This is a genomic window from Rhodococcus sp. SJ-3 (assembly GCF_051918125.1).
GTDB lineage: Bacteria > Actinomycetota > Actinomycetes > Mycobacteriales > Mycobacteriaceae > Rhodococcus.
This window is the reverse complement of record NZ_CM123306.1, coordinates 4,694,324-4,751,994: the sequence shown is the minus strand read 5'-3', so window position 1 is coordinate 4,751,994 and position 57,671 is coordinate 4,694,324. Positions and strand designations below refer to the sequence as shown.

Below are 57,671 nucleotides of genomic sequence, written 5' to 3'. Positions count from 1 at the left end.
CCGGGAGCCGGACGGGGACCGCCCTGACCCGGTGCCGGACGCTGGCCACCGGCCGCTGGACGTCCCTGACCGGGAGTCGGACGGGGGCCACCCTGGCCGGGAGTCGGACGAGGTCCGCCAGGACCCGGACGGGGGCCTGCGGGACGCGGAGCGGGCCGCTCTGCAGGAGCAGACGAGTACGGGTTGTTACCGACGCGCGGGGACTTCGGACCCGGACGCGGAGCGGGCTTGGGACCCGGCGTCGCAGGCTTCGGTGCCGGCGTTGGAGCGGGAGCCTGCCCTTCCGCCGGTGCAGCGCTCTTCGCGGCCGGAGCCGGAGCCGGAGGCGCGGGTGCCGGAGCTGCAGGCTTGGGGGCGCCGGGCTTCGGGCGTGCCGAAGGGGTCGGCGCCGCGGGGGTTTCCTTCGCCGCTGCTTCCTGTGCCGGAGCCGCAGGCGCGGGAGCCGGGGCTGCAGGCGTCGGCGCTGCCGGGCGTGGTCCCGGGCGCGGTGCGCCGGGACGGGGGCCGGGGGTGGGTGCGGCCTTTGCGGCCGGCGCGTCGGTGCTCTGCGCCTTGCCGAACGACTCGCGAAGACGGCGGGCCACGGGGGGCTCCACCGTCGAGGACGCTGATTTCACGAACTCGCCTTGCTCCTTGAGCTTTGCGAGTAGTTCCTTACTTGTGACACCGAGTTCTTTTGCCAACTCGTGCACGCGGGCCTTGCCTGCCACTGCTCTCCTCACTGATGAGGTCGAGCGGCCAATGCCCGCACGACCTCGGGTTATCTCCGATGGACGTTCATCGCTGGTGCTTCACGGTGTGCTCATGAGTGTTCGTGCCTGTTCTTCTCAGAGTTCGATGTCACTGTTGGTGTCCCGTCGTCGAGGTTGCTGTGCGACCTCTCCTCCATGGACCCGACCAGCTGATCCAGCGCTGAGATATCCGGACCTCCGGACACCTTCAGTGCTCTGCCGAATGCTCGACGCCGAACGGCCAGATCCAGACACTCCGCGGTGGGATGCATCCACGCACCTCGCCCGGGAAGCCTGCGCCCCGGATCGGGTACGACGACGAAACCTTCCGGCTTCGAGCCTCGCGCCACGATCCTCAGCAGTTCGGCAGCCAGCGTTCGCTGCCGACATCCGACGCACGTGCGCACCGGACGGGTGCGCTCAGGGCCGATGGAGGGCAGGTCATGCTGAACCATCGACCACTGTACCGCTGTTTTGCCCGAAATCCCGCATTCCACTTTCACCTGCCTGTCGGGGGATCGCCTGCGCCGTCGACTTCGAGGGGCGCGGCGTCGCTGCGGATGTCGATTCGCCATCCCGTCAGGCGTGCTGCGAGACGCGCGTTTTGCCCTTCCTTGCCGATCGCGAGTGACAACTGGAAATCGGGCACGACCACCCGTGCAGCGCGCGCATCCGGGTCCACGACCGTGACGGAAACCACCTTCGACGGCGACAGTGCGTTGCCGACGAACTTCGCGGGATCCTCGTCGAAGTCGATGATGTCGATCTTCTCTTCACCGAGTTCGCGCATCACATTGCGCACCCGCTGACCCATGGGCCCGATGCACGCGCCCTTCGCGTTGAGCCCGGGTACGACCGAGTGCACCGCGATCTTCGATCGGTGCCCGGACTCCCTCGCGACCGCGACGATCTCGACGGACTCGTCGGCGATCTCGGGAACTTCGAGAGCGAACAGCCGGCGAACCAGATTGGGGTGGGTGCGCGACAACGTGATCTGCGGTCCACGCTGACCGCGCGAGACCCCGACGACATAGCACTTGATCCGGTCGCCGTGCTCGTAGCTCTCCCCCGGCACCTGCTCGGCCGGTGGAATCAGCCCCTCGGTGGCGCTGGTGTCGCCACCGATCTTGACCACCACCATGCCGCGAGCGTTGGCACGGGAGTCGCGCTGGACGACGCCACTGACGATCTCGCCCTCGTGGGTGGAGAACTCGCCGAACCGCTGTTCGTGTTCCGCGTCGCGGATACGCTGCATGATCACCTGCCGGGCGGTCGTCGCCGCGATCCGCCCGAAGTTCTCCGGGGTATCGTCCCATTCGGCGATGATGTTGCCGTCCTCGTCGCGCTCTTCGGCGAGCACCTGAATCGCTCCGGTCTTGACGTCGACCACGACGCGGGCGTGCGGTTGGTGTCCGTCGACATGCCGGTACGCGGTGAGCAAGGCCGTCTCGAGCGTTTCGATGAGCTCGTCGAACGGAATGTTCTTCTCCGACTCCAGCATCCGCAGAGCCGCAATTTCGATATTCACTTGTCCATCCTCAGTTCGTTGCTTTCGGTGCCGTCGTCCACCGTGTTCTCGTCGTCAGTGGCGTCTTCGCCGACCGCGTTCTCGTCGATCTCGCCGGCCTGCACCCGCCCGTCCGGGAGTCCACCGGCCAATTCCAGTTCCCGCGCGTTGGGGGGTGAGAACTCGATCTCGACCACTGCCTTTTGCACGTCGGACAGCGACAACGACCGAATGAACGGGCCTTGCTTGTCGGACACCACCACCCGAATGGTGTCGCCGACGAGCTCGCCGATCCGGGCGACGAACGTCTCGGCGGCCGTCTCGATCCGAGCCTTGCGCCCCTGTGCGCGTCTCCAATGCCGAGCGAGTGTGAGCGGCCTTCCGATGCCCGGACTCGTCACTTCGAGGACGTAAGGGGACTCCCCGAAATCGGAGACGGAATCGAACGCATCGGACACCAGGCGGCTCAGGCGTGCTGCCTCGTCGAGTCCGAGCCCCGAGTCGCTGTCGACCATCAGGCGAACAGTGCTGTGCTTTCCGGCGGCGGTCACGACCACGTCCTCGAGGTCGTAGCCCTCGTTGTCGAGAAGATCCGTGACGAGCTCGACGATCCTCTCCGGGGGTGGCACAGGCATGGTGAGCGGGCTCCTCGTTCAGTTGTGATCGCAGCGGACAGCGGCCGGACGGACGGCCGGCAGATATCCAGCCTAACGTGCATTTCGCCGCTCCGTGACCAGCCCGGGGTCGATATCCGTCACACCCGGCTGGCAGGATGGTCCGGTGCCGATGCCAGTGACGCGATCCGCGATGCCCCGACGAACCCTGTTGCGCTGGTGCGCGGCTGCGGCGGGAGGACTCTCGATGGCGGCTGCCACCGGGTGCGGAACCACCGACGACAGTGAGAACGAACCGGATCCGCTCTTCGCCCAGGCCGCACGTGCCCGCGCCGACGCGTCGACTGCGACCGCCCTGGTTGCTCTCACCCCCGACCTCGCCGAACCACTGACCACGATCAGTTCCGAACGCACTGCGCACGCCGACGCGCTCGAAGCCGAGATCGCTCGCGCGGCAGGTGCCACGACGAGCTACACCCCTCCACCGTCCACGACCTCCACGATCGGCGAAACGCCCACGGTCGAGTTGCTGCGCGAACGCCTGGGACAGTCGCAGCGCGGCGCAGCCGACACCGGTCGTACACTGCAGGGATACCGTGCTGGCATGCTCGCGTCCATCAGTGCCGCGTGCGCCGTCCAGACGGCGGTGTTGCTGCCGTGACCTCCCCCGAGCTCGGCTCCGAGCAGCAATCCTTGGTCGATGCCCTGGCGGCAGAACACTCCGCTGTCTTCGGATACGGCATCGTGTCTGCATTCGCGGACCCTGCGCGCGCCGACGACGTGGCGAACGACACCGCTGCGCACCGTGCTCGCCGTGATGCCACGAGCGATGCACTGATCGCTGTCGGTGTCGAACCGCCGGTCGCGGCACCCGGATACACGGTCCCGTTTCCAGTCGTCGACGCTGCCGGTGCCGCACAGCTCGCGCTGCAGATCGAGAGCGACACCGCCGTCGCCTGGCGCTCGGTGGCCGAGCGAGCACGGAGCGAACCGACTCGAACGACCGCGATCGAGGCGCTCACCGACACAGCCCTACGTGCCGCGCGGTGGCGAACGCACCTCGGCATCATCCCGGCAACGGTGCCGTTTCCCGGCAGGCCCTGAGAATCCGATCGAACGCGCCGGCCGGTTATCGTTCCGACCCGAGGATCTCGGCGATCCGGCGGAACAGCTGATCTGCGGGGTGTGCTTTCGGCACGATGTCGGACTCGTTCATGAAGACGACGACGGTCGCCCCCGACTCGGGATTGTGGAACAGGGCCGCAGTGAAACCGAGACCCTCACCGTTGTGTCCCCACCACCCCGCCGTTTCGCCGATTCCGAGAGCGTAGATGTCGTACGGCGGGCCCTCATCGAGTGGCGCACCTTCTTGCCGCTCGGCTTGGGTTTCCGGCTGCAGCAACGTACCGGTCGCGAGGACCTCACCCCACACTCGACCATCGTCGAGAGTACTGATCATCGACCCGGCGGGGCCGAAGATGGACAGGTTGTCGGGCTGTTCCTCGAGTTCTCCTGCTCCCTGCGCGTATCCGACCGGATGCGGATCGGCCCACAGGGAGGCGTCGACGACGTACGCGGTGTTCGTCAATCCGAGCGGTCCGAGGATCCGTTCGTCCAGTACGTCGGCGAACTGTCGCCCCGTCACCTTTTCGACGACCGCGCCCAGCAGATTGGTGTTGGCGTTGGTGTAGACCTTCTCAGCACCGGGCGCGAACTGCGCGGGTTGCCCCAGCACGAAGCCGTTCAATTCGTCGAGCGTGAAGATCTTCGAAGGATCCTCGGAGAACACCTCGACGAATCGCTCGCCGGTGTAGTCGGCGTTGCCGCTGGACATCCCGGCGAGTTCTCTGAGGGTGATCGTGTCACCGCCCGTGACACCGCCGACATACCGGCCGATCGTGTCGTCCAGGCCGATCACTCCCTCGTCCACCAACTGGAGGATGAGGGTGACGGTGTACGACTTGGTGATACTCCGCAATGGCCAGGTCATTTCGGTGGTGACGGCAACGTCGTCCTCGATGTCGGCCGCGCCGACCACCGCTGTCCACGCGCCTTCGTCCGGAAGCCACACTCCGACTGCAGCGCCGGGCACCCCGTATTCGGTCACCGTCCGATCCAGCGCGTCCTGCAGCGCCGTCCGGAGCGGATCGGCGAGTGAGTCCTCCGGCGCAACCGGACGGGTGACCGAGGCCGGCGGAGCATCCGTGTGTGCAGCAGGCGGGGACGTCGAGCACGCTACGGAGAGCACGACGATGGTCATCGCGGAAACGAAATTCATCAGCGGGCGCGAGATTCGCGGCGGGTAATGCAGGTCGATGGTCATGTGACATCACCCGGTTCGTGTAGTCCACTCGAGCACTGGGACAACAAGCGCGCATTCAGCATGACGCTCCCGCGAGGTTCGTACAGGCGGTTCGCCCCATCGAACTCGCCGTTGCGGTGTGCAGTACACGCCGCAGACGACAGCAGCACATCCCCGAAGGGTCGGGCCGACGTCGTTTGCCCCGTTGTACGCGCACCGACGCACTAGACTGCGAGATTGCGTGACCCTCTGTACAGCAAATGGGAGCACACCATGAAATCAGTCGACCCATACCTGAATTTCAATGGAAACACCGAAGAGGCATTCACCTTCTATCAATCCGTTTTCGGCGGCGAACTACGCCTGGCCCGCTTCAGCGACATGGATACCGGCGACATGGAACTGACCGAGGAACAGATGAACGGCGTCGCACATGTCGCCCTCCCGATGGGCGACAGAATGCTCATGGGGTCCGATGTCCCCGAGACAATGGGCACCGTCACTGTCGGAACCAACTTCGCTATCTCGATCGATGCCGAGAGCGCCGAGGAAGCCGACCGCGTATTCGAAGGGCTGTCTGCGGGCGGTGAGGTGTCCATGCCACTGGGGCAGGTGGAATGGGCCGAGCGCTTCGGTATGTGCACCGACAAATACGGAGTGCAGTGGATGATCGGCTACACCGGGGACGTGGTCTTCGGCGCACCCTGATCATTCGGCGTGCCGCCGGTCGATGCCCGCCGCCGTCAGTCGACGACCAGTGCCATTGCGAAACCGTCCCAGCCCTTCGAACCCACCGTCTGGAGCGCAGTCGCGTCGAGGCGCGGCTCGGCGGCGAACAGAGCGAGGACGTCGCGTGATGCGCGGACCCGTTCGTCGTCGTGATCAGGATCTGCGATCGCACCGCCGCGCACGATGTTGTCGACGATGATGACGCTGCCCGGTCGAGTGAGCCGCAGTGCCTCTCGCACGTAGTTCGAGTTGTTCTCCTTGTCCGCATCGATGAACACAAGATCGAATGGGCCCTCGATCTGCGGCAACGACTCCAGCGCCGGTCCGATACGGATGTCGACGACTCCGCCGACGCCGGCATGGTCCAGGTTCGCGCGGGCAACCTCGGCGTGGCGGGGCTCGAATTCGAGTGTGACCACCCGTCCTTCGTCACCGACGGCACGGGCGAGCCACGTCGTGCTGTATCCGCCCAGGGTGCCGATCTCGAGAATTGCCCGCGCACCCATCGCTCGCGCGAGCAGGTGCAGGAACTTGCCCTGCATGCGCGAGACGTCGATGGCGGGCAGGCCTGCGTCGGCGTTCGCTACGAGAGCGGCCTCTGTGGCACGGTCGTTGCCGATGAGGAGTTCGGAGAGATAGGTGTCTGTGCGTTCCCAGTCAGAAGCCATGAACACAGTCTCCCCTGCAGCCCCCTCATCGGCAGCCGTCCGGCCTCAGCGGCGGGTCGCTGCGAGAACTTCGCTCACCGCGTCATCGACCGGCACCTCCCGGGCCTCTCCGGTGAAACGGTCGCGCAATTCGACATGTCCGTCAGCAAAACCACGGCCGACCACGACGACGAGCGGCATTCCGAGCAATTCGGAGTCCTTGAACTTCACACCGGGAGATGCCTTGCGGTCGTCGAACAACAGATCGACACCGGCATCGGAGAGTTCCTGCGCGAGTGCTTCCGCACCCGCGCGGGCTGCCTCGTCCTTGTTCGCGATTACGAGATGCACGTCGAACGGTGCGATTTCCGCGGGCCAGCGCAAACCTTTGTCGTCGTGCTGCTGCTCGGCGACCACGGCAACGAGTCGTGAGACACCGATTCCGTAGGAGCCCATGGTGGGGCGCACCGGCTTGCCGTTCTCACCGAGAACGTTCACCTCGAATGCGTCGGTGTACTTGCGGCCGAGTTGGAAAACGTGGCCGATCTCGATGCCACGGGCGGCAACGAGCGGGCCCGCACCGTCGGGCGACGGGTCGCCGTCGCGCACTTCGGCCGCCTCGATCGTGCCGTCCGCCGTGAAGTCGCGGCCTGCAACGAGTCCGAACACGTGCTTCCCGTGCTCGTCTGCGCCGGTAATCCAGGAGGTGCCGTCGACCACGCGGGGGTCGACGAGATAACGCACCCCGTTGGCCTGCAGGGCCTTGGGACCGATATAGCCCTTGACGAGGTACGGGTTCGCGGCGAAGTCGGCTTCGTCGAGCAGCGCGAATTCGGCCGGTTCCAGAGACGCCTCGAGACGCTTGTCGTCGATCTCACGGTCGCCGGGGACACCGATACCGAGCAGTTCCCACTCGCCACCGGGCTGCCGGACCTTCACGAGAATGTTCTTGAGCGTCTCGGAGGCAGCTACCTCGCGGCCGAGGATCTGCGAGGAGGCCGTGACAAGGGTGTCGATCGTGGGAGTGTCCGGGGTGTCGTGGACGATCGCGTCGGGCTGGCCCTCGACCGGAATGGGTGCCGGTGCCAGCGTCTTCACGGCCTCGACGTTCGCCGCGTAACCGGATTCGACGCACCGCACATAGGTGTCCTCGCCCGCGGGCGAGTCGGCGAGGAACTCCTCGGACGCGCTCCCACCCATTGCACCGGACGTCGCAGACACGATCACGTACTTCACACCGAGACGCGCGAAGATCCGTTCGTAGGCGTCGCGGTGGGCACGGTACGACTCTGCGAGCCCTTCGTCGGTGAGGTCGAAGCTGTACGAATCCTTCATCGTGAACTCACGGCCACGCAGGATGCCGGCACGCGGTCGTTCCTCGTCGCGGTACTTGGTCTGGATCTGGTACAGAGTGACCGGGAAGTCCTTGTACGAGTTGTATTCGCCCTTGACGGTGAGCGCGAACATCTCTTCGTGAGTGGGTCCGAGGAGGTAATCACCGCCCTTACGGTCCTCGAGACGGAAGAGTGCGTCGCCGTACTCGGTCCAGCGATTCGTGGTTTCGTAGGGATCACGCGGCAGGAGCGCAGGCAAAGAGATCTCTTGCGCGCCGAAGCTGTTCATCTCTTCGCGGACGACCCGTTCCACCTGCCGCAGCACTTTCAGGCCCAGCGGCAGCCATGAGTACACACCTGGCGCGACGCGCCGGACGTAGCCGGCGCGGACGAGCAACTTGTGGCTGGCGACCTCGGCGTCTGCGGGGTCGTCGCGGAGCGTGCGGAGGAACAGGTGCGACATGCGGGTGATCACGATCGGTCAGCCTACCTCGCGACCCGTTCCGCCCGATCGGTACGGTTGTCGTTTGTGCTGGTACTTCTCCCCCCGTCCGAGACGAAGTCCGAGGGCGGCGACGGCGCCCCACTCGATCTCGGGGACCTGTCGATGCCGCCACTGACCGAGACACGCGAACTCCTCGTACATGCCCTCGTCGACCTCGCAGCAGATCCGGAGGCGTCGGCCCGGGCCCTCGGATTGGGTGCCACTCAGTTCGACGAGGTCGAGCGGAACGCAAAACTGTGGGTCTCCCCGACCACGCCCGCACTCTTCCGCTACACGGGAGTGTTGTTCGACGCGCTCGACGCCGGTGCCTTCACCAGGACACAGCGTGACAAGGCCTATCGGCGACTGGGCATCGGGTCCGCACTCTTCGGGGCGATCCGTGCCGCCGATCCGGTGCCCGCCTACCGGCTGTCGGGCGGATCGAAACTGCCCGGTTTCGGGACACTCGCGGCACTGTGGCGACCGGAGTTGTCCGACGCGATCGTCGCGGAGGCGGACGGGGATCTCGTGGTCGATCTGCGGTCGGGCATCTATCAGCAGCTCGGTCCGATACCCGGTGCCGTGACGGCCACAGTGCTCACCGAACAACCCAACGGCACCCGCAAGGTGGTCAGCCACTTCAACAAGCACCACAAGGGACTGCTTGCCCGAGCTCTGGTGCTCACGCGCGCCGAGCCGACGGATATCAAGGGTGTGGCACGGGTTGCATCGAAGGCCGGGTTGCGGGTCGAGGTCGCGTCGCCGACCGAATTGATCGTCTTGACCTGACGCGCAGCGACCCCGCTCCTGGAGGGGCGGGGTCGCGTATGTGCCGAGATCTCAGATCGTCTGGGCTGCCTTCTCGGCTTCCTGTGCCTGTGCGACCTGTTCAGGAGTGAACCGGATGAACAGCGCCGCGATACCCGCGATGACCGCGCACACCGCGCAGCCGAAGAGAGCGAACAGGTAGCCCTCTCCTTGGGCCGCGAGCTGCGCGTCGGTCATAGCGGTGACCGGGCCGGATGTGCCGCCGAGCGACAACGCCCTCGACGTCGCGAGCGAACCGATGATGCCGAGCCCCACGGGACCTCCGAGCGTCTGGGCGACCTGCGCGATCGCCGACAGTGGCCCGATCTCGTGCGAGCCCACACCGGCGATCGCGCACAACGGCAGCGGCACCGAAGAGAGCCCGACACCGAACCCGACGACGAGCACGAGGATGAACAGGGTCGGAAAGTACGCGACGTCCTGACTCATCCCCGACCCGTACACCAGGCTCACAGCCACGATGGCCGTGCCCGTGACGACCAGCCAGCGCGGCTGGATCCGCGCAACCAGTTTCGACGCCACCGCAGCCGCCCCACCGAGCCCGAAGGCGAACGGAACGAACGCGAGGCCGGCCTGAAGCGGGGTGTAGCCGAGCACGTCCTGCACGAACAGGGCAACGAATGCGGCAAGACTGAACATCACCGCGCCCGCGAAGAAAATCGATACGAACACCGCAACACGGTCCTTGTTGCGGAACAACACGAACGGCAGAAGCGGATTCTCGGCGCGACGCTCGACCAGCAGGAATGCTCCGAGCAGCACGACACCGGCAACGAGTGCGCCGATCACCGCGTAACTTCCCCACCCCAAGCTGGGCCCCTCGGTCAAGGCGAACACCAGCCCTGTGCATCCCAGCGTCGCGAGAATCGCCCCGGGTATGTCGAGGGCGAGCCGCTCACCCGCGGTCTCCCGGAGCGAGACCACCGCGAGCACCACGATGAGCACACCGATCGGCACGTTGATCAGGAAGATCCATCGCCACGACACCTGGGTGAGCGCGCCTCCGAGGATCAGACCCGCGATGGATCCGACACCTGTCATCGCCGCGAACACCGCGATCGCCCGGTTGCGCGCGGGGCCCGCCGCGAATGTCGTCGCCACCAGTGCAAGAGCGGTGGGTGATGCGACCGCTGCGCCCACACCCTGCAGGGCTCGCGAGCCGATGAGCATCACGTCGTTGCTCGCGATGCCGCACAACAGCGAAGCGAGTGTGAAGATCGAGACGCCGGCGATGAACATCTTCTTGCGACCGTAACTGTCGCCGAGGCGACCGCCGAGCAGCATCAGGCCACCGAAGGCCAGTGCGTACGCGGTGAGGACCCAGTTGCGACCGGAGTCGGACATTCCGAATTCGGACTGCAACGGTGCGAGCGCGAGGTTCGCGACGGTGCCGTCGAGCACAACCATGAGCTGGAGTCCGCTCAGGACGAGCATCGCGATGGCGACCGCGCGGGTGGTCATCTGTCTCGACGTATCGGTCACGTCACGCACCTTCCGTCGTGAATCCGGCAACCGGGCCTATCACGATGATCGCGGGCGGGCGGATGTCCTCCTCGTCGACGCGTGCAGCGACTGTCGCGAGGTCGGCGCGTAGAACTCGCTGGCTTCGCAGAGTTCCTTCCTGCACAACCGCCACTGGGGTGTCGGAGGGACGTCCCCCGGCGATGAGGGCGTCGGCGAACTGCTCGATGCGCGCGACGGCCATCAGCAGCACGAGGGTTCCCCGAAGCTTCGCGAGCGCGCCCCAATCGGTCAGCGAATCCGGATGACCGGGTGCGACATGACCGCTGACCACCACGAACTCGTGGGTCACCCCGCGGTGGGTGACGGGGATTCCCGCGGCGGACGGCACCGAGATCGCGCTGGTGATACCCGGCACGACCGTTACCGGCACACCTGCCTCTGCACACGCTTCGAGTTCTTCGAAACCGCGACCGAACACGTACGGATCGCCGCCCTTGAGCCGCACCACGAACTTCCCGGCCTTCGCGCGGTCGACGAGGGTGGCATTGATGGCCTGCTGCGCCATCGCCCGTCCGTAGGGCAGCTTCGCGGCGTCGATCACCTCGACGTGCGGGGCGAGTTCGGCGAGGAGCGGCTGCGGCGCCAGATGGTCGGCGACAACGACATCGGCCTGCGCGAGCAGTCGACGGCCGCGGACGGTGATCAGGTCCGGGTCGCCAGGCCCACCTCCGACGAGCGCCACACCGACCGGTTTGTCCCCGGGGTCGGAGATCCCGAGGACTCCCGAACCTGCGAGTGCATCGAGAATCGAAGTGCGCACGGAGGCGGAACGCCGGTGATCGCCTCCCGCCAACACACCGATGGCCAGTCCGTCGTGCTGTGCCGTTGCCGGCGTCACTGCACTTCCCTCGCGCGCATTGTCGGCGCGAACACAGAACACCCTGCGCCGTTCGGCTTCCTCGACGATCGCGGCGTTGGTGCCGGGTTCGTCGGTGCACGCCATTGCGTACCACGCGCCGTCGAGGTCACCGTCGACATAGTCACGGAGTTCGAGGGTGATCCGGCCCTTTGCCGCGAAGCTCTCGATCACCGGCGTCGCGGCGCGCGCCACCACGTGGATGTCCGCACCCGACGAGGCGAGCAGCCCGAGTCTGCGCTGGGCAACGGAACCACCTCCCACCACGACGACGCGGCGTCCGGACAGATTCAGGCCGACGAGATAATTCGTCTCGTCGGCGTTCTCGGTTGGCACTCGGTGGTCCCCACTTTCCGGTCCGATGTGAACACAGGCCGGTCCGCTCCCCACTGGGTGCGGACCGGCCTGTGACGATGTATGCGAGGGTCAGACAGCAGCAGCTTCAACCGGAGCCGTCGGCACCGGGTCGGATGCAACGTCGAGCTCGAGAGACTTGGTGCTCCAGTCCCACATCTGCTCGAACAGGGCCGGGTTGTCGGACAGTTTGACACCCAGCGAGGGCACCATTTCCTTCAGCTTCGACTGCCATCCCGCCCACAGCTGCGGGAAGCACCGCTCGAGTACATCGAGCATCGCGGGGACGGCGGTGGACGCTCCGGGCGACGCACCGAGGAGGCCCGCGATAGTCCCGTCGGCAGCGTTGACCACTGCGGTACCGAATTCGAGTACCCCGCCCGCACCCTTACGTCGGATGACCTGCACCCGCTGACCGGCGACGATGAGCTCCCAGTCCTCGAGGCGGGCTTCCGGGGCGAACTCGGACAGTGTCACGATGCGGTCGGCGGGCGACTGGCTGAGCTCGCTGACGAGGTACTTGACGAGACCGAGCTCCGTCATGCCCACGCCGAGCATCGACATGAGGTTGTTCGGCTTGACCGACTTGGGCAGGTCCATCACGCCGCCCTGCTTGAGGAACTTCGGTGACCAGCCGGCGTACGGGCCGAAGAGCAAGCCCTGCTCACCGTTGATCACGCGGGTGTCGAGGTGGGGCACCGACATGGGGGGCGCGCCGACAGCGGCCTTACCGTAGACCTTGGCGCTGTGCCGTGCGATGACGTCGGGGTTGGTGCAACGCAGGAAGGCACCCGACACCGGGAATCCGCCGAAGCCCTTGGCTTCGGCTATACCCGACTTCTGAAGCAGGTGCAGCGCCCCGCCACCCGCACCGACGAACACGAACTTTGCGTGAACCTTGCGGGTGTCCCCGGTCCGGCGATTGCGAACCTTGACGATCCAGCTGCCGTCGGACTGCTTGGAGAGGTTGGTGACCTCGTGACCGAAGAACACCGTGCCACCGGATGCGGCAACGTTGTTCACGAGTTGCTTGGTGAGTGCACCGAAATCGACGTCGGTGCCGGTCTCGGTCCAGTTCAGTGCGACCGGTTCGGAGAAGTCGCGGCCCTCGGCCATGAGCGGCAGGCGCTCGGAGAACCATTCGGGGCTCTCGGAGTACTCCATGCCCGCGAACAGCGGATGTCCGGCGAGAGCGTCGTAGCGGGCGCGCAGGTACTTCACGTTGTCGGCGCCGTGCACGAAGCTGACATGCGGAATCGGGTTGATGAAGTTCTTCGGGTCCGACAGGATTCCCTTGTCGATCGCGTAAGCCCAGAACTGGCGCGAAACCTGGAACTGCTCGTTGACGTTGATCGCTTTGGTGATGTCGACCGAGCCGTCGGGTTTGGCAGGGGTGTAGTTGAGCTCACACAGGGCGGAGTGCCCGGTACCGGCGTTGTTCCACGGGTCGCTGCTCTCCGCGGCAGCGGCGTCGAGCCGCTCGAACGCCGTGATGGACCACTCCGGCTGCAGCTGACGCAGCAGCGCTCCGAGGGTCGCGCTCATAATGCCCGCGCCTACGAGCACTACATCGGTCTTCGCCTCTACGTTCTCTGACACTGGGAAATCGACTTCCTTGTCTGTTCGCACGCGCCGCCGCGGTGGTGGTCCGCCCGCGTGAGTGTCCCGTACACGGACATGGACGCTCTCGTACACCGAGATCACCACGATCGTGCCGACTGCGACGAACAGGTTACCCGGATGTTGACCGGCGTTTCACTTCACCCAATTGTGTACCCACTTCCGCCTGCCTCGGTCACCAATACAGTGTGATAGTGACAACTTGGCAGCCCGACATTCTCGGCGACGGATACCAGCAGCTCAGTCTACCTCTGGGCACCGACCCGGACGGGGAAGGCCAGATCAGTGCGACACTCGTCCGGTACCAGCCGGACGACGTCGATCTCCCCGATCGTGCGGTTCTCTACGTCCACGGTTTCACCGACTACTTCTTCCAGCAGCACCTGGCCGAGCACTTCGCCGCACAGGGATATCGATTCTACGCCCTGGACCTGCGCAAATGCGGTCGTTCGCGCGGGCAAGGGCACACCCCCCACTTCGTCACCGATCTGAGGTTCTACGATTCCGAACTCGATCAGGCCTTGCGTCTCGTGCGTGAGGAGACCGGTGGTGTCGAGACGATCGCGAATGTCCTACTCGCCGCCCACTCCACCGGCGGTCTCGTGCTTCCGCTGTGGCTCGACCGTCTCGAGCGGGGCCCTGGCGGGGCTCGCGGAGCCGGAGTGATGGGGCTGATTCTCAACAGTCCGTGGTTCGACCTGCAGGGGCCGTCCTACCTGCGCAATGTCGGCACGGCAGCGATCGACCTCATCGGGCGGCTCCGCCCCAAAGACGCGATACCCGGGCCGAAGCTCGACACCTACGGGGCGAGTCTGCAGCAGGGCGGCTGGACCTATGACCTCGACTGGAAGCCGCTGACCGGGTTTCCGATCAGGTTCGGATGGATCCGCGCAGTCCGACAGGGGCATGCGCAGCTGCACCACGGCCTCGATATCGGAGTGCCCTCGCTCATCCTGCGTTCGGGTAAGAGCGGTTCGGCACCGAAGTACGACCCGGCGATCGACACCGTCGACGCCGTGCTCGACGTCCGGCAGATCGCCCGGTGGGCGGGGTGCCTCGGCAACCGCACGACGATCGTGCCCATCGACGGTGCTCGCCACGATGTGTTCCTTTCCACACCCGGGCCCCTGGGTGAGGCGTTCCGGGAATTGGACTTGTGGCTGGAATGGTTGGACGGTCACAGGACCGGCAACGAGACCGGCGCTCGGGCAGACGTCGCCCGGCAACGAACCACGGGAGAGCATGCGTGACCCACTACGACCTCGCGATCATCGGCACCGGATCGGGTAACTCGCTCATCGACGAACGCTACGACGACAAGCGCGTCGCGCTCCTCGAAGAGGGCACATTCGGCGGCACCTGTCTCAATGTCGGGTGCATCCCGACCAAGATGTACGTCTACGCCGCCGAGGTTGCACGGACTGTGCGCACCGCAGGCAAGTACGGCATCGATGCCTCGATCGACGGCGTGCGGTGGAACGACATCGTCGATCGCGTGTTCGGGCGCATCGATCCGATCGCTGCGGGCGGCGAGCGCTACCGCCGTGAGGACTGCGACAACGTCACCGTGTACGGCGGGCATGCCCGGTTCACCGGTGAGCGCACGATCGACACGGGAACCGGCGAGGCCATCACGGCCGACCAGGTGGTCGTGGCCGCGGGCTCACGGGCGGCGGTCCCCCGCAACGTTCTCGACAGCGGCGTGCGTTACTACACGAGCGACAACATCATGCGTCTGTCGAAGCTCCCCGAATCGTTGGTGATTCTCGGTACCGGATTCATTGCCATGGAGTTTGCGCATGTGTTCTCGGCACTCGGTACCCGAGTGTCGGTGATCGCGCGCAGCGGCGCACTGCTGCGTCATCTCGACACCGAGGTGTCCGAGCGCTTCACGTCGCTGGCCCGCGAGAAGTGGGACGTGCATCTGACCGCTCCTGCACGCTGGTTCCGGCCCGTCGGCGACGGAGTCGAGGTGGAACTCGGAGACGGCACCGTGGTGTCCGGGGACGCACTGTTGGTAGCGACCGGCCGCGAGCCCAATGGGGACCTGCTCGATGTGGCGAAGGCAGGGATCGAACTGGACGACGAGGGCCGCATCGTCGTCGACGAGTTCCAGCGCACCACCGCGCGCGGCGTGTTCGCTCTCGGCGACGTGTCGTCGTCGTACCAGCTCAAGCATGTCGCAAACCACGAAGCCCGGGTCGTGCAGCACAACCTCCTCCACGATGCGTGGAGCGGCGACATATCCGGCCTGCGACGCTCGGATCACCGTTTCGTGCCAGCGGCGGTCTTCACCGATCCGCAGATCGCGACCGTCGGACTGACCGAGGAACAGGCCCGTTCCGAGGGGTACGACATCTCGGTCAAGGTCCAGAATTACGGGGATGTCGCGTATGGCTGGGCAATGGAGGACACCGAGGGCTTCTGCAAGCTGATCGCCGATCGGTCCACTGGACTACTGCTCGGGGCGCACATCATCGGGGCGCAGGCGTCGACCGTGATCCAGCCACTGATCCAGGCGATGAGCTTCGGGCTGACAGCACAGGAGATGGCTGCCGGTCAGTACTGGATCCATCCGGCACTGCCCGAGCTCGTCGAGAACGCCCTCCTCGGTCTCTGATCGGCTCGGTCTCGGACCCGGCCGGTGAACGCCACCTCCTCCCGGTTCTTTCGGAACCCGGGAGGTGGCGTCGTTTCGACTACCAGCTTCCGGTGCGCAGCGCGATCGCCGACGCGAAATCTGCGGGTGCGTGCGCCGGGATGTTCTCGACGCCGTCGAGTTCGACCACGCGGAACTCGCCGGTGACGTAACGCATCGAACCATCGGCCTCCGCCCGCCGCGCGGCGCTCCCGATCACGATGGTCGTCGGGACCTCCGCGGCCGGTGCCGACGCATCTCGCACGGTGCCCTCGGCGTCTTCGACAGCCGGGTGCCCGCGTTCGGCGACGACGAGACTCGCGAACCGGCCGAACCGGCCTGCCGCGACCGCCCACGCGAGTTCGGCGCCTGCTCCGCTGCCCACGAGATGCACCCACGGCAGAGTCAGGTCATCGAGTATCGCGAACACGTCGGCCGGGCCGAGACCGTCGATGTCGTCGACGACGATCGTACGAAGATCCGAGTTGTGCAGGCGCTCGCACACGACGTCGTACACCTGCGCAGACTCTCCCGCGTCGGGAAGCAACAGCACCGTATGCCGACTGTCGGGCCCCCCGACATGCACCCGAACGCTCCCCCCTGGGGCGCTCACCGTCCTGGTTTCCATGCGCGCAAACGCTACACGCCGGAGCATCCCACTTCCGGCATTGCACCCGCCCGACGCGGTTTCCTGATCGAGTGCACGAGTGCGGAGCAGACCGACATCACCTCGATCTCACATCGACCGACAGGGGCGGAACCTTCCCTGCCGGATCCTCTAGCTCGATTCGTGACGGACGCTCCACTCAGGGCAGAGTGAGGATCTCGCTACCGTTTTCGGTGACGACGAGCGTGTGCTCGAACTGGGCGCTCCACTTGCGATCCTTGGTGACCACGGTCCAGCCGTCGTCCCAGATCTCGTAGTCCGGGGTGCCGAGGTTGATCATCGGCTCGATGGTGAACACCATGCCCGGCTCGATGATCGTGTCGATGTCGGGACGATCGTAGTGCAGGATCACCAACCCGTTGTGGAATGTCTCGCCGATACCGTGGCCGGTGAAGTCGCGAACCACGCCGTATCCGAACCGGTTGGCATACGACTCGATGACCCGGCCGATGACGTTGAGCGCCCGGCCGGGCTTGACCGCCTTGATCGCGCGCATCGTCGCCTCACGCGTGCGCTCGACGAGCAGTCGCGCCTCCTCGGACACGTCTCCCGCCAGGAAGGTGGCGTTGGTGTCGCCATGCACACCGTGGATGTAGGCGGTCACGTCGATATTGACGATATCTCCGTCCTCGATCACGGTGGTGTCCGGAATTCCGTGGCAGATCACCTCGTTGAGCGACACGCACACCGACTTCGAGAACCCGCGGTACCCGAGGTCGGACGGGTAGGAGCCGTGATCGCACATGAATTCGTGTGCGATGCGGTCGATCTCATCGGTCGTCACGCCGGGGGCGACCGCCTTGCCTGCCTCGACGAGCGCCTGCGCCGCGATCTTCGATGCAACACGCATCTTCTCGATCGTCTCCGGAGTCTGCACCCACGGCTCGTTGCCTTCGTTCGCCGTGGGCTTCCAGACGTACTCAGGGCGCTCGATGGACTTGGGGACCTCGCGGATGGGGGTCGGGGTTCCTGGGACGAGCGGGGCACGGGTAGACATGCGTTCCAGGTTAGTCGCCCCCGACCCCGCCAGCGGCTCACGCCCCTCACACCCTCGCTCAGCGATCCACCGACCGTCTCTCGCCGATCACGACGTGCTTCCCTGCCGCAACAGGAACCGCTGCACCTTGCCGCTCGGAGTCTTGGGCAGGTGAGGAACGAAATGGACAACTCGAGGATAGGCGTGTGCCGCGAACTTCTTCTTCACGAGCCGCTGCAGGTCCGCTTCGAGTGCATCGTCGCCGTCGACACCGTCGCGGAGCACGACGAAGGCCTCGAGGACCTCACCGCGCAACTCGTCGGGTAGTCCGACGACCGCCGCCTCGACCACGTCCGGATGCATCACCAGCACGGATTCGACGTCGAAAGGTCCGATACGGTAACCGGCCATGATGATGACGTCGTCGTCGCGCGAGGAAAAGAAGTAGAAGCCGTTTTCGTCGATTTTGCCGGCATCGCCGGTCAGGTACCAGCGACCGTCATCGGTGAATCGGGTCGCAGTCTTGTCGGGTGCATCGACATATCCGGTGAACCACACCAGAGGGCTCTTCTCGACGTCGATCGCCACGCGGCCGAGCTCGCCGGGTGCGGCGATATCGTCGTTGTCGTCGCGCAACACCGCGCAGGTCCATCCCGGCAACGGCTTTCCCATCGATCGCTCCGGCACATCCTCGCGGAGGTCGTCGGCCCACGCATCGACGACGAACATGCCGTGCTCGGTCTGACCGTACTGATCGCGCACCACCACGCCGAGTTCCTCGCGCGACCAGGCCAGTACGTCGGGAGTAAGCGGCTCCCCCGCCGATGACGCCCGACGCAGGCGGATCCTGGTATGCGGAGCCGAGTCCGCTCGCAATGATCGATACACCGTCGGCGCTGCCGCGAAGTTGGTGACGCCGAACGTGTCGAGCACCTGCCAGGTGAGGGCCGGGGAGAACCCGGCGTGCAGCAGCAGGCTCCGCCGACCCGCGGCCAAGGGCCCGAGAAGTGCGTAGTACAACCCGTACGCCCAACCCGGATCTGCCGCGTTCCAGAACACATCGTCCTCACGGACGTCGAGACCGAATTCGAGGTAGGCGTGGAACGAGGCGAGGGCCTTGACCGGCACCGGCACGCCTTTGGGAGTGCCGGTGGTGCCCGACGTGAAGAGCTGGACGAGGCCTCCGTCGCCACCCACCGCCACCGCCTCACCTCGCGGATCGTGTGCGGAATGGGATTCGACGAGCTCGGCGAAGTCCAGACCGACACCGTCCCCGTCACCCGCGACGATCACCTGCCACGGGGCATCGTGAGGGATGTCGTCGCCGGGAGCGAGCTTGCCCACCTGATCACCGTCCGCGACAACGACCTTCGCGCCGCTCGCGCCGAGTCGGAAGGCGATGGCGGGCGACGCGAACGCAGTGAACAGCGGTACGTGCACGGCACCGCGACGCCAGATGCCGAGCAGCGCGACCACGAGGTCCGCGGACTTGCCCATCAGAGTGGCGACATGATCGCCCGGTTCCACACCGAGATCAGCAAGCGCCGCCGCGAATCGCGCCGACCGCTCGGACAGGTCGCCGTAGGTCAGGTCGACCGATCCGAGATCGGCGTCGATCACTGTGAAAGCCACCGCATCGGCCGGGTGGTCGTCGCACAACAAGTGGGCAGCGGTGGCGTCGGCTGTGTCGTAGCGGTCCAGAAGCTCCTGCACACGGGTTGCTGTGTCGGCCATCGGTCCGTCCTCTCGTCGCGCATCGGCATGGGCCCGGGCCCACTCGACCCTGGCACAATTTATGATTCCTGTCACAGAACCCTCCCGATACCCCCGGAAAGGGGTGGCCGACAGTGTCCACCACTGCCTCCTCCCTGCTTCGTCCCCGAGACGGCGACGCACTACGGAGCGAATTGCGCCGAACTGCCTCGCACGCACAGGTCCCCGTTGTCTTCGCCGGCGAGGTGAAGAACGGCCACCTGCACCTGAGCGAGTTTCTCGGCACGCGGACGAACGGTCTGTCGGGGGTCGTCGTACCGCCGCGCGCAGGACTCGGCGGCCGTGCACTCGACGAGGCGCGTCCGATAACCGTCGCCGATTACGGAAGCGCCTCGTCGATCACCCATCATTTCGACCGTCCGGTGCTCAGTGAGGGGTTGCGCTCGATCCTGGCGGTACCGGTGGTGGTCGGTGGCGCTGCCCGGGCCGTGTTGTACGGCGCGGTGCGCGAGCGAAGCCGCTTCGGCGATCGGGTCGTGAGCGCCTTCGTCCACGCCGCGACCAGGCTGGCGAGCGAGATCACCGTGCGCGACGAAGTGGATCGACGGGTCGCGATGCTCGGCTACCTCTGCTCCGACACGAAGAAACCGATCGCGGACACGGAGGTACGGGAGATCCACGCCGAGTTGCGCACGCTGGCTCAGAACGTCGACGACGCCGGACTCGGGCAGCAACTCAGGGCCTTGTCCGATCGTCTCGCGTCGACGCTCGTCGGCAAGTCGTCATCGGACACCGTGGTCACGCTGTCGACGCGTGAGACGGATGTCCTGTCCTACGTGGCGTTGGGTTGCACCAACGCCGAGATCGCCCGGCGCTTGGCGGTGGGCTCCGAGACCGTCAAGAGTTATCTGCGCAGCGCCATGAACAAACTGGATGTGCATTCCCGCCATGAAGCCGTGGTCGTCGCGAGAAAACTGGGTCTGCTGCCCTGACCGTGTTGCGGGTGCGGCTCACGCCCCGTCTTCCCGGTACTCGGGTGGCAGAGCAGCAAACATGTCGCGGGTGACGCCCACCGCGTTGTCCGAACTTCCACCGCGAACCACGAGCGTCGCGAAGGCGAGGTCGCCCCGATAGCCGACGAACCACGAGTGCGACCCACCCTCGACCTCGGCTTCGCCCGTCTTGCCGTAGACGTCGCCCTGATCACGGATCCGATCGGCGGTACCACTGGTGATGACCAGACGCATCATGCCCCGCAGTCCGTCGACCACCTCAGCGGAGATCGGCGGCGCCTCGCCCTCCCGGGCCGTCTCCCTCCCCTGGATGAGGTACGGGACCGGGGTACGACCGCTCGATACCGTCGCCGCGGCGAGCGCCATCCCGAACGGGCTGACGACCACCTTGCCCTGCCCGAATCCGTCCTCGGTGCGTTCGACGAGATCCTCTGCGGGCGGCACGGAGCCCGAGTCCGTCGGCATGCCCACGACGTCGTAGTCGACACCGATACCGAACTGGGCGGCGGCGACAGTGAGTGCATCGGGCTCCATCTCCGACGCGAGCTTGGCGTAGGTCGTGTTGCACGAGCGCGCGAACGCGGTGGCCATCGAGACGGTGCCGAGCGCGAACTCGTTGTAGTTGGGAACGCTGCGCTCGCCGATCGTGATCCGGCCTGGACACGGCACCATCGTCTCCGGGGTCGCGAGTCCGTTCGAAATCGCCGCACCCGAGGTGATGATCTTGAAGGTCGAGCCCGGCGGGTACTGGCCCATGAGCGCAACCGGGCCGTCCTTGTCGGCCGCCTGGTTCTGAGCAACGGCGAGCACGGCCCCGGTCGAGGCCTCGACGACGACCATCATCGCCTGTTCGACACGGCCATCGACCGCCGCTTGGGCAGCGACCTGGATCGGACGGTCGAGGCTGATCGAGAACGACGGCACCGGCTGCGGCGCAGTCTCCGTGAGGACACCGGTTTCGACGCCGTACTGGTTGACGAGCACCACGCTCCAGCCGGCAGTGCCGTCGACCTGGTCGATGACGGTCTTCTTGACCTGGCCGATCAGGTCGGGCGCGAAGGTGCGATCGGTCGTGACCATGTCCGCCTGCTCGGTGACGACAACACCGGGAATGGTCGCGAGCGCGTCGGCGACGAGTTCGTAATCATCCTCGCGAAGACGCACGACCGCACGCGGTCCGTCTGCTGCGGTGACGGACTCGGCGATCGACTGGGCAGTCAAGGACTGGTCGAACCGAGAGATCGCCGCCGACAGCGAGCGCGCCGCAGCCGGAATATCGGGGCTCCGGGACCCGTCGAACGCGATGCCGTACACGACGCCCGGCACGAGCACGTCGCTTCCTGCGTGCTCATTGACCCGCGCCCGCGGTGCAGGATCGCTCCTGAGGTACATCGTCTGACGATCGCCGAGCTGGGGGTGCACGGCGGATTTGGACCAGCGCACCACCCAGTCCTCGCCGCTGCGGCCCATGTGCAGTTGTCCGGTGTATTGCCACACTCGATCCTTGGGAAGGTGCCATTCGTAGCTGTAATCGACCACCGCGGAGTCACCGTCGAGCCGGGCTCCAGTAGTGGTTGCCGTGAGAGACTCCGCCTGCAGTCCGTCCCAGACCTCGACAAGCGAGCTCGCGGCATCATCGGGTCGGTCGGTGCGGGTGGCCGCCCCCTCGAAATCCTGCTCGGCGAAGGCGTTCAGGAACAGCTGGGCCGCCGGTTCCGGGCCCGCGGCGCGCGGGGTACAGGCTGCGACGAGCCCGAGGAGCATCAGCAGCGCCGTGACGGCGGCCGCGGATCTCCCCGCGGCACGGCACGACGGAGCGGATCGAGGTCTCATCGCCGCCATCGTAAGGGCTCGGGGCCCGGATTCGGCTCAGGCGCCACCTCAGTCCAGGAGCACCGTGGACAAGGTCGCAACCTGGCGGAACCCCGCTCGCGCGTAAGCGGCTCGCGCCCGGACGTTGAAACTGTTGACATACAGGCTCGGGAGACGACCGCTCGCAGTGACCGCAACGGCCACCGCGGCGGTGCCTGCGGTACCGAGGCCCTGCCCGCGCATTTCCGGCTCTACCCAGACACCCTGGATCTGCCCCACGGCCGACGACACCGAGCCGACCTCTGCTTTGAACACGACACGGCCGCCTTCGAATCTCGCCCACGCGCGTCCGGCGGCGATGAGACTCGCGACACGACGCCGGTAGCTTGCCCCCCCGTCACCTGCCCGCGGATCGACCCCGACCTCCTCGATGAACATGGAGATCGCCGCGGGCAGATACCGGTCGAGTTCCTCCGGCCGGACTCGCCGAACGCGCGAGTCGGGCTGGATGAGGGGTTCGCGGTCGAGCACGAGCAGCGGTTGCTCCGCACGCACCTCGCGCGGCGGTCCCCACGTCGATTCCAACAGCTCCCACATCGGCAGTGCGTACTCAGCGCGCCCCACCACCGAGGAGCACAGCCGGGGTCCGCGGGCGGCCCGCTCGGCGAAGGCGTGGATGTCATCCGGGTCGCCCAGGAGCGGAATCAGATTTGCGCCGGAGAAACACAGCGATTGGTCGGGACCGCCGCGGCTCCATATTTCCCCGCCGAACGAGCGGTGGTCGAGGCCGTACTCCTCCACACGCCCCGCCACCATGCACGACGCCACGGGGTCGCGGGCGAGCACCCGTTGCACCGCGGCCGTGTCGCGGCCTCCCAACGACCGGACACCAAGAAGCTTGAGCACTCGCTCACCACCCGTCGACAAGCCGATACGGAATCAGAGTGCCATGTGTCACGCCGTCGGGGAAATCATGTCCCGATCCACGGGTCCGAGTACGCCGCAGGCGTCTCGAACGCCCCATGCGTATCAGGAGATGGACACCGTCGGGGAGCCCGCTCCCGCGCCTTCCATCTCCTCCGCGATACGCATCGCTTCTTCGATGAGCGTTTCGACGATCTGAGCTTCGGGCACGGTCTTGATGACCTTGCCCTTGACGAAGATCTGGCCCTTTCCGTTTCCGGAGGCGACACCGAGGTCGGCTTCGCGGGCTTCGCCGGGACCGTTGACGACACAACCCATCACCGCGACACGCAGCGGGACCTCCATCCCTTCGAGTCCGGCGGTGACTTCGTCGGCGAGCTTGTAGACGTCGACCTGCGCGCGACCGCACGACGGGCACGAGACGATCTCGAGTTTGCGTGGCCTGAGGTTCAGCGACTGCAGGATCTGACCGCCGACCTTGATCTCCTCGGCGGGTGGGGCGGACAACGACACCCGGATCGTGTCGCCGATGCCCTGCGACAGCAACGCACCGAATGCGACAGCCGATTTGATGGTGCCCTGGAATGCCGGGCCCGCCTCGGTGACACCGAGGTGGAGTGGGTAGTCGGACTGGGCGGCGAGTTGCCGGTAGGCCTCGACCATGACGACGGGATCGTTGTGTTTGACGGAGATCTTGATGTCTCCGAAGCCGTGTTCCTCGAACAGGCCTGCCTCCCACATCGCCGATTCGACGAGGGCCTCGGGTGTTGCCTTGCCGTACTTGGCCATGATGCGTGGGTCGAGGGAACCCGCATTGACACCGATACGGATCGGGATACCCGCGTCGCCGGCCGCTTTGGCGACCTCCTTGACGCGGCCGTCGAACTCCTTGATGTTGCCCGGGTTGACGCGGACCGCCGCGCAGCCGGCGTCGATCGCCGCGAAGATGTAGCGCGGCTGGAAGTGGATGTCGGCGATGACCGGGATCTGACTCTTCTTCGCGATCGCGGACAGCGCATCGGCGTCTTCCTGGCGCGGGCACGCGACACGGACCATGTCGCATCCGGCAGCGGTGAGCTCTGCGATCTGCTGAAGGGTCGCGTTGATGTCGTGGGTCTTGGTGGTGCACATCGACTGCACCGAGATGGGATGGTCGCTTCCGACACCCACGCCACCGACCATGAGCTGCCGGGTCTTTCGCCTGGGCGCGAGGACGGCGGGGATCTCGGGCATGCCCAATCCGACGGGGCTGGTCACAGTTCGCCTTCTTTCGTAGCTACTGCGCGATTCTACCGGCGCAGGTCAGAACAGCTGGATGGGGTTGACGATGTCTGCTGTGAGAGTGAGCACCATGAACGCGCCGCCGATGACCACTGCGACATAGGTCAGTGGCAGCAGCTTCATGTAGTCGACGGGCGCGCCGACCGGGAGTCCGCGCAGATTACGGAACCAGTTGCGGATGCGCTCGTAGATCGCGACGGCCATGTGCCCGCCGTCGAGCGGCAGCAACGGCAGCAGATTGAACGCTCCGAGGAAGAAGTTCAGCTGCGCGAGCAGCAGCACGAACGACTCCCAGATTCCGCGTTCGGCGAACTGCCCACCGATGACACTGGCGCCGACGACACTCACGGGTGTGTCGATGGACCGTTCCCCACCCGTCACCGCGGTCCACAGGTCGGCGACCTTGCTCGGCAGCGACACCAGGGCTTCGGCGGTGCGCACCGCGAGGAAACCGGTGAACTCGAAGGTGGCCGGCACCGCCGACAGCGGGCTGTATTCGAGGACGGTCGGCTCGCCGCCGACACCGATCGCGCCGACCTCCCGCGAGACCGGCTCCGCGTCGGGCGCGCTGCTTTCGTACACCCAGCGCTGCACCTGCTGGATTGCGACCGGGAACGTGAGGGTCTCGTCGCCGCGCTCGACGGTGAACTCCGCGGTGCCCGTCAGTGCCTGCGTCTCCGTGACGAGATCACGGAAGGTCTCGACGGGGGTGCCGTCGACCGCCACGATCACATCGCCGACCTCGATGCCGGCCTGCTGAGCGGGACCGGTTCCCGAGCACTCGGCCGGCTCGTAATCCGGTGGCCCGGCCTGAGTCGGCGCTGCACAGTCCAGCGCCCCGACCACCGCGCGGTTGTCGGTGTTGGGAAGCCCTCCGGTCACCGCCAGCCCGTAGATGAGCACGATACCGAGGAGGAAGTTCATCGCGATGCCGCCGGACATGACGACCAGGCGTTTCCATGTCTTCTGCTTGTACATCGCGCGGTCGTGTTCGTCGGGCTCGAGTTCGTCGAGCGCGGTCATTCCCGCGATGTCGCAGAAGCCTCCGGCCGGGATCGCCTTGAGGCCGTACTCGGTCTCTCCGCGCCGGAAGGAGAACACACGGGGCCCGAAGCCGATGTAGTAGCGCCGGACCTTCATGCCGAGTTTCTGCGCGGTCCACATATGGCCGGCCTCGTGCAAGGCGATGGATACGGCGATGCCGAGGGCGAAGAGCACGACGCCCAGAACGAACAGCATGTGTGGCCGATCCTCCTACTTGACGAGTGTGCGAGCCCGCTCACGGGCCCAGCTGTCGGCAGCGAGCACATCGTCAACGGTAGCGGGTTCGGCCGACCACTGATCGGCGTCGCCGAGCACCGCCTCCACAGTACCGACGATCCGAGGGAACGAGAGCGCACCGTCCAGGAATGCCTCGGCAGCCACCTCGTTGGCGGCGTTGTACACCGCGGTGAGGCACCCGCCGCCCCGCCCGGCCGCGCGCGCGAGTTCGATCGCGGGGAAGACATCGTTGTCGACGGGCTCGAAGTGCCACGTCGAGGCTGTCGCGAAGTCGAGCGCCGGCGCCGCGTCGGAGACCCGGTGGGGCCATCCGAGGGCGAGTGCGATCGGCAGTTTCATGGACGGTGGCGACGCCTGCGCAAGCGTGGAACCGTCGACGAAGGTGACCATCGAGTGCACGATCGACTGCGGATGCACGGTGACGTCGATGCGGTCGTAGTCGACTCCGAACAACAGGTGCGTCTCGATGAGCTCGAGCCCCTTGTTGACGAGTGACGCCGAGTTGAGCGTGTTCATCGGGCCCATCGACCACGTCGGGTGCGCGCCTGCCTGTTCCGGGCTCACAGAGTCGAGTTGCGCGGTCGTCCAGCCGCGGAACGGTCCGCCCGATGCCGTGAGCACGAGCCGCGCGACCTCGTCGCCGGTGCCGCCCCGCAGACATTGCGCGAGCGCGGAATGCTCGGAGTCCACCGGCACGATCTGCCCGGGTGCTGCCGCCGCGGTCACCAATCCCCCGCCCGCGACCAGCGACTCCTTGTTGGCCAGTGCCAGTCGTGCACCGGTCGCGAGGGCCGCGAGGGTGGGTTCGAGCCCGAGAGAGCCGACCAATGCGTTGAGGACGACGTCCGCTTCGGTTTCCTCCACTAGCCGGGTGACGGAGTCGGAGCCGCTCCGAACAGGGAGATCGAGCCGGGATGCCGCGACAGGATCGGCGACCGCGATGTCGGCGACACCGGTCGCGCGGATCTGTTCCTGCAGCAGGTCGATGTTGCCGCCCCCGGCGGCGAGGCCGACGACCTCGAACTTGTCCGGGTTCGCGGCGATCACCTCGAGTGCCTGGGTTCCGATGGAGCCGGTGCTGCCGAGAAGCAGCACCCGCGTGCGGTCAAAGGTCTCTGTGTCGGCCACCCACACATTGTCGCTGATGCCACCGAGGGTTCCGCCCCGCGGTGGCGGACCGGGACGAATGCGACGCGCGGACTACGGCCCCCACTTCATACGACGGGCGGTCGTATGTCACGATGAGCGGCAACACCAGCATCTGGCGAGCAGGAGGAACAACGGTGGCCGGTACCGAGTTGCAGCCCACTCACGTCTCTACGGCAGAAGTGCCGTCGGCCGAGTGGGGATGGAGCGGTGAAGCTCCGCGGCTGTTCCGCGCCCTGGGTTGGATCTTCGCAGTGTTCCTGCTGCTGATGATGATCGGTAACCACAGCGGCTGGGTCGAAAACCTGTACCTGATCGGCTTCGCAGCCGTGATCGTCTTCATCCTGGTTCGCGACATCGTCAGGCGCCGCAAGCCCCGGTAGACCGGCGGGGTCCGAGACGGACTCGAACACACGAACACCCGAGGTGCGCAGGTGCACCTCGGGTGTTGTCGTCTCCGGGACCGGTATCTCGAGGGCGCCGTGGCCGGTCAGTGCCCCGACCACTCGGGCGCGCGCCGTTCCGCGAATGCCCTCGGGCCTTCCTGGGCGTCGTCGCTGTTGTAGCAGTACTCGGATGCGTGTCGCGCGGCCGCCAGCGCGGCCGATCGACCCATCTCCGTGGCGAGCATCACTGTCTCCCGCGCCGCTCGCACCGACAGCGGCGCGCCGGCGAGGATCTCGCGGGCGAGTTCGAGTGCGGAGTCGAGCAGCACGGGTGGTTCCGCGATTCGGTTGACGAGCCCGATTTCGTATGCGCGCTGGGCCGTGATGGGTTTTCCGGTGAGCAGGATCTCCATCATGATCCGCTGCGGGATCATGTGGATCAGGGGCGACGCCCACGGTGAGCTCCTGCCCACCTTCACCTCGGTGACCGCGAAGGTGGCGGTGGTGCTCGCGACCGCCAGGTCGCAGGATTGGACCAGGAGCCATCCCCCGGCGAATGCGGCACCGTTGACCGCCGCGATGGTCGGTTTGGTCAGCTCGACGTTGTCGTACGGCACCGGGATCAGATCGCGGGGCGGCACCCGCATCCCGGTCTGCACCATTTCCTTGAGGTCGCCGCCGGCGCAGAACGCCCGGTCGCCCGCTCCGGTGAGGATCGCGACGCGCAGCGCGGGGTCGGATTCGAATCGTTCCCACGCGGCGTACAGGCCCTCGCGGACGTCTTTGGCGAGGCAGTTCCGCGCCTCGGGGCGGTTGAGCGTGATGATCGCGATACCGTCCTCGCGGGCATCGAACAATACGGCGTCGCTCATTTCAGAAACCTCGCTGCTCGATCGTGTGGGCGTCACGCGCCAGGCCTTCTCTGAAGTCGGGGTGGGCGATGACGATCAGTCGACGGGCCCGCTCGGCGAGCGAGCGGCCGCGCAGATCCGCGGCGCCGAACTCGGTGACGATCACGTCGACATCGCTGCGGGCTGTGGTGACCGGGCCCGACAACGTCGAGGTGATCCGGCTGATCGTGCCTGCCTTCGCGGTCGCGGGCAGGGCCATGATGGCGTGACCTCCCGGCGACCGGGATCCCGCGCGCACGAAATCCACCTGGCCGCCGGTCCCGCCGAGATAGGCTGCGCCGCTCTGCTCTGCGTTGACCTGACCCGTCAGGTCCACCTCCATCGCCGAGTTGATGGTGACGAGCCGCTCCAACTGCGCAAGCACGGCCGCGTCGTGGGTGTACGAGGTGGGGCACATTCTGATCTGTGGGTTGTCGTGCGCGAAATCGTAGAGGCGCCGGGTCCCGATGAGCGCTCCGGTGATGGACACCCCCTGGTCGATTCGCTTGCGCGCGTTGGTCACCGCACCCGCTTCGACGAGATCGACGAGGCCGTCCCCGAGCATCCCCGAATGGACGCCGAGATCCCTGCGATCCGACAGCAGTCGCAGCAGCGCGTCGGGGACCGCGCCGACTCCCATCTGGATGACGGAACCGTCGCCGATGTAGTCGGCGGCATGTCGCGCGATGGCCGCGTCGATGTCGCTGATCCGGGCCGGTGGCACCTCGACCGGCGGACGCGAAGTGTGCACGGCGTAGTCGATCCTCGATGCGGGCAGCATCAGGCCCTGTGTGAACGGCACCTGATCGTTGACTTCCGCGACCACGACACGAGCCTTGCCCACCGCTGCCTGCACGTAGTCGCTGACGAGTCCGTAGCTGTGATTCCCGTCGGCATCGGCTTCGCTCACCTGGACGAAGGCCACGTCGCATCCGAAGATGCCGGCCTCGATCATCGGCCCGACCTGGCTGACGTGGCACGGGATGACGTCGAGGCAATGCGCTTTCGTCATCGACCGCAGCGCACCGATCGCGCCCATGCTCGACAGCCTGAAGCTGCCTGCCGTCTCGGGGCCGAAGATCCCGGAAAAGCTGGTCGCGACGAACGCAGTGAGGTCACCGATGTCCTTTCCCTGGGCGATCAGGGCTTCGATGAGGGTAGTGGGTTCTCCGCAGGCCTGCCCGATGACGATGCGGTCGCCGGGGCGCAGGAACTCACGGACATCGATGTCAAGTGCGGCGAGGACGTTCATGCGTCACTCTCGGCGCTCTCGGGCCGGGCCGCGGCGGGAGCACGAAGGTCGTCCATGATCTCGTCGGTGTGTGCCCCGAGCCTGGGCGCTGGCCCCGAGATGCGTCCGGGTGTGCGCGAAAACCAGGCCGGAGGGCCCGGGAATTTGACTGTGCCGTACGGTGATTCGACATTCTCGAAGAACCCGACTTCCTCGAGGTGCGGATTGTCGAACAGCTCGTCGAGATTTCGGACGGGCGCCGCCGGGATGTCATGGGAGCGTAGGAGATCGAGCCATTCCTGCGTCGTCCGCTCGAGGAAGGTGTCGCCGAGAAGGCGGTAGACTTCGTCGATGCGTGCCGCTCGCTGGGCGAGCGTCGCGAAATGTTCGCCGGCCCACGGTGGTTTCACGGCATCGACGAACGCGCTCCACTGCTTGTCGTTGTAGACGAGCGCTGCGATCCGACCGTCCTTGGTGCGGTAGGGCTTCCGGTTGGGCGCCACCACTCGGGGATACACCGCGGGTCCCAGCGGCGGCGTGAACATCGCCCCGTTGCCGTGTTCGACGAGCATGAAGGCCGCCATGGTCTCGAACATGGCGACCTCGACCTCTTGGCCTTCTCCCGTCCGTTCACGATGGAACAGCGCCATCATGGTGGCGTACAGGGCGGTCAGCCCGGCCACCTTGTCGGCGATGATAGTGCCGACGTAGCCGGATTCGCCCGTCAACTGCTCCTGCACGGACGGCAGTCCGCATTCGGCCTGGATGGTGTCGTCGTATGCGGTGAGGTTCGAGTCGGGGCCGCCGCGCCCGTACCCGTAGCAATTCGTGTACACGATCGACGGGTTCAGGGCCGCCACCTCGTCGTATCCGAAACCGAGGTGGGCGATCGCAGTAGCGCGCATCGAGTGGATGAACACGTCGGCGCCGGCGATGAGTTCGCGCAGGGCCGCTGCACCCTCGTCGGATCGAAGATCGAGGACGACGCTGCGTTTGCCTCTGTTGACATTGACGAACACGCCGCCCATGCCCGGCTCCGGTCCGACAGAGATGAATCGGGTGTTGTCGCCGACAGGGGGTTCGATCTTGACGACGTCGGCTCCCATATCGGCCATGATCTGGGTGCAGTAGGGCCCCATCACCATCGCCGTGAGATCGACGACACGCACTCCGGACAGGGGACCTGGGTGTTTCATCGGCGAAACCTCGCTGCGTCGGGTCGGAAGTCCCGGATGCGCATCCGTCCGGGTGGGCGCCAAACTATCAGATGAATCTTTACAAGGATAGTGGTATGACTGGTGGGTGGACGAAAACAATGCCATCCCGGGAACGATCGACAGAGTCCTCGATACCGCGCTCGCGGAGCGCCCGAATGCGCCCGCCGTCGACGCCGCCTCGGGAACCTGGTCGTACTCGGATCTCGACGACCAGGCCCGCCGGGCCGCCGGCGCCCTGTGGGCACTCGGGGTGCGCCCCGGAGACCGGGTCGCGGCATGCCTGCCCAACGATCTGGACATCATCGCAGCCTTCCACGGCACCCAACGAATAGGAGCCGTGTGGGCCGGCATCGGCGAAGCCCTCCCCGCCGCCGAACAGCAATACCTCCACGACCTCTGCACACCGGCAGTTGTTCTCGCCGGTGAACACTGCAAGCTCAGCACTCCCGGCCGTGCGGATCCGGACAGGTGGGCGGAACTACTCGCCCGCGGGGACCGAGCGCCCGCACTCGACCTCGACGTCGATGCACCCGCCGGAATCGCCTTCACGAGTGGCACGTCCGGAAAGCCCAAGGCAGTGGTCCACAGCCAGCGCAATCTCCTGCTTCCGGGCGCGGTCCTCGTCGCCACCCGGGGGTACGGCCCGGATCTACGTAAGGGCGACAGCTTCCCGTTCACGATCCTCAACCTCATGGTGCTGTCCACCTTGCTCACCGCGCAGGCCGGCGGATGCGCCGTCGTGATGAACCGGCGGGATCTCGAGGGCGTCGCCGAATGGATCGCCACACGCAGGGTGACGGTATGGAACGGGGCCCCGGCCCAGATCTACGACCTCGCCGCGCGCCCCGACCTCGACCTCGGCTCTCTGGAAGAGGTCTGGAGCGGCGGCAGCGACACGCCGGATGGATTGCGCAGAGCATTCGCCGACGCACACCACCTCGATCCCCGCGTCACCTATGGCCTGACCGAGGCGCCCACCGTCGTGTCGATCGATCCCGTGGGCGCTGAGTGGCAGCCACGCTCGAGCGGAACTGTCCTACCGCATCTCGACGTGGCGGCCTACGACGACGCAGGTCAGCGCCTCCCCCCGGGTGAGCTTGGCGAACTGCGACTGACCGCGGCGAACAGCGGTCCGTGGGCGCACGTGTGGACACCCATGCTCGGATACCTGGAGGACAGCGTAATCAGCCCACCGGAACCGGGCCCCGTTGCCACCGGCGACATCGGAACCGTCGACGAGCACGGCAGGCTGACGGTACTGGACCGCAAGAAGCTCGTCATCATCCGGGGTAGCGCCAATGTGTACCCGCTCGAGGTCGAGCGGGTGATCGGCACCCACCCGGACGTCACCAAGGTCGCCGTATATCCGATCTCCGACGATCGGCTCGGGCAACGGGTCGCCGCGGTGATCGAAAGCCAGGTCGAGGAACCCGATTTCGAGGCACTCACCGAACTATGCCGGCGGGAACTCTCACCGTACAAGGTTCCGGAGATCTGGACGCGGGTCGATGCTCTACCCGTCAACGCCATGGGCAAGATCCAGCGCGCCGGCCTTCCCGAGTTGATCGACGCGCACCGCCGGTCAGCCACGATCTGACGATCGACGTACACCGCCAATGCTGCAAGAATCCGGCATGCATTCGAATCCGAGGAGACCCCGTGGCACTGACTTCCGACGCCGCCGCACGAATGTTCGGCCTCGAAGACCGGGTTGCGATCGTGACCGGCGCGTCCTCAGGCCTCGGTGCTGCAGTCGCCGAGACCCTCGCGTCGCTGGGGGCACGAGTCGCCGTCGTGGCACGGCGTAAGGACCGCCTGGAAGAACTTGCCGAACGGCTCGGAGGCCTGGCCGTCACCTGCGATCTGTCGGATCTCGATCAGGTCGGCAGCGTCGTACCGGCCGTGGCAGACCTGCTCGGCCCACCGCAGATCCTGGTCAACGGCGCGGGCAGCATGTTCACCGAAGAGCGGGCAGAGGACGAGCCGCTAGGCGCGATCCGGCGCACCATGGACCTCAATCTCCTGGCTCCGTTCCGCCTCGCTCAGGACGCATTCCCGCACATGCGCGCGATCGGCCGTGGCACGATCATCAACATCTCATCGATCAGTGGTCGTGTGGGTATCCCGGGAATCCCCCAGGCGTCCTATGCGGCAAGCAAACTCGGCCTGTCCGGTCTCACGTCCGAACTGGCCGTGCAGTGGGCACGGCACTCGATCCGCGTCAACACCGTGGCACCGGGGTTCTTTCGCAGCGAGATCACCGGCCCGCTGTACGAGAGCGAACGCGCTGCCGAGTACCTGCGCCGCAACACCCCACTCCCGAAGGAAGGTACGGCCGACGACATCATCGGTGCCGTCGCATGGCTGGCCGGGGATTCGGGAAGCTACGTCACGGGCCAGACCATCGTCGTCGACGGCGGTTGGACCGCGCGGTAGTACCTGCGGCGGGTACGAGGACGTCGCCGGCACCTGTGCTTCGGCATCAGTACTGCCGATGTCTCTCCGTTGCAGGCACCAGGAAAGACGATGGCCGGACGTCGCCGTGTTCCGGCCCTCGACGGGTGGCCTGCATATTTCGCGGAAGCGGCGCGTCAGCAGCATCGGTCACCGCAGAGATGGCTTCCGCGATACGCGGATCCGACCGCAATGCCGACTCCGCCGCTCGACGACGCTCACCCAACTCCGCATGCGCACGCCCGATCACCTGCATGAGGTGAGACGCCAGCAACGCCCCGCCACCTCGCAGCGCCCCGTCATCGATCTGCAAGTCCTGCACCGACCCATCGGCGCCGACCCGTACGGTCACGGTGGCGCTGCTCGCCGTAGCGCTCGCGGTCGTCAATGCAGCAACCAGTTCGTCGAGTTGCCCGGACAACGGGTCGATACCCGACCCCGCCCCTCGACCGAATACATCAGAATTCACGAACCCCCCTCGCGGCGTACCGACATGGCTGGGCTACCGTAGCCGATCATCCGCGGGGGCCGGATGCATCGGGGGGATACGTGTACGTCGATACAGCATTGGTGCGGGCGTTCGCATCGACGATGGGCGCCACCGGCGCAGAGGCAGGTGACGTCCGCACCGACAACGGGTGCAGCTCCGTCATCGACGGTCTGCCCGGGTCGTCGATCGCGACCGCTGTCGTGGCGCACGCTCTGCTCGCCCACACCGCACTCCAGCAGGTCGCCCATCATCTCACCGACACCCGCGACCGGTTGGTCACGAGTGCCGAAGCCTACGAGGCCACCGACGACGACACTGCAGCACAGCTTGTTTCGGTGGACGGGTCCGCTCTGTGGTGACCCCCACCGTCTCGCAGGTACTTGCATGGTCACCTGACACACTCCACTCCATGGCGGCCTCGTGGGCCGAAGCCGGGGCGACCTTGGACGGTCAGTTCCGAAAGGCAGGCGACACCGCTGCCGGGTCCTATACGTTCTGGACCGAGCACACCGGCGACACGATGCGCAGCCACGTCCACAACGTCCTGCATCCGGGCCGCACCCTCGCCACTGGCCTGGCCGATGCCGCAACCGAGCTGACGACCCATGCCGGACGCATACAGGATGCGCTCGGAACAACCGTTGCCCACGTTCTCAGCGCACGGGAATCCGGGTTCTCGGTCGCCGACGACGGCACCGTGACGCCACCACCACCTGTTGTCTCGGGTGCGCCGGACTCGAGCGGATCCCAGATCATCATCCAGATGGCCGCGCTGAGTCAGCGTGCAAACATCCTGACCAGGATCATCACCGCAGATCTCGTGGCAGTCGACACCGCCGACACCGCTGCCTCCACCGCCGTCGCCGACGCCTTCGTCACCGTGCGACGGGACTCAGACCTCGACCCGAATCTCCTCGCCCACTACGGAAACCTGGCCCGCGCCGATGCCGCCGGCGACGGTTCCGCGGCGCGCAACGGCACCCTCACGCCCGAGGATCTTCAGCGGATCGGCGACATCCTCATTGCCGCCCAACTCTCCCCCGCCCAGTTGGACGCGCTCGCGCGCGGGGACAGCATCACCTCTGTGCCAACGGTCGCACTGAACTACCTGCGCGATTTCTACCGCGAGGCAGGCACGGACGGACTCCTCGATGTCGCCGAGGTCCTGCGCACCCGCGAGGAATCCGGCGACGACGATGCGGCGTCCCGACTCGACGCACTCGCCAACGGACTCCTCACGATCTCGAATGAGAATGTCGGAGACGGCAACACGACCGGCGGCTACGACCTCGTTCCGGACGCCCTGCGCGACACACTCTCTCGTATCAACGAGACTAGTGAGGAACCACGCTTCTCCGGAGACTATTTCGACGACGTGTATTCGGAACGACGACTCGGCAGCATGGCGGCCCTCCTCGGCGAGGCCAACCCCGGTGTCGTTCCCGGCAAGGAATTCGCGAACGAACTCGACCACGCGGCGTCGCGCCTGATCGACATTTCCTCGGGAACCGGGGGTCTCTACCGAGACTCGTACGAGCCCGTCGCAGAAAAATTCCTGGACATCGGACTGCGGAACGAGGATGCCTCCTACGAACTGCTCACCGCGTCCGACAACACCCGAACGTTGATGCCGCTGTTCGAGCACAATTGGAACGACGACGGAGCAACACTCGGTCGTCTCGTGGATTGGATCCCCGAAGACTCCGCGGTAACCGACCCCGACGACACGGTTCGCGCCGAACGCGCAGGTGAGGCAGCGCACTCGCTCGCGCTGATGCTGTCGTCGTCGGGTTCCGACTCCCCTGTCGCGTTGACCGACGCGGCCAACACCAATCCCTACGGAAGACTGATGGACATACCCGGTGTCGGCGACGGGAGAGCTGCTCTCGGAGAGGTCAACCCGGCCCTGACACAGTCGATCGCCGGGGCGTTGTCACCGTATGTGATCGATATGGTGACCGACGATCCGAGGCTGGCCTACCACGACACCTTCGACAGCCTCGGGCCGGTCGAGACAACGCGCATCTATTCCCTGCTCGACAGCGACCCGCACGCGGGCACGCTCATCAGCGGACATGCGCTCGCGGCGGCAGAGGAGATCGACCGCGCGTTCGCGCGTTCGGAGGTGGATCCGCCGCCGATCTCGCTCGGCGAAACCTCCGGGCGGCTCCGCGCAGTGGTGGAAGGCGGTCTCAGGACCGAACTCGGCGACAGGTCGAGCGACGCCGACGAAGCAAAATCCGACCGCGCCGCAACACGTGCCGGGCATTTCGGGGCCGGGCAGGCGATCACAGCCACCGGATTGAGCTATCTCCCTCCACCGTGGGGTGTCGCGGCGTCGGGCGCTGTCTACACGGCTGGAGCGTTGATCTCGGGCGACATCATCGATGCCGACGGCAATCTCACCGACCGGTTCTCCGAGTCGCCGGAAGCTCGTTTTCGCCTCGGTCAGCACGAATCGGGCCCTGACCAGGTTCGTATGACCGACAACGAGATCAAATACACCATCCTCACCGAACTCGTCGACTCGGGCCGGGTTCCGGTCACCGACCTCCCACCGGAGGTGACGGACGAGGGCACCTTGATCACGTATGGGGAACTCATGACGGGGCGCACCGAGAACATCGGGGACCTGCAGAATATCGAGCGCGTCAGACAAGGCATTGTCGACGAAACTCCGAGAGCCTTCGAGCGTGCAGGCATTCGACATGTCGACGAGTACATTGGCCAGCACTCGACAGCGGTCAACGCCTACTACGACAACATCTTCCACAACTCCGATAACCAGAAAATGTTTGAGTCCGTATTTCGCGGCGATGGCAAACCCACCGGGATGAGTAGGTGGCCGGTATGAGACCGTCGCGCGTGTCGGCGCCCATTCTCACCTTCACCGCAATCATGCTGACAGCGTGCAATTCCGGTCCTGTAGCCGTTCCTGGTGCGCCGATGTCGGAGATCCCCGGCACGGGAGGTTCTTCTACTCCGGCAACCTACTCAGTTCCCGAGAACCTGCTCAACTCCACCCTCATCTGGTCTTCCGAACCCGGAATCGATTTGTTCAGCGAGGAAGCCACCCTCACGCGCGCGGCGATCGAAGCCAACGTGATCGCACTCGCCGGCTCGAGTGCCGACAGTTACCCAGGATTCGACCGCGCCATCGACCAGGAGACAAGAAGTCAGTATGCCGAGTTGTCCCGCGGCACAGCGGAGCAGGTCGGCACTGGGCGATACCACATCGCGCGCATCGAACTCACGGACACCGGCTTCATCGCCCACACCTGCAGACAGAACGCCAACGTCGCGGCAAAGAACAGCGATGGCCGTTACAGCAGCTCCGTCACCACCGGAGAGCACAATCCAAGATTCGTATTCGAACGCACCCCCACCGACACACCACCCACAGCATTACAACCGACCGAACCCACCGCCACCCCACCCACCGACGACACCGGGCAACCACAATGGCAAGCCCCCACCTACGACGTCTTCACCGGCTGGAACATCAACATCGACGGCTCCTCCGGACGCGACCACACCCACGCCTGCAGGCAGTGGGGACACCAATACGCCCCCGACGCCATCGAAAACGACTACTTCGTACTCACCACCGACACACCACCCGACACCCTGCCCGCCTACCCCGGATGGTGAACACATGCACATGGCATCGACATTCACAATGCTGACCCTGTTCACATCACTGACCGTGGCCGCATGCGGCACCACCAACACCACCCCACCCGAGACACCGACCACCACAGAATCGACCTCACCAGACAACTACAGCGTTCCTGAGAGTCGACGTCACTCCACCCTCATCTGGTCTTCCGAACCCGGAATCGATTTGTTCAGTGAGGAAGCCACCCTCGCGCGCGCGGCGATCGAAGCCAATGAGATTGCGCTCGCCAATCCCCTCACAGACAGCTACCCAGGGTTTTCCCGAGCCATCGACCAACAAACGAAAGACCAATACCTGGAATTCCCCCCAATTACCACGCAGCACTTCGGTACCGCCTACTTCCACATCATGCGCATCGAACCCACCGACACCGGTTTCATCGCCCACACCTGCCACCAAACATCGAATGTCGCAGTAAAAAACGCCGACGGCCGGTACAGCCGCTCCGTCACCACCGGCGACTTCAACCTGAAACTCGTCTTCGAACGCACCCCCACCGACACACCACCCACAGCATTACAACCGACCGAACCCACCGCCACCCCACCCACCGACGACACCGGGCAACCACAATGGCAAGCCCCCACCTACGACGTCTTCACCGGCTGGAACATCAACATCGACGGCTCCTCCGGACGCGACCACACCCACGCCTGCAGGCAGTGGGGACACCAATACGCCCCCGACGCCATCGAAAACGACTACTTCGTACTCACCACCGACACACCACCCGACACCCTGCCCGCTTACCCCGGATGGTGAACCTCGGTGCCGTCGCTGCGCTGAGTGAGGTTCCAACCGAACAGCGGACGGTAGCCTCGTCGATCGGTTCAGGCGAGATCTGGACCCGGTATCCCGAGAGTTTCCGGGTATCGTCCCACGGCATTGCGGCGAGATCCCTTGACAGAGCGCAAGTTTCAGGGCTGTCTCGGACTTGGTCGACAACGCCAGTCCGAGCAACACGTCTGCACAGATGGGACGATCGTGGAAGATCGCCCCATCCATCGCTGCGACCCTCACGCTATTCGGTAACCCAGATTTCCTCGGGCAACGGCGACCCGAGCGCATACACCTCGACACCGTGCACGTTGTCGGCCCATACGACGCCGGGGACGGCGCGGTAGTACCAGATGCCCGGGACGAGTTCGGTCAGACGCTCCTGCACCGTGTTGTACGCGGGCTTCCGTTCGTCGACGTCCTCCGAGATGCGGCCGGCATCGAGCGCGGCATCGAGCTCGGGATCGGACACGCCCACGTTGTTGCCGGCCGAGGCGCTGTGGAAGGCCAGCCACAGCGGGGTGTCGGGGTCCTGGATGATGGCCGAGGAAATCAGCATGTCGAAGTCGTGGGATCCGGTCCGGGCCACGGCCTGGGGGTAGTCGACCACGTCGACGTTCACCTCGACGTTCTCGAATGCGCTGAGCTGTGCCTGGAGTGCCTCACCGAGGGTCCTGCTCTCGGTGGTCGGGTACGACAGGAACGAGAACGACACCGGCTTGCCTTCTGCGGCGAGTTCGTCGAACAGATCTTGGGCAGTCTCCGGATCGGTCTCCTTGAGCGGGATGTCGGTGAAGAACGGTGAGCTCTCGGCGAAGAGCGTTTCCGGGACCTCGCCCTGTCCGTTGTAGACAGCGGTGTTGATCGCGTCGAGGTCGACGGCGAGTGTCACGGCGCGACGTGCACGCTCGTCGTCGAACGGCGCGCGCCGGAAGTTCATGCCCATGAACTGACCGCCGCCGGTCGCGACGACTTTAGTGTTCAGACCTGCGTTCTCGAGCTTGTCGATGCTTTCCCAGTTCGTCTCCGACGCGAAATCCGCTGCGCCGGTGGTCATCGCGTTCACGCGCTGGTTGGTGTCGCTGACCGTGCGGATCGTGAGGCTGTCCAGATACGGTTTTGGCGCGTCCCAGTAGTCCGGGTTCTTGGTCAGTTTCACGGAGTCCTGACGTGTCCACGATTCCAGAGTGAACGGTCCTGCACCGATGGGGTTCTCGTCGAATGCGGCCTGCCCCTGTTCGAGGGCGGCGGGGGACGCGATCCAGTTCAGCGAACTCCCCACGACCGCCTGCGCGTAGTGCGGGTTCTCCGATCGCATCGTGACCGTGAGAGTGGTCGGATCCTCGACGCGTGTCTCCTCGATCTGCGCTGCCCACCGTCCCGTAGTGGATCCCAGCGCAGGATCGGTCAGGCGATCCCAGTTGTACTTCACGGCAGCGGCGTCGAGCGGTGTGCCGTCGGTGAAGACGAGGTCGGGTTGAAGCTTCAGGGTGAACGTCTTGCCGCCGTCGAGAGTCGAGAACTCGGTGGCCATCTTGTAGTCGATCTCGAGACTCTCGACATCGTTGACCATCAATGTGCCGTACAGGGCGTTGCCGAGCGTGGGCTGGAATGCCCAGTAGTTGGTCAAGGCTGCGGGGTCGAGCGACCGCGGCTCACCCGTCTGCAGGACTTCGAGGGTGCCTCCCGCGACCGGATCCCCGGATTCGATCGGCGCGCTCGAGTCGTCCGAACCCGAGTCGCCGCACGAGCCCAGGAGGAGGACGGCAGCGAACGCCGCAGCGCCTGCTGACAGTACACGTCTGTGTCGAAACATCATGGCCTCTCACAAGAATGGAATCGTCCCGGACGATGCCCGTGGACGGTCGGAGGTCGAGGTACGGCAACGGATATGGCGTACAGCGATCGACAGCCCGGACAATCGAGACATCTGGGCGTGACGACGATCACAGGAAGTATCACCATTCCCACGCCAACATTCAAGTATTGCCATCCTTGTAATGATTGAAGTAGCGTGCGAACCGAGCGCAACCTCCGTACGTGCCCGGGTGGGCTTGAGGAAGGAATTCGGTTTCTGATGTTTTCGGCAGTAGTGATCGAGAAGGGCGAAACCGGTCAGACGGTGACGCGCACAAGCATTGAAGAATCGGCGCTGCCCGAAGGGGACGTGACCGTCGACGTGGAGTATTCCACACTGAATTTCAAGGATGCGCTGGCCATCACCGGCAAATCTCCTGTGGTGCGGAAATTTCCGATGGTTCCCGGTATCGATGTCGCCGGCGTCGTCTCCGACAGCTCGAACCCGGAGTGGAAGGCGGGCGACCGGGTCGTCCTCAACGGCTGGGGCGTCGGCGAGACCCACTGGGGCGGATTCGCCCAGAAGGCACGACTGAAGGGCGACTGGTTGATCCCCCTGCCCGAGGCATTCACTGCCCGCCAGGCGATGGCGATCGGCACGGCCGGGTACACGGCGAGCCTGTGCGTAGATGCTCTGGTGAACTTCGGCGTGGCCCCCGATCAAGGCGAAATCCTGGTCACCGGCGCAACGGGTGGTGTCGGCAGTGTCGCGATCGCTCTGTTGACGAAGGCCGGGTTCACCGTGGCCGCTGCGACCGGAAAGCCGGCCGAGGCCGAATACCTGCAACAGCTGGGCGCCGACGTCGTCATCGACCGCGCCGAACTCTCCTCGGCCGGAAAGCCCATGCAGAAGGAGCGGTGGGCCGGCGTCATCGATACAGCAGGCAGCCATACTCTTGCCAATGCGTGCGCACAGACCCGCTACGGCGGCGCAGTAGCCGCGTGTGGACTGGCACAGGGCATGGATTTCCCGGCCTCGGTGGCGCCCTTCATCCTTCGCGGGGTATCTCTGCTCGGGATCGACAGCGTGATGGCACCGCGCGAACGGCGTCTCACCGCGTGGGCACGCCTGTCCCGCGATCTCGAGGCGAACACGCTCGACACGATCACCCAGGAGGTGTCGCTGGAGGAGGCGATCACCGCGGCGGACCGGCTCATGGACGGCACGGTGCGCGGCCGCATCGTCGTCGACGTCAATCGATAACAGGAGCACCAGTGACAAAGAAGTCCGAGAACACCAGCCCTGTCGAACTCGACCTGTCCGACGTCGATCATCGAGTCGGAAAACCCATCGGTGGCGGGCAGCTGTGGGATCCGTGCAGCACCTCCGACATCCGCCGGTGGGTGATGGCGATGGACAATCCCAATCCGATCCACTGGGATCATGAGTTTGCTCGCAACTCGCGATACGGCGGAATCATCGCCCCGCAGTCGATCGCCGTCGCATTGGACTACGGCCACGGCGCCGCACCGGCGTGTGTGGGGCGCATCCCCGAGAGCCATCTCATCTTCGGCGGCGAGGAATGGTGGTTCTACGGCTGCCCGGTCCGCCCGGGCGACAAGCTCTTCCAGGAGCGGCGCTTCCACGACTACAAGGTGGCCGAGACGAAGTTCGCCGGACCCACCATGTTCTCGCGCGGCGATACCGTCCACAAGAATCAGAACGGTGTCCTCGTCGCCAAGGAGCGTTCCACCGCCATCCGGTATCTGTCCGCAGAGGCCACCAAGCGCGGGATGTACGAGAACCAGCTCGGCGAGAAGAAGAAGTGGACGGGCGCCGAGCTGCTCGAGATCGAGAATCTGCGCTACGAATGGCTCCTGACCACGCGGTCCGGAATCTCACCGCGGTTCGACGAGGTCAAGGTCGGCGACACACTGCCGCGACGGGTCCTCGGACCCCACACCATCGCGTCCTTCACCACCGAATACCGCGCGTTCCTCTTCAACATCTGGGGCACGTTCGGGTGGGTGGCACCCGAGGGCATCGAAGATCCGTGGGTCTACCAGGATCCGGGCTGGGTCGAAGGTTTCGGCTTCGACGAAGAAGGCGCCAAGATCGATCCGCGCAAGCGCGACGGCCTCTACGTCGGCCCGTCCCGCGGACACATCGACGAGGACAAGGCCGGCGAAGTCGGCATGGCACGCGCCTACGGATACGGCGCGACGATGGGCGCCTGGTGCACCGACTTCCTTGCGAACTGGGCCGGCCTCGACGGAATGGTACGCCACATCAAATCGGACTTCCGCGGGCCTGCCTTCGAAGGCGATGTCACGTACTTCGACGCCGAGATCGTCGACAAGGAGCCCATGTCGACCTGGGGCGTTCCACTCGTCCAGGTCAAGCTCCGGCTGACGAACCAGGACGGCACCGTCCTCGTGTCCTCCCTTGCCGAGGTCGAGCTGCCGCTGTAGCGGCACCGCACAGACAACAGGAAGTCATCCATGAGTACTGAGACGAAGGCAGAAGCGGTGGACTCTGTTTCGATCGTGTCGGGCCCACCGCTGAGCGACGAACCGGGGCTCGGAGCCCTCACCCTGCCCGGTTTCCTGCGCGAGGTGACCGAACTGTATGGCGATCGCGAAGCGCTTGTGATGCACGGCGCCGACGGCGTCACCCGATGGACCTACTCCGAACTGTGGGAGCGGGCAATCGACGTCGCGCGCGCACTGCGGGGACTCGGCCTCGCGAAGGACGGGCGCGTGGGCGTGCTGATGACGAACCGCCCCGAGTGGATCACGGCGGTGTTCGGTGCCTCCCTCGCCGGAGGCGTCGCAGTCACGCTCAGCACGTTCTCGACCCCGTCGGAGCTCGAGTACATGCTCGAGACCTCGGGTGTGGAGATTCTGCTGTTCGAACGCAACGTTCTGAAGACGGACTTCGCCGCGGCCCTGACCGATCTGGACCCCCGGATCGGGGCGACCGGGCCCGGCGAGGTGCAGTCGGCGAAGTTCCCGTTCCTCCGTCACGTCGCGATGGTCGGGAAGAAGGCCGAAGGCGAATCGATCGAGTCGTGGGACGAGTTCCTCACCCACGGCGAATCGCAGCCCCGCGAGCTCGTCGAGGCGTCCGCCGCGGCGGTACAGCCCAGCGACGTGGCCGTGCTGTTCTTCTCCTCCGGTTCGACCAGCAAGCCGAAGGGCATTCTGAGCGCGCATCGCGGAGTGTCCATTCAGATGTGGCGATTCCGGCGCATGTACGGATTCTCGCCCGAGCTGAACATTCGGTGCTGGACGGCGAACGGTTACTTCTGGTCGGGGAATTTCGCGATGGCCCTCGGCAATACCCTCGCCAGTGGTGGGTCACTCGTCCTGCAACCGACCTTCGATCCGGGCGAAGCCCTCGAGCTCATCGAGAGAGAACGGGTGAACTTCCCCTTCGCCTGGCCGCACCAGTGGGCGCAGCTCGTCGGTGCCCCGAACTGGGGCAAGGCGGATCTGAGTAGCCTTCGCTACGTCGACTACAACACCCCGGTAGCACGTCATCCCACGGTGACCGACGAGTGGTACGAGCCGGGTCACGCGTACGGCAATACCGAAACCTTCACGATCAGTACGTGCTACCCCGCCAATACCCCGTCCGATGTGATCGCGGGCAGCAGCGGAAAGCCGTTGCCCGGGGTGACGATCCGGATCGTCGATGCCTTGACCGGCGCTGTCGTTCCCCGAGGAGAGCGAGGCGAGATCTGCGTCAAGGGACCGACGTTGATGCTCGGGTACGTCGGCACTCCCCTCAGTGAGACGGTCGACGACCACGGGTTCTTCCACACCGGCGACGGCGGCTACGTCGACGACACCGGGCGACTCTACTGGGAAGGACGCCTCACCGACATCATCAAGACCGGCGGCGCGAACGTGTCTCCCCTCGAGGTCGACGAAGCGCTCATCGCGTGCCCCGGAGTCAAGGTGGCACGCACGGTCGGTGTCCCCCACGACACGCTCGGGGAGGTCGTCGTCTCGTGCATTGTGGCGCACGCTGGAGCCGACCTCGATGTCGACAGGGTCCGTGGATATCTACGCGAGCGGCTTGCCAGCTACAAGGTTCCGCGGGAGGTGCTGTTCTTCGACAACGAGGAGATCAGCCTCACCGGCACCGCGAAGATCAAGTCGAGCGACATCAAGGAGCTCGCCATCAAGCGTCTCCGGAAATAACCGACCGCCACCAGAGCGAGAGGTCCTGCACACGCTTCGAGTGTGTGCAGGACCTCTCGCTTCGCCTTCGGCCTCAGGAGGCGGGTCGATAGCGCTGCGCGAGGTACGCCCGGTGCAGCGCAGGTGAACCGAACAACGAGCGGTTCAGCGTCGCGCGCTTGAGATACACGTGGAGGCCGCTCTCCCACGTGTAGCCCATTCCACCGTGCAACTGCATGGCCTTACCGGAAACCTCGACGGCCGCCGCACAGCTGTAGGCTTTGGCCATCGCGGCCGCAGTCGTCGTTTCCGGGTCTCCGGACACCAGGCTGCGCACTGCGGCGTCGACCAGTGTTCGGGCCACCGTCACCTGGACGAGCATGTCGGCGCAGGCGTGCTTGACCGCCTGGAACGAGCCGATCTTGCGTCCGAACTGCTCGCGTATCCCGGCGTAGGAAACGGTAGCGTCGAGCATCGCCTCGCTCGAACCGAGACTGTCACAGGCCACGGCCACAAGGGCACAGTCGTGCAATCGTCGCAGCGCCTCCGGGGGATCATCGTGGAATCGCCACACCGATTCCGGCGGGATCGTCACGCCCTCGGCGAGTACGGTCCCGAAACTGCGTGTCGCGTCCACGACCGGCTGTCCGGTCACCACGAGTCCGAGCGCCCGCGGATCGACATCGACGACGACGATCGTGCCATCGGGTTCTTGCGCCGGTACGAGTAGCCGGTCTGCGTCGGGAGCGTCGAGCACGAACGCCGCCGCGCCCCGGAGTATCGCTCCCTGCGGCACCACCTCCACTTGGAACTGGGTCCGGCCTGCAGATTCACCGCCGAGGACGAATACCGGAACAGCGCTTCCCGAGACGGTGTCGCGGAGAAGGCGGTCACGATCATGTCCAGCTTCGAGACGCTCGAGTGCTGCCACCGCGAGCGACGCGACGGACGGATAGGGTCCGCGTGCGGCGGCGCGGCCGATCTCCCGGAGGATCACGGCTACCTCGGCGAAAGTGGCGTCGGCACCGTCGAATTCGCCCGGAACTTCGAGGCCGAGCCATCCGGACGTGCTGATCGACGCCCAGTCGACCGGCGCGTCGTGGCCTGATCGTGACAAAAGATCTCGCGCGACGGATCGTAGTTCGTCGTGGAACTCGGACAGGTCTGGGAGTGAGTCGGTCATCGCTGTCCTGTCGGCTCGCGGGGCAGACCGAGGCCACGTTCCCCGATGATGGTGCGTTGGATTTCGCTGGTTCCGCCCGGGATCGTCCACTCCCACGAGCCGATGAAATCGAGCATCCATGCCCCTGATTCCCACCCGCTGGACTGAGGTTTTCGTAGATCGGTGTGCGCGGCGAGACCCGCGATCTCTGTGCCGAAATCGGTCATGCGCTGGAGCAGTTCGCTGTAGTAGAGCTTGACGATCGATGCGTCGGCCGGCCCTGGCCGGCCGGCGGCGACGAAATCCGACACCAATGCGCGCAGCCCCGTGAGTTCGATCTCGAGTGTGGCGAGCCTGTCTGCGACGCGGGTGTCGCCGAGTGGGACCGTCCCGTCGGGGCCCGGCCGGGTGCACAGGTCGACGAGCAGGCGGAACCCGCCGTGACTCAGTCGTTCGGTGAGTTCGAGCATGGTCATGCCGCGCTCGGCTCCGAGTGTTTCCTGCGCGACCCGCCATCCTTCGTTCTCGGGTCCGACAAGGTTCGTCGCAGGAATGGCGACATCGTTGAGGAATATTTCGCAGAAGTGCGATTCGCCGGTCGCTTGCTTGATCGGACGTACCTCGACTCCGGGGGTACGCATGTCCATCAGGAAGTACGAGATGCCCTTGCGTTTCGGGGCGTCGGGATCGGTGCGGGCCAGCAGCAGGCACCGATCGGCGTACAACGCGCCGCTGGCCCACAGTTTCTGGCCGTTGACGATGTAGACGTCGCCGTCCTTGCGGGCGCTGGTCGCGAGTGCCGCCATGTCGGATCCCGCGCCGGGCTCGGAGAAGCCTTGGCACCAGATCTCGCCGTCGAGGATCGCAGGGAGATGACGGTTCCGTTGTTCGTCGGTGCCGGCGGCGAGAAGCGTCGATGCGGCATGGTGGATCGAGACGAAGGGCAGAACCAGTCGGGGTGCGTCGTGGGCTGCCAGTTCCTGGTACAGCACGACCTGTTCCGCGACGGACATGCCGCCTCCCCATTCCCCCGGCCAGTGCGGCACGGCAAAGCCCGCTCCGCGCAGTTCCTGGAACCAGGCTTTCTGAAATCGGACGAATTCGTCGTCGGAGACATCGGTTTGGGCCCGACGCCAGTCTGCGGGGATATGGTCGCGGCACCAGCCGCGGACCGAGGTCCGGAAGTCCTCGAGTGTAGACGCTCCCACGCTTGTCGTCCCGGCACTCATCGCGCTTCTTCCTTCTCCCTCGGCCTAGACTTCCTCACCGCACTCTCCTGGTTGACTGCATTCTCCCGGAGAGCGAGCAATCGGTCCCGATGCTCTGCGGACTGCATGGTTGCTATCTCCGCCGCGAAACCGGCCTGCAGCGGACCGGCGAGCGCTTGGGACAGATACATATTGACCACACGTTTGGTACTGCGCAACGCATGTGCGGGTTGCGCCGCGAGGCGTTCGGCGAGGCGTCGCGCCTCGGACAACAGGTCTTCGGGTGCGGTGACGCGCGAAGCCAGGCCGAGTTCGACAGCCGTCGTCGCCGGGATCCTGTCGCCGGTGTAGAGGTACTCCCGCGAGCGCAGGATGGGGGTGAGCAGCGGCCAGAAGGCCGCGCCCCCGTCACCCGCGACGAGCCCTACTGCGACATGCGGATCGGCCAAGTACGCCTTGTCCGACATGAGGACCACGTCGGAGAGCACCGCGACGCTACAGCCGAGACCCACCGCGGGTCCGTTGACGGCCGCGATCACGGGCAGCGGGAAGCGGAGCATCTCGTCGATGATCTCGGCGCCTTCCCGGACGCTCTCATCGCGCGCGACGGGATCGTCGAGGAACGAGACGATCCAGTCGAGGTCGCCACCGGCGCTGAAGGCACGGCCGGCCCCGGTGAGGATCACCACGGCAGCGTCGGTGTCGGCGGCGAGCTGACGCCACACGTGCGCAAGCGCCCAGTGCAGGTCCTTGTCGACGGCGTTGAGCTCCTCGGGCCGGTTGATCGTCACGATGCGGACAGCGCCTTCGGATTCGACGGTGAGTGCGTCCGGGAGTTCGTACTTCACAGCATCGCCTTCTCGGGAGCCGTCGCCTGCTCGGGAGTTTCGGAGAACAGGCCGGTGAGCCCCCGCCGATCGATCCGCTTGGCCAGTGCGTCGACGGTTCCGGACGGGCCCCACGGGATTCGTCGCAACGGAATGCTGTATCGCGAGATCCAGGACACCGTGGTTTCGTCGCAGAATCCGCTCGCTCCGTGCAGTTGGTGCGCGACCCGGAACACGATCTGTGCCGCTTCGACGGCGGCCAAGCGGAGCGCGAGGGCGTCGTCGAGTGCCTCGTCGTTGCCCGCCTGGATGCTCCACAGCGTGTACTTGGCGAGCACGTCGAGTCCGGTTCGTTCCACCTCCGCCTCCGTGAGCTGGAACTGGACGCCCTGCAGTGTCGCGAGGGGCGCCCCGAATTGTTCGCGCAGGAGTACGTGCGAACGGGTCAGATCCATTGCCCGATCGAGCATTCCGAGGAGAGTCCAGCACGGAAGTGTCAACGCGAGGGCCAGGTCCTTCGCGCCGTCGTCGTCGATCGGCCGGAGGTCGAGCTGGGAGGTGAACGCCGACATGCGTGGCGGAGTGCTCGGTGTACGGGCGTCCACGAGGCTGCGCCGACCGTCGACACTCACCGCGGCCCATCGCAGATCGAGGCACGCGATGGGCGCTTTCGGGTCGGCATCGTCCACTACGACCAGGCCGTCGACATCGAGGTCGGCGGGTCGTGCGAGCCTTTCTGCCACAGGGTAGGGCACCGCCCAGAATCCCACGCTGCGGCACAGCGCTGCCGCCGCTTCGAGTTCGTCCGCATCCCCGCGGGGATCGAGTTCCCAGGCTCCGAGTTCACCGAGTATCGGCTCGACGGTGGTTTTGCGGTGATCGGGATCGCTTTCGATCAGCTGGGCGAGATCGTCGCCCCCCGCGGCTTCCAGAGCACGGAGCGCTTCGCGCCCGTACTCGGTTGCTTCTTTGCTCAGTTCAGTGTTCATGATGCCGCCAGGAGGGATCGGGCCAAGAGAATCCGCTGCATCTCGATGCTGCCGGAGGCCACCGTGGCTGCCTGTGAGTAGCGCCAGTGATCTTCGACCGCGCGGCGGAACCACGTGGCGGTGTCGGTGTCGAATTCGCCGGTGCCGAACTCGTCGGTGTCGGCGCTCGGTGGTGTGGCGTACGCGGCGATCTCGGTGAGGACCTCGGCGCTGTCCTGATCGAGGGTGGTCACCGCGATCCGGTATGCCGCGGCGTCGCCGGGCCGGACGGCGCCTCCGCTCTGCATCGATACCACCCGGTACGCCAGCAACCGTGCGCGACGGCAGTGCGTGAGCATTCGTGCCCAGCGCGCCTTCAGTTCGCCCGGCAGGTCGTCCCATCTCGCACCGAGGACCGACGGTGCGGCCTGCAACAGACGTTCGCAGCGGGCGTATCGGGCGATGCCGACACGCTCGTACGCGAGCACTTCCTGCACGACCGTCCACCCCTCGTCGACGGTACCGAGCACATCGGCGTCGGTGACGCGGAGGTCGTCGAAGAAGACTTCGTTGAGATGGTGCGGGCCCAGCATGGCCCGGATCGGGCGGACCTCGATGGCCGGGTCGGACATCGGGACGAGAAAGACGGTGAGCCCCTGCTGCTTCCGGCCGTCGGTGGAGGTACGGGCCAGCAGGAAGCACCATTGCGCCATCGTGGCGTAGGACGTCCAGATCTTCTGCCCGGAGATTATCCAGCCGTCGCCATCTCGCCGAGCGGCGGTACGCAACGACGCGAGATCGGAGCCGGCTTCCGGTTCACTGAATCCCTGACACCAGATCACCTCGCCACGTGCGATGGGCGGAAGATGAAGGTCCTGCTGCTCGGCCGTGCCGTGACGCATGATCGTGGGACCCACCCAGTTGACACCCATGTACTGCGCTCCCCGGGGCTCGTGGTGGGCCCACATTTCCTCTCGCACCACGGTTTGTTCCCAGATCGATGCACCGCGTCCACCGAATTCCTCGGGCCACGTCATACACAGCAATCCACTGTCGGCGAGGAGGCGGCAGAATGCTTGCGCCGCATCGAGATCACTCGGGTCGTCGGTGAATGCTCCGAGGAAATGTGGGGGGACGTGCTCGTGCACCAGCCGGCGCAACTCGCTCCGGAGTTCCGGTGCGGCGCCACCCATCGTGAAGTCCATGCCCGGACATTACGTCAATCCTAACAAGGATAGCAATGCTTGCCATTTTTAAACCTCGCAATACTTGGAGGAAAAGGCACCCTGTCGCTAGACTGCACCCATGCGTGAACGGCGAGATTCTTGACGACCCCGCGACGTGGTCGAGTGCCACAGCGCCGTATCGCCGAAACCGTTGCCGACGAATTGCGCGACCACATTCTCTCCGATGATGACTACCGTCTGCCGACACAGGACCAACTGGTCAAGGACTTCGGCGTCAGCTATCCCTCGGTACGAGAAGCCCTCCGCATTCTGGAAACCGAAGGTCTCGTCACTGTACGCCGCGGCAACGTTGGCGGCGCCGACGTACATCGCCCCGACGAATTCTCCGCCGCATACCACCTCGGACTCTCGCTGCAAGCCGGCCGGGTCACACTCGAGGATCTCGCCGCCGGTCTACAACTGCTCGAGCCGATGTGCGTCACCGAGTGCGCGAAACGCCCGGACCGCATGGAGGTCGTCGTACCTGCCCTCAACGCATCCATCGACACCTCCGCCGAACTCGTCGGCGACGGAGTCGCATTCACGCAGGCCGCCCGGGAGTTCCACGATCTGATCGTCTCGTTCACACCGAACGCCACGATTCGCTACGCGGTGCGCAGTTATGTCGCCCTGTGGTCTGCACAGGAGGAAGCCTGGGCCGAGGCCCTCACCCGCCGCGGCGAGTACCCGTCCGAAGGCAAGGCCGAAGACGCAGTCCACGCACACCGCCGCATCGTCAAGGAAATCGCGGACGGGCGTGTGGCCGAAGCCGAACGACTGGCCCGCTCCCACCTCGCGGCCACTCAGGCACTCGTACTCGACCGCTTCGGCGACACCACTGTCAACGCGTCAGCCGCGATGACGCGCAACACATTTCCCGCGCGCCAGCGCCCACGTAACTGATTCCGAATCAACTGCCGCCGAGACACCCCCGGACGACGACTCAGCAGAACGGCCCCGGCCCGGTTTTCATGACCGAGCCCGGGCCGTTCTGCTGTAGACCGCCTCTTGCCCGCTCCATCCCGCGGGCGCACACTCACGAGAACGTGATTCTCTTCACATCCGGCCAGCGTAGCTCAATCATTGCAAGGATAACAATACTTGTAGCGCTGGACAGTTCGTGATTAACTGCCACACACCACCCGGGAGTGGCTTGCATCACTAAATTCTCATGAGAACCGGACATGGACCCGCAAACCGGAGTCACTCCCTCTCGAACACTGCGGAACGACGTTCTCGCTGAGTACGAATCGGCGTTCTCACACAGGAGGAGTCCTATCTTGACGCAAGGGTCGCGCTACACAGGTCCCACGACACACCTCGCCGAAGGGTGGAGTCTCACACGACTCACTTCTCCGAGCCGCCTGTTCGGCGCAAACGGCATCCGTGCCGGCGCAGACGGTCGTATCTACGTCGCACAGGTGGCAGGAAGCCAGATCAGCGCGTTCGACCCCGACACCGGCGTCGTGGAGACCATCAGCCCCAAGGGCAGCGACATCGTCGCCCCCGACGACCTGGCCTTCCATCCCGACGGCGAGCTCTACATCACCGAGTACTACGACGGGCGAGTCAGCGTACGGGGCAATGATGGAGGCACTCGCCTCCTGCGCGACGACCTTCCCGGCGTCAACGGCATCACCTTCCACCAGGGCCGGCTCTTCGTCGACGAATGCCGCCCCGACGGACGTCTCATGGAAATCGATCTCAACGGCGGGGCACCGAAAGTGCTCGTCGAGGGTCTCCAATTGCCCAACGCCCTCGAGGTCGGCCCGGACGGCAAGCTGTACTATCCGGCGCTCGGCACCAACGACATCTGGCGCATCGATCCCGACGGCGGCGAACCCGAGCGCGTCGCCGGTGATCTCGGTGTTCCGGTCGCATTGAAGTTCGACTCCGAGGGCTACATCATCTCCCCGCAGGTGGGCTCCGGACAGGTACTCCGAATCGACCCGCGCACCGGCGACAGCACCGTGCTGGCCGACATCGGCTCGGGCCTCGACAATCTCACCTTCATCGGCGACCGCCTGTTCGTGTCGAGCTTCACCGGCCAGATCACCGAGGTTCTCGGCGGCGGCGAGACGAAGACCGCGCTCGCAGACGGTCTCACCTGGCCCCTCGATCTCACCGTGGGAACGGACGGCACGCTCTACGTCGCCGACGGCACTTTTCTGCTCGCACTCGAGCCGAGCGGCGAACTTCGCACCGTCGCAATGCTCTTCTATCCCGGATGGCCCGGGTACATCCGCGGCGTGACCTCCGTCGGCGACGGTGAATTCATCGTCGCGGGCGATACCACGGTCTCGCGGTACCGACCTGCCGCCGCCGAGAGCGAACTGCTCTTCGGCGGACTCGAACAGGCCTACGGCGTGGCAGTGTCCGCCACCGGAACCGTCGCAGTGGCCGACATCGGCACGGGCAAGATCCATTCAGTCGCATCCGGGCGGTCGGAGGTGCTGGCGTCGGGTCTGCAGGACCCGACAGGGCTTGCATTCACCTCGGACGGCACCCTTCTCGCCTCCGAAGCCGGAGCGGGACGGATCATCGCGGTGACGAGCGCCGGCATCGACACCCTCGTCGACGGGCTCGAGCGGCCACAGGGAATCCTGGTACGCGCCGGAAAGCTCTACATCGTCGACGCCGACGCCAAGACGCTCATCAGTGTGGATCTGGAGACCAAGGCCCAGCAGGTCATCGCACGACATCTGCCCGTCGGCGCACCCGAAGGGGTCACCCCGAAGCCGCTGAAGGGCCTCATTCCGTTTGCCGGTCCGCAGGGACCCTTCGCTGGGATCGCCGCGGGCCCCGACGGCACCCTCTACATCTCCGCAGACGCCGAAGGCAGCGTCCTCGCGATCCGAGAAGGGAGGTGAACATCCGATGAGCACCAATTTCCTCGATCTCACCGGACGTATCGTCATCGTCTCGGGCGCTGCAGGCGGCGGCATCGGTACCTCGGTGACCAGGATGGTCGCGCAGGCCGGAGCCACCGTCGTCGCCGTGAGCCGCTCCGAGGAGAACCTCAACAAGCACATCGAACCACTTGTTACCGAGGGACTTTCGGTTGTTCCCGTCGCAGCCGACGCATCGACCGACGACGGTATCGCCGTAGTTCTCGACACCGTCCGCCGAACCGACGGCAGCCTGTACGGGCTCGTGAACGTCGCCGGCGGTGCAGCACCTGCCACCTGGATGCCGGCCACCCGCGTGACGAGGGAGGACTGGCGCACACTGATGACGCAGAACCTCGAAACGATGTTCTTCATGAGCCAGGCGGTGGCGGCTGAGCTGAAGGCGAACTCGCTGCCGGGCTCGATCGTGTCGATCTCGTCGATCAGCGGCATGAACACCGCGCCGTTCCACATCGCGTACGGAACCGCGAAGGCGGCCCTCGTCGCAGCGACCCGCACCATGGCCGTCGAGCTGGCCACCGACAATATCCGGGTCAACGCCATCGCACCCGGCGTCACCGCGACACCCGCTTCCGGCGCCTACGTCGACCCCGACCCCGACCGCGATCGGCAGGCCATCGCGATGGGCCGACGAGGTACTCCGCAGGAACAGGCCGGCGCGATTCTCTTCCTGCTCTCCGATCTGTCCGCATACATCACGGGTCAGACGGTGCTCGTCGACGGCGGCCTGAACCTCAAATGGACCCACATGGGCCCGGATCACACGTCTCTCTTCCTCAAGGACGAGACCTTCCGCGCCGCCATCACTCGCTGAATCAGCCCGGTTTCACGAGGAGGAATCATGACCGACACCGTCGACAACATCAAAGACACCCCGTCCGAGGCAGCACCGTTCTCCGAACCGATGACAATCGGCGTGGAGGCGTACCTCTCGCACGAGTACGCCAGAGCCGAAGGCGACAAGCTGTGGGCCAAGATATGGCAACAGGTCGGCCGCGTCGAGGAAATTCCGCGCGTCGGTGATTTCCTCACCTACGAAATCTGCGATGACTCGATCATCGTGGTCCGCAGCGCAGACGACACGATCAGCGCCTACCACAACGTGTGTTCACACCGCGGGCGCAGTCTCGTCGATGTTCCGTCCGGCGCGCACGACGCGCGAGGGCAAGCGCGCCAGTTCGTCTGCGGATTCCACGGCTGGCGGTACGACCTCGACGGCAACAACACATTCGCTCCCGAAGAACAGGACTGGCGAGGGTGCCTGTCCGCACAGAAACGTGGCCTGAAGGACGTCCGAGTCGACACGTGGGGCGGTTGGATCTGGATCAACATGGATCCCGACTGTGAGCCGCTGCGCGACTACCTGGAACCGGCCGCGTCGCTGCTCGACCCGTTCCAGCTCGAGAACATGCGGTACCGGTGGCGCAAGTGGCTCGTGTTCGACTGCAATTGGAAGGTCGCGCTCGAAGCGTTCATGGAGACCTACCACGTCCCGTACACCCACCCCGAGTTCATGAACTTCGGAGCGTTCCTCGGCTGGGCCCGAAATCAGGGAAAGCACAGCAACATCGGATACGACGCCCCGAAGGGCATGGACGAGAACCAGGCCAAACTCCGTGTCGGATCCGGACCCGACGCCCGAGTCTCGACAATGCAACTGCAGAACTTCACCTGGGAGAACGCCAACACCAACACGACGAATACCCTGGTGCAGGCAGCGCGTCGCCTCGTCGACGAACTCCCCGAGGGCACTCCCCCCGATCAGGTGATGCGGCACTGGCTCGAGTCGGCGAGACGCGATGACGAAGCCCGCGGAGTCACATGGCCCACCATCGCGCCCGAGGACGTCGCGAAAGCCGGCACCGCCTGGCAGATCTTCCCGAACTTCCAGATCGGGCACGCCCCCAACAACATGCTGTGCTACCGCGTGCGACCGTACGGCTCTGACCCCGACAAGTGCATCTTCGAAGCTGCTGTCTTCGAACTGTTCCCACCCGGTGAGGAACCCGAGACGGAGTGGGAGTACACCCCGCAGGACGACCCCGACTGGCGCACCGTGCTACCGCAGGACTTCGACAACATGGCCGCCGTGCAGAAGGGCATGAAGTCGCGAGGCTTCTCCGGTCCGGTCCCCAATCCGTACCGCGAACGCAGCGTCGTCAGCCTCCACCACAATCTGGCCACCTACATGGGGACCGGGGCTCCGCGCGACCTCGCGTGAACCCGGCCCCCCTTAGCCGAGGACACTCACATGCAGAACTGCGCGCCTACGCAGACGCCCGACGTCGACCAGGAAGCCTTACGGCAGAAATACCTTCTCGAGCGAGACAAGCGTCTTCGCTCCGACGGCCAGCAGCAGTACATCGAGACCGGCCACGGGTCCGATGATTTCTACGCGGCGGATCCGCATCTCCCAGTGACGCCTCGTGAACCCCTCACCGACGAGATCGACGTGGTGATCCTCGGGGGCGGATTCTGCGGTCTCATTGCCGCACACCGACTCCAGCAAGCAGGTGTCACCGACTTCCGAATCGTCGAATTGGGCGGCGACTTCGGGGGCGTGTGGTACTGGAATCGGTACCCGGGAATCCAGATCGACTCGGACGCCTACTGCTATCTTCCGCTTCTCGAAGAGACGGGATACATGCCGAAGGAGAAATTCTCCAAAGGCGACGAGTGCTTCGAGCATGCTCAGCGCATCGGTGAACAGTTCGGGTTCTACGATCATGCGCTCTTCCACACCCTGATCGAGTCACTCGAGTGGGACGAGGAGATCGACCGCTGGCGCATCGGCACGAACCGCGGCGACGAACTCCGCGCCCGGTTCATCATCATGGCCCAAGGCCCCTACAACAAGCCGAAACTCCCCGGCATACCCGGTATCTCGGATTTCAAGGGACACACCTTCCACACCGCCCGCTGGGACTACGACTACACCGGCGGCGATCTCCACGGCAGCCTGGACAAGATCGGCGACAAGCGGATTGCCATCATCGGAACAGGTTCGACAGCGGTCCAGGCGATCCCCCACCTGGCACGCGGCGCCCAGCACCTGACGGTCTTCCAGCGCACACCCTCGTACATCTTCGAACGCGCCAACTATCCGACCGATCCCGAATGGGTGAAGTCCCTCGAACCCGGGTGGCGCGACGCGCGGCAGCGCAACTTCCACAATGCGGCTTTCGCGTTCTACAGCCCGGGCGAACCGGACCTCATCTGCGACGGCTGGACCGAGGTGTCCCGAAACCTCGCCGCGAAGCTCAACGAGACGAACGGCTGGGCCGCCCTCGCCGACCCCGAGAAGTTCTTGGAGCTCAAGGAGATCGAAGACTACCGGGCGATGGAACGGCTGCGCCAGCGGGTCGAATCGATCGTCGAAGACCCCGAGACGGCAGAAAAACTCAAACCGTATTACCGCAACATGTGCAAGCGGCCGGTGTTCAACGACGAGTACCTGCCCACGTTCAACCGGCCCAACGTCACGCTCGTCGACGTATCCGACACGCAAGGCGTCGAACGCATCACCGAGAAGGGCATCATCGTGGGGGGTGTCGAGCACGAGTTCGACTGCATCATCTTCGCGAGCGGTTTCGAGATCACCACCTCCCTCGAGCGCCAGTTCGACATCAAGCCGTTCGCCGGCCACGACGGTGTCTCCCTCTACGACCACTGGGGCAAGGGCTTCCGCACGCTGCACGGCATCATGGCGCACGGCTTCCCCAACCATTTCGCCACGGGATTCGTACAGGGCGGCGTGACCGCGGCCACCACCTTGATGTTCGAGCAGCAGGCCGATCACATCTCCTACATCGTGAAAGAAGCGCTGACCCGCGGAGCCACGCGCGTCGAACCCACGGCCGAAGCCGAAGAGTCCTGGATCCAGACCATCCGCGACAACACGGTCGACAACAGCCGATTCGTCTCGGAATGCACCCCCGGCTACTACAACAGCGAGGGCGAACCGAACGGCCGATCCTTCCTGGGGGAGCCCTACTGGGGCGGTTTCTACGAACTGAGCGACCTGCTCCAGGCGTGGCGCGACACGGGCGAACTGGAAGGGCTGGTGCTCGAGAAGTGACATACCGATTCGACGACCGCGTCGCCGTCGTCACCGGCGCCGGACGAGGGCTGGGACGCGACTACGCACTGCTGCTCGCATCGCTCGGGGCGAAGGTCGTGGTCAACGACTCCGGGGCCGCGATCAACGGAGAAAACCTCGACGCCGGTCCGGCCGAGAATGTGGTCCGGGAGATCCGGGCCGCCGGCGGCGAGGCGGTTGCGTGCGTCGAGTCCGTCGCAACCGCACACGGTGGCAAGGCGATCATTCAGGCCGCACGCGACAACTACGGCCGCATCGACATCCTCATCCACAATGCGGGCAACAATCGCTACGCGTCGCTGACCGAGATGTCGTACGAAGATTTCGATGCGGTGCTCGATGTCCACTTGCGAGGCGCGTTCCACGTTGTCCGCCCCGGATTTCCGCTGATGTGTGAAGCCGGGTACGGCAGGATCGTGCTCACCTCGTCGATAGGCGGAATCTACGGCAACGCCAATGTCGCCAACTACGCGGCGTCGAAAGCAGGGATGATCGGACTGTCGAACGTCGCGGCAATCGAAGGGGCAGAGCACGGCGTCCGCTCCAACGTGATCATTCCTGCGGCACTGACAAGATTGGCCGAGGGGCTCGATACCTCTGCCTACCCACCGATGGGTCCGGAACTCGCGGCTCCTGTCGTCGGGTGGCTCGCTCACGAGTCATGCTCGGTGACCGGCGAAATGTTCGCTGCCATCGCGGGCCGCGTCGCGAAGGTCTACATCGCCGAGACCCCGGGCGTGTATCGACCGTCCTGGTCGATCGACGAGGTCGCCGAGAACATCGATGTCATCCGCGACACCAGCGACCCGTGGATCCTGCCCGCCGTGTCAGGCCACGTCGACCACATCACGAAAAGCTTTGCGATAGCCACGGAGGGAAATACACATGTCGGTTAAGGTCTACGAACGAATTCTGGATCTCTTCGAAGCCGAAGGAATCAACACGCTCTTCGGCATTCCGGATCCGAACTTCGTTCATCTGTTCCGCCTCGCGGAGGAACGCGGCTGGAATGTGGTGGCTCCCCATCACGAGGAGTCCGCCGGTTTCATGGCGGAGGCCGTCTCGCGCATGACGGGCAAGGCCGCAGTGTGTATCGGTACGCTCGGCCCCGGTCTCGCGAATCTTTCCGGGGCGATCATGTGTGCCAAGGTCGAGAACTCTCCGGTGATCTTCCTCGGTGGT

The 57,671-nt window shown here is 65.5% G+C and carries 52 protein-coding genes (2 of these 52 running past the window's edge); 24 read left to right on the top strand and 28 right to left on the bottom strand.

Going from position 1 to position 57,671, the window contains the following annotated elements:
• The 4 genes from infB to rimP form a co-directional block, all read right to left on the bottom strand.
• Nucleotides 1-710 carry the beginning of a translation initiation factor IF-2 gene (gene infB, locus ACTDXD_RS22155; protein ID WP_440124362.1) on the bottom strand. The gene continues 2,188 nt to the left of window position 1, outside the view, so the window shows 710 of its 2,898 coding nt (coding positions 1-710); it begins with the start codon at nucleotides 708-710; the stop codon falls past the left edge of the window.
• 92 nt (nucleotides 711-802) lie between these two features.
• Nucleotides 803-1,186, bottom strand: a complete 384-nt coding sequence (locus ACTDXD_RS22150; RefSeq protein ID WP_440124361.1) for a YlxR family protein — start codon at nucleotides 1,184-1,186, stop codon at nucleotides 803-805.
• 44 nt (nucleotides 1,187-1,230) lie between these two features.
• Entirely contained in the window at nucleotides 1,231-2,259 is a 1,029-nt protein-coding gene (gene nusA, locus ACTDXD_RS22145; protein ID WP_440124360.1) for a transcription termination factor NusA, read from the bottom strand.
• Nucleotides 2,256-2,873 carry a ribosome maturation factor RimP gene (gene rimP / locus ACTDXD_RS22140; protein WP_440124359.1) on the bottom strand — a complete coding sequence of 206 codons (618 nt, stop codon included), beginning with the start codon at nucleotides 2,871-2,873 and terminating at the stop codon, nucleotides 2,256-2,258. The genes nusA and rimP overlap by 4 nt, the downstream gene beginning before the upstream one ends.
• Nucleotides 2,874-3,024: 151 nt before the next feature.
• Between rimP and ACTDXD_RS22135 the strand changes: the two genes are divergently transcribed.
• Together ACTDXD_RS22135 and ACTDXD_RS22130 are read left to right on the top strand one after the other, a co-directional pair.
• Nucleotides 3,025-3,513 (top strand): hypothetical protein, encoded by a 489-nt coding sequence (locus ACTDXD_RS22135; protein ID WP_440124358.1) that lies wholly within the window; start codon nucleotides 3,025-3,027, stop codon nucleotides 3,511-3,513.
• On the top strand, nucleotides 3,510-3,956 hold the full coding sequence (locus tag ACTDXD_RS22130; protein WP_440124357.1) for a ferritin-like domain-containing protein: 447 nt from the start codon (nucleotides 3,510-3,512) through the stop codon (nucleotides 3,954-3,956). Before ACTDXD_RS22135 ends, ACTDXD_RS22130 begins: the two co-directional genes overlap by 4 nt.
• A 25-nt stretch (nucleotides 3,957-3,981) precedes the next feature.
• Here the strand turns inward: ACTDXD_RS22130 and ACTDXD_RS22125 are convergent, their stop codons facing one another.
• Nucleotides 3,982-5,175, bottom strand: a complete 1,194-nt coding sequence (locus tag ACTDXD_RS22125; RefSeq protein ID WP_440124356.1) for a serine hydrolase domain-containing protein — start codon at nucleotides 5,173-5,175, stop codon at nucleotides 3,982-3,984.
• Between the two features lie 252 nt (nucleotides 5,176-5,427).
• Here ACTDXD_RS22125 and ACTDXD_RS22120 point away from each other — a divergent pair, with 252 nt between their 5' ends.
• On the top strand, nucleotides 5,428-5,862 hold the full coding sequence (locus tag ACTDXD_RS22120) for a VOC family protein (protein WP_440124355.1): 435 nt from the start codon (nucleotides 5,428-5,430) through the stop codon (nucleotides 5,860-5,862).
• A 35-nt stretch (nucleotides 5,863-5,897) separates the two neighbouring features.
• Here ACTDXD_RS22120 and ACTDXD_RS22115 read toward each other — a convergent pair whose 3' ends face one another.
• Both ACTDXD_RS22115 and ACTDXD_RS22110 read right to left on the bottom strand, forming a co-directional pair.
• Complete coding sequence (locus tag ACTDXD_RS22115) at nucleotides 5,898-6,551, bottom strand: O-methyltransferase (RefSeq protein WP_440124354.1); 654 nt, start codon at nucleotides 6,549-6,551, stop codon at nucleotides 5,898-5,900.
• Between the two features lie 45 nt (nucleotides 6,552-6,596).
• Nucleotides 6,597-8,339 carry a proline--tRNA ligase gene (locus tag ACTDXD_RS22110; RefSeq protein WP_440124353.1) on the bottom strand — a complete coding sequence of 581 codons (1,743 nt, stop codon included), beginning with the start codon at nucleotides 8,337-8,339 and terminating at the stop codon, nucleotides 6,597-6,599.
• A 54-nt stretch (nucleotides 8,340-8,393) separates the two neighbouring features.
• Between ACTDXD_RS22110 and yaaA the strand changes: the two genes are divergently transcribed.
• Nucleotides 8,394-9,137 (top strand): peroxide stress protein YaaA, encoded by a 744-nt coding sequence (yaaA, locus tag ACTDXD_RS22105; RefSeq protein WP_440124352.1) that lies wholly within the window; start codon nucleotides 8,394-8,396, stop codon nucleotides 9,135-9,137.
• 51 nt (nucleotides 9,138-9,188) lie between these two features.
• On the opposite strand, the gene ACTDXD_RS22100 is transcribed toward yaaA, so the two are convergent.
• The 3 genes from ACTDXD_RS22100 to mqo all read right to left on the bottom strand — a co-directional run bounded on the left by ACTDXD_RS22100 (nucleotide 9,189) and on the right by mqo (nucleotide 13,509).
• On the bottom strand, nucleotides 9,189-10,637 hold the full coding sequence (locus tag ACTDXD_RS22100; RefSeq protein ID WP_440127749.1) for an MFS transporter: 1,449 nt from the start codon (nucleotides 10,635-10,637) through the stop codon (nucleotides 9,189-9,191).
• A gap of 22 nt (nucleotides 10,638-10,659) precedes the next feature.
• Nucleotides 10,660-11,892, bottom strand: a complete 1,233-nt coding sequence (gene cobA / locus ACTDXD_RS22095; RefSeq protein WP_440124351.1) for a uroporphyrinogen-III C-methyltransferase — start codon at nucleotides 11,890-11,892, stop codon at nucleotides 10,660-10,662.
• Nucleotides 11,893-11,982: 90 nt separating this feature from the next.
• Nucleotides 11,983-13,509, bottom strand: a complete 1,527-nt coding sequence (mqo, locus tag ACTDXD_RS22090; RefSeq protein WP_440124350.1) for a malate dehydrogenase (quinone) — start codon at nucleotides 13,507-13,509, stop codon at nucleotides 11,983-11,985.
• 215 nt (nucleotides 13,510-13,724) lie between these two features.
• Between mqo and ACTDXD_RS22085 the strand changes: the two genes are divergently transcribed.
• Both ACTDXD_RS22085 and mtr read left to right on the top strand, forming a co-directional pair.
• Nucleotides 13,725-14,780 carry an alpha/beta hydrolase gene (locus tag ACTDXD_RS22085; RefSeq protein ID WP_440124349.1) on the top strand — a complete coding sequence of 352 codons (1,056 nt, stop codon included), beginning with the start codon at nucleotides 13,725-13,727 and terminating at the stop codon, nucleotides 14,778-14,780.
• On the top strand, nucleotides 14,777-16,150 hold the full coding sequence (gene mtr / locus ACTDXD_RS22080; RefSeq protein WP_440124348.1) for a mycothione reductase: 1,374 nt from the start codon (nucleotides 14,777-14,779) through the stop codon (nucleotides 16,148-16,150). Before ACTDXD_RS22085 ends, mtr begins: the two co-directional genes overlap by 4 nt.
• 79 nt (nucleotides 16,151-16,229) lie before the next feature.
• On the opposite strand, the gene ACTDXD_RS22075 is transcribed toward mtr, so the two are convergent.
• The 3 genes from ACTDXD_RS22075 to ACTDXD_RS22065 form a co-directional block, all read right to left on the bottom strand.
• Nucleotides 16,230-16,796, bottom strand: a complete 567-nt coding sequence (locus tag ACTDXD_RS22075) for an alpha/beta fold hydrolase (protein ID WP_440124347.1) — start codon at nucleotides 16,794-16,796, stop codon at nucleotides 16,230-16,232.
• A gap of 178 nt (nucleotides 16,797-16,974) precedes the next feature.
• Nucleotides 16,975-17,832 (bottom strand): type I methionyl aminopeptidase, encoded by an 858-nt coding sequence (gene map, locus ACTDXD_RS22070; RefSeq protein WP_440124346.1) that lies wholly within the window; start codon nucleotides 17,830-17,832, stop codon nucleotides 16,975-16,977.
• 87 nt (nucleotides 17,833-17,919) lie between these two features.
• Nucleotides 17,920-19,545 carry an AMP-binding protein gene (locus ACTDXD_RS22065; RefSeq protein WP_440124345.1) on the bottom strand — a complete coding sequence of 542 codons (1,626 nt, stop codon included), beginning with the start codon at nucleotides 19,543-19,545 and terminating at the stop codon, nucleotides 17,920-17,922.
• Nucleotides 19,546-19,658: 113 nt separating this feature from the next.
• Between ACTDXD_RS22065 and ACTDXD_RS22060 the strand changes: the two genes are divergently transcribed.
• The gene (locus ACTDXD_RS22060) at nucleotides 19,659-20,516 is read left to right on the top strand and encodes a LuxR C-terminal-related transcriptional regulator (protein WP_440124344.1); all 858 of its coding nucleotides are present in this window, start codon (nucleotides 19,659-19,661) and stop codon (nucleotides 20,514-20,516) included.
• Between the two features lie 18 nt (nucleotides 20,517-20,534).
• Here the strand turns inward: ACTDXD_RS22060 and ACTDXD_RS22055 are convergent, their stop codons facing one another.
• The 5 genes from ACTDXD_RS22055 to dxr form a co-directional block, all read right to left on the bottom strand.
• Nucleotides 20,535-22,301: a penicillin-binding transpeptidase domain-containing protein gene (locus tag ACTDXD_RS22055; RefSeq protein WP_440127748.1), complete on the bottom strand. Its 1,767-nt coding sequence runs from the start codon at nucleotides 22,299-22,301 to the stop codon at nucleotides 20,535-20,537.
• 117 nt (nucleotides 22,302-22,418) lie between these two features.
• Complete coding sequence (locus ACTDXD_RS22050) at nucleotides 22,419-23,255, bottom strand: GNAT family N-acetyltransferase (protein WP_169688700.1); 837 nt, start codon at nucleotides 23,253-23,255, stop codon at nucleotides 22,419-22,421.
• Nucleotides 23,256-23,378: 123 nt separating this feature from the next.
• Nucleotides 23,379-24,530, bottom strand: coding sequence for a flavodoxin-dependent (E)-4-hydroxy-3-methylbut-2-enyl-diphosphate synthase (gene ispG / locus ACTDXD_RS22045; protein ID WP_169688699.1), 1,152 nt, complete (start codon nucleotides 24,528-24,530; stop codon nucleotides 23,379-23,381).
• 45 nt (nucleotides 24,531-24,575) lie between these two features.
• Complete coding sequence (locus ACTDXD_RS22040) at nucleotides 24,576-25,793, bottom strand: M50 family metallopeptidase (RefSeq protein WP_440124343.1); 1,218 nt, start codon at nucleotides 25,791-25,793, stop codon at nucleotides 24,576-24,578.
• A gap of 15 nt (nucleotides 25,794-25,808) precedes the next feature.
• Nucleotides 25,809-26,930, bottom strand: a complete 1,122-nt coding sequence (dxr, locus tag ACTDXD_RS22035; RefSeq protein WP_440127747.1) for a 1-deoxy-D-xylulose-5-phosphate reductoisomerase — start codon at nucleotides 26,928-26,930, stop codon at nucleotides 25,809-25,811.
• A gap of 188 nt (nucleotides 26,931-27,118) precedes the next feature.
• On the opposite strand from dxr, the gene ACTDXD_RS22030 reads away from it, so the two are divergent.
• Nucleotides 27,119-27,364: a DUF2631 domain-containing protein gene (locus ACTDXD_RS22030; protein ID WP_330131729.1), complete on the top strand. Its 246-nt coding sequence runs from the start codon at nucleotides 27,119-27,121 to the stop codon at nucleotides 27,362-27,364.
• A gap of 107 nt (nucleotides 27,365-27,471) precedes the next feature.
• On the opposite strand, the gene ACTDXD_RS22025 is transcribed toward ACTDXD_RS22030, so the two are convergent.
• From ACTDXD_RS22025 to ACTDXD_RS22015, 3 genes are read right to left on the bottom strand one after another with little or no spacing between them, the layout of a single operon-like run.
• Nucleotides 27,472-28,239 (bottom strand): enoyl-CoA hydratase/isomerase family protein, encoded by a 768-nt coding sequence (locus ACTDXD_RS22025; RefSeq protein WP_440124342.1) that lies wholly within the window; start codon nucleotides 28,237-28,239, stop codon nucleotides 27,472-27,474.
• A 1-nt stretch (nucleotide 28,240) separates the two neighbouring features.
• Nucleotides 28,241-29,509 (bottom strand): acetyl-CoA hydrolase/transferase family protein, encoded by a 1,269-nt coding sequence (locus tag ACTDXD_RS22020; RefSeq protein WP_440124341.1) that lies wholly within the window; start codon nucleotides 29,507-29,509, stop codon nucleotides 28,241-28,243.
• Nucleotides 29,506-30,684 (bottom strand): CaiB/BaiF CoA transferase family protein, encoded by a 1,179-nt coding sequence (locus ACTDXD_RS22015; protein ID WP_440124340.1) that lies wholly within the window; start codon nucleotides 30,682-30,684, stop codon nucleotides 29,506-29,508. Before ACTDXD_RS22015 ends, ACTDXD_RS22020 begins: the two co-directional genes overlap by 4 nt.
• Nucleotides 30,685-30,790: 106 nt before the next feature.
• Here ACTDXD_RS22015 and ACTDXD_RS22010 point away from each other — a divergent pair, with 106 nt between their 5' ends.
• Together ACTDXD_RS22010 and ACTDXD_RS22005 are read left to right on the top strand one after the other, a co-directional pair.
• Nucleotides 30,791-32,302, top strand: a complete 1,512-nt coding sequence (locus ACTDXD_RS22010; protein WP_440124339.1) for a class I adenylate-forming enzyme family protein — start codon at nucleotides 30,791-30,793, stop codon at nucleotides 32,300-32,302.
• A gap of 62 nt (nucleotides 32,303-32,364) precedes the next feature.
• Nucleotides 32,365-33,141, top strand: a complete 777-nt coding sequence (locus ACTDXD_RS22005; RefSeq protein WP_440124338.1) for an SDR family NAD(P)-dependent oxidoreductase — start codon at nucleotides 32,365-32,367, stop codon at nucleotides 33,139-33,141.
• Nucleotides 33,142-33,187: 46 nt separating this feature from the next.
• Here ACTDXD_RS22005 and ACTDXD_RS22000 read toward each other — a convergent pair whose 3' ends face one another.
• Nucleotides 33,188-33,628: a hypothetical protein gene (locus ACTDXD_RS22000; protein WP_440124337.1), complete on the bottom strand. Its 441-nt coding sequence runs from the start codon at nucleotides 33,626-33,628 to the stop codon at nucleotides 33,188-33,190.
• 80 nt (nucleotides 33,629-33,708) lie between these two features.
• Between ACTDXD_RS22000 and ACTDXD_RS21995 the strand changes: the two genes are divergently transcribed.
• The 4 genes from ACTDXD_RS21995 to ACTDXD_RS21980 are packed head-to-tail and all read left to right on the top strand — an operon-like array spanning nucleotide 33,709 to nucleotide 38,090.
• On the top strand, nucleotides 33,709-34,008 hold the full coding sequence (locus tag ACTDXD_RS21995; RefSeq protein ID WP_440124336.1) for a type VII secretion target: 300 nt from the start codon (nucleotides 33,709-33,711) through the stop codon (nucleotides 34,006-34,008).
• A 50-nt stretch (nucleotides 34,009-34,058) separates the two neighbouring features.
• Nucleotides 34,059-36,503 (top strand): TPR repeat region-containing protein, encoded by a 2,445-nt coding sequence (locus ACTDXD_RS21990; RefSeq protein WP_440124335.1) that lies wholly within the window; start codon nucleotides 34,059-34,061, stop codon nucleotides 36,501-36,503.
• A complete protein-coding gene (locus ACTDXD_RS21985) occupies nucleotides 36,500-37,300 on the top strand; it encodes a hypothetical protein (protein WP_440124334.1) in 801 nt (266 codons plus the stop codon). Before ACTDXD_RS21990 ends, ACTDXD_RS21985 begins: the two co-directional genes overlap by 4 nt.
• Before the next feature lie 10 nt (nucleotides 37,301-37,310).
• Nucleotides 37,311-38,090 (top strand): hypothetical protein, encoded by a 780-nt coding sequence (locus tag ACTDXD_RS21980; RefSeq protein WP_440124333.1) that lies wholly within the window; start codon nucleotides 37,311-37,313, stop codon nucleotides 38,088-38,090.
• Between the two features lie 259 nt (nucleotides 38,091-38,349).
• Here ACTDXD_RS21980 and ACTDXD_RS21975 read toward each other — a convergent pair whose 3' ends face one another.
• Nucleotides 38,350-39,924, bottom strand: a complete 1,575-nt coding sequence (locus ACTDXD_RS21975) for an ABC transporter substrate-binding protein (protein WP_440124332.1) — start codon at nucleotides 39,922-39,924, stop codon at nucleotides 38,350-38,352.
• A gap of 258 nt (nucleotides 39,925-40,182) precedes the next feature.
• On the opposite strand from ACTDXD_RS21975, the gene acuI reads away from it, so the two are divergent.
• The 3 genes from acuI to ACTDXD_RS21960 are packed head-to-tail and all read left to right on the top strand — an operon-like array spanning nucleotide 40,183 to nucleotide 44,111.
• The gene (gene acuI / locus ACTDXD_RS21970) at nucleotides 40,183-41,166 is read left to right on the top strand and encodes an acrylyl-CoA reductase (NADPH) (protein ID WP_440124331.1); all 984 of its coding nucleotides are present in this window, start codon (nucleotides 40,183-40,185) and stop codon (nucleotides 41,164-41,166) included.
• An 11-nt stretch (nucleotides 41,167-41,177) separates the two neighbouring features.
• On the top strand, nucleotides 41,178-42,374 hold the full coding sequence (locus ACTDXD_RS21965; RefSeq protein WP_440124330.1) for a MaoC family dehydratase: 1,197 nt from the start codon (nucleotides 41,178-41,180) through the stop codon (nucleotides 42,372-42,374).
• Between the two features lie 30 nt (nucleotides 42,375-42,404).
• Nucleotides 42,405-44,111, top strand: coding sequence for a class I adenylate-forming enzyme family protein (locus tag ACTDXD_RS21960; RefSeq protein WP_440124329.1), 1,707 nt, complete (start codon nucleotides 42,405-42,407; stop codon nucleotides 44,109-44,111).
• Between the two features lie 73 nt (nucleotides 44,112-44,184).
• Here ACTDXD_RS21960 and ACTDXD_RS21955 read toward each other — a convergent pair whose 3' ends face one another.
• From ACTDXD_RS21955 to ACTDXD_RS21935, 5 genes are read right to left on the bottom strand one after another with little or no spacing between them, the layout of a single operon-like run.
• On the bottom strand, nucleotides 44,185-45,273 hold the full coding sequence (locus tag ACTDXD_RS21955; RefSeq protein ID WP_440124328.1) for an acyl-CoA dehydrogenase family protein: 1,089 nt from the start codon (nucleotides 45,271-45,273) through the stop codon (nucleotides 44,185-44,187).
• Nucleotides 45,270-46,460 carry an acyl-CoA dehydrogenase family protein gene (locus ACTDXD_RS21950; protein ID WP_440124327.1) on the bottom strand — a complete coding sequence of 397 codons (1,191 nt, stop codon included), beginning with the start codon at nucleotides 46,458-46,460 and terminating at the stop codon, nucleotides 45,270-45,272. Before ACTDXD_RS21950 ends, ACTDXD_RS21955 begins: the two co-directional genes overlap by 4 nt.
• Before the next feature lie 17 nt (nucleotides 46,461-46,477).
• Nucleotides 46,478-47,308 carry an enoyl-CoA hydratase/isomerase family protein gene (locus ACTDXD_RS21945; RefSeq protein ID WP_440124326.1) on the bottom strand — a complete coding sequence of 277 codons (831 nt, stop codon included), beginning with the start codon at nucleotides 47,306-47,308 and terminating at the stop codon, nucleotides 46,478-46,480.
• The gene (locus tag ACTDXD_RS21940; RefSeq protein WP_440124325.1) at nucleotides 47,305-48,276 is read right to left on the bottom strand and encodes an acyl-CoA dehydrogenase family protein; all 972 of its coding nucleotides are present in this window, start codon (nucleotides 48,274-48,276) and stop codon (nucleotides 47,305-47,307) included. The genes ACTDXD_RS21945 and ACTDXD_RS21940 overlap by 4 nt, the downstream gene beginning before the upstream one ends.
• Nucleotides 48,273-49,460, bottom strand: coding sequence for an acyl-CoA dehydrogenase family protein (locus tag ACTDXD_RS21935; protein WP_440124324.1), 1,188 nt, complete (start codon nucleotides 49,458-49,460; stop codon nucleotides 48,273-48,275). The genes ACTDXD_RS21940 and ACTDXD_RS21935 overlap by 4 nt, the downstream gene beginning before the upstream one ends.
• Nucleotides 49,461-49,604: 144 nt before the next feature.
• Between ACTDXD_RS21935 and ACTDXD_RS21930 the strand changes: the two genes are divergently transcribed.
• From ACTDXD_RS21930 to ACTDXD_RS21900, 7 genes are all read left to right on the top strand, one after another.
• Nucleotides 49,605-50,384 carry a FadR/GntR family transcriptional regulator gene (locus ACTDXD_RS21930; RefSeq protein WP_440124323.1) on the top strand — a complete coding sequence of 260 codons (780 nt, stop codon included), beginning with the start codon at nucleotides 49,605-49,607 and terminating at the stop codon, nucleotides 50,382-50,384.
• 377 nt (nucleotides 50,385-50,761) lie between these two features.
• Nucleotides 50,762-52,351 (top strand): SMP-30/gluconolactonase/LRE family protein, encoded by a 1,590-nt coding sequence (locus ACTDXD_RS21925; RefSeq protein ID WP_440124322.1) that lies wholly within the window; start codon nucleotides 50,762-50,764, stop codon nucleotides 52,349-52,351.
• A gap of 7 nt (nucleotides 52,352-52,358) precedes the next feature.
• A complete protein-coding gene (locus tag ACTDXD_RS21920; protein ID WP_440124321.1) occupies nucleotides 52,359-53,204 on the top strand; it encodes an SDR family NAD(P)-dependent oxidoreductase in 846 nt (281 codons plus the stop codon).
• A 27-nt stretch (nucleotides 53,205-53,231) separates the two neighbouring features.
• On the top strand, nucleotides 53,232-54,611 hold the full coding sequence (locus tag ACTDXD_RS21915; protein ID WP_440124320.1) for an aromatic ring-hydroxylating oxygenase subunit alpha: 1,380 nt from the start codon (nucleotides 53,232-53,234) through the stop codon (nucleotides 54,609-54,611).
• Nucleotides 54,612-54,641: 30 nt separating this feature from the next.
• Complete coding sequence (locus tag ACTDXD_RS21910) at nucleotides 54,642-56,468, top strand: flavin-containing monooxygenase (RefSeq protein WP_440124319.1); 1,827 nt, start codon at nucleotides 54,642-54,644, stop codon at nucleotides 56,466-56,468.
• On the top strand, nucleotides 56,465-57,385 hold the full coding sequence (locus ACTDXD_RS21905) for an SDR family NAD(P)-dependent oxidoreductase (protein WP_440124318.1): 921 nt from the start codon (nucleotides 56,465-56,467) through the stop codon (nucleotides 57,383-57,385). Before ACTDXD_RS21910 ends, ACTDXD_RS21905 begins: the two co-directional genes overlap by 4 nt.
• On the top strand, nucleotides 57,375-57,671 hold the 5' portion of the coding sequence (locus ACTDXD_RS21900; protein WP_440124317.1) for a thiamine pyrophosphate-binding protein. Its footprint extends 1,410 nt past the window's final position; only the first 297 of its 1,707 coding nucleotides appear in the window; it begins with the start codon at nucleotides 57,375-57,377; its stop codon lies off the right edge, out of view. The genes ACTDXD_RS21905 and ACTDXD_RS21900 overlap by 11 nt, the downstream gene beginning before the upstream one ends.

What these genes read in the sequence shown, in the direction of transcription:
- ACTDXD_RS22150 (WP_440124361.1), bottom strand. Translation starts at nt 1,186, where the DNA reads ATGGTTCAGCATGACCTGCCCTCCATCGGCCCTGAGCGCACCCGTCCG.
- rimP (WP_440124359.1), bottom strand. Translation starts at nt 2,873, where the DNA reads ATGCCTGTGCCACCCCCGGAGAGGATCGTCGAGCTCGTCACGGATCTT.
- ACTDXD_RS22135 (WP_440124358.1), top strand. Translation starts at nt 3,025, where the DNA reads ATGCCAGTGACGCGATCCGCGATGCCCCGACGAACCCTGTTGCGCTGG.
- ACTDXD_RS22125 (WP_440124356.1), bottom strand. Translation starts at nt 5,175, where the DNA reads ATGACCATCGACCTGCATTACCCGCCGCGAATCTCGCGCCCGCTGATG.
- ACTDXD_RS22120 (WP_440124355.1), top strand. Translation starts at nt 5,428, where the DNA reads ATGAAATCAGTCGACCCATACCTGAATTTCAATGGAAACACCGAAGAG.
- ACTDXD_RS22115 (WP_440124354.1), bottom strand. Translation starts at nt 6,551, where the DNA reads ATGGCTTCTGACTGGGAACGCACAGACACCTATCTCTCCGAACTCCTC.
- ACTDXD_RS22100 (WP_440127749.1), bottom strand. Translation starts at nt 10,637, where the DNA reads ATGACCACCCGCGCGGTCGCCATCGCGATGCTCGTCCTGAGCGGACTC.
- ACTDXD_RS22075 (WP_440124347.1), bottom strand. Translation starts at nt 16,796, where the DNA reads ATGGAAACCAGGACGGTGAGCGCCCCAGGGGGGAGCGTTCGGGTGCAT.
- map (WP_440124346.1), bottom strand. Translation starts at nt 17,832, where the DNA reads ATGTCTACCCGTGCCCCGCTCGTCCCAGGAACCCCGACCCCCATCCGC.
- ACTDXD_RS22065 (WP_440124345.1), bottom strand. Translation starts at nt 19,545, where the DNA reads ATGGCCGACACAGCAACCCGTGTGCAGGAGCTTCTGGACCGCTACGAC.
- ACTDXD_RS22055 (WP_440127748.1), bottom strand. Translation starts at nt 22,301, where the DNA reads ATGCTCCTCGGGCTCGTCGCAGCCTGTACCCCGCGCGCCGCGGGCCCG.
- ACTDXD_RS22040 (WP_440124343.1), bottom strand. Translation starts at nt 25,793, where the DNA reads ATGCTGTTCGTTCTGGGCGTCGTGCTCTTCGCCCTCGGCATCGCCGTA.
- ACTDXD_RS22025 (WP_440124342.1), bottom strand. Translation starts at nt 28,239, where the DNA reads ATGAGCGACGCCGTATTGTTCGATGCCCGCGAGGACGGTATCGCGATC.
- ACTDXD_RS22020 (WP_440124341.1), bottom strand. Translation starts at nt 29,509, where the DNA reads ATGAACGTCCTCGCCGCACTTGACATCGATGTCCGTGAGTTCCTGCGC.
- ACTDXD_RS22015 (WP_440124340.1), bottom strand. Translation starts at nt 30,684, where the DNA reads ATGAAACACCCAGGTCCCCTGTCCGGAGTGCGTGTCGTCGATCTCACG.
- ACTDXD_RS21990 (WP_440124335.1), top strand. Translation starts at nt 34,059, where the DNA reads ATGGCGGCCTCGTGGGCCGAAGCCGGGGCGACCTTGGACGGTCAGTTC.
- ACTDXD_RS21985 (WP_440124334.1), top strand. Translation starts at nt 36,500, where the DNA reads ATGAGACCGTCGCGCGTGTCGGCGCCCATTCTCACCTTCACCGCAATC.
- ACTDXD_RS21980 (WP_440124333.1), top strand. Translation starts at nt 37,311, where the DNA reads ATGGCATCGACATTCACAATGCTGACCCTGTTCACATCACTGACCGTG.
- ACTDXD_RS21975 (WP_440124332.1), bottom strand. Translation starts at nt 39,924, where the DNA reads ATGATGTTTCGACACAGACGTGTACTGTCAGCAGGCGCTGCGGCGTTC.
- acuI (WP_440124331.1), top strand. Translation starts at nt 40,183, where the DNA reads ATGTTTTCGGCAGTAGTGATCGAGAAGGGCGAAACCGGTCAGACGGTG.
- ACTDXD_RS21960 (WP_440124329.1), top strand. Translation starts at nt 42,405, where the DNA reads ATGAGTACTGAGACGAAGGCAGAAGCGGTGGACTCTGTTTCGATCGTG.
- ACTDXD_RS21955 (WP_440124328.1), bottom strand. Translation starts at nt 45,273, where the DNA reads ATGACCGACTCACTCCCAGACCTGTCCGAGTTCCACGACGAACTACGA.
- ACTDXD_RS21940 (WP_440124325.1), bottom strand. Translation starts at nt 48,276, where the DNA reads ATGAACACTGAACTGAGCAAAGAAGCAACCGAGTACGGGCGCGAAGCG.
- ACTDXD_RS21935 (WP_440124324.1), bottom strand. Translation starts at nt 49,460, where the DNA reads ATGGACTTCACGATGGGTGGCGCCGCACCGGAACTCCGGAGCGAGTTG.
- ACTDXD_RS21920 (WP_440124321.1), top strand. Translation starts at nt 52,359, where the DNA reads ATGAGCACCAATTTCCTCGATCTCACCGGACGTATCGTCATCGTCTCG.
- ACTDXD_RS21915 (WP_440124320.1), top strand. Translation starts at nt 53,232, where the DNA reads ATGACCGACACCGTCGACAACATCAAAGACACCCCGTCCGAGGCAGCA.
- ACTDXD_RS21910 (WP_440124319.1), top strand. Translation starts at nt 54,642, where the DNA reads ATGCAGAACTGCGCGCCTACGCAGACGCCCGACGTCGACCAGGAAGCC.